Below are 57671 nucleotides of genomic sequence, written 5' to 3' on the forward strand. Positions count from 1 at the left end.
GTTCAATCATATGATTGATTACCTATCATTGTTCAGTTTTCAAAGATCTGTTACGTTAGTTCTGCGCCCTAACGACTTGTATAGTATATCAATCTAACCTTAAATCGTCAACCTCTTTTCCAAAGATTTTTCAACCGATTTTTGATTAAATTTATACTCACAATCATAACCAAAATCTCTAAAAATAGAGATAGAAAACTCACAAACCGAAGTTTGTGAGTTTTAATTTGGTGACTCACCCGCGACTCGAACGCGGGACACCCTGATTAAAAGTCAGGTGCTCTGCCAACTGAGCTAGTGAGTCATGTTGGCAGGGGTGGCTGGGATCGAACCAGCGCATAACGGAGTCAAAGTCCGTTGCCTTACCACTTGGCGACACCCCTACAGTGATTACGATGTGTAGGTTATGGGGTGAGTAGTGGGGATCGAACCCACGCGTAACGGAGCCACAATCCGCCGTGTTAACCGCTTCACCATACCCACCACCTTGTAGGTATCGAAGACATTGTCTTCGTAACAAAGAGAATTATATCTTTTCTAGAGATTTGTGTCAACACCTTTTTCTCAATTTCATTAATTTTTACAAACGAAACTTTTAATTGTGTTATCTCTAATATAAGCCCTTTAATCCCCATATAAATAAGGAAGCACTATCGGAAACTTTCGTTTCACAAATGGTGCTTCCCCATTATACATATTATTTACTTAGTTGGCAAATAATTTTTTACAAAATTTGGCAATGCAAATGCAGCTTTTTGAATATCTGCATTATAATACTTAGTTTCAAAGTTTTGTTCACGGTTTGGAGTCCATGTTAGAGGATCAAATGTTTTGGAACCCAATGTAAAACAATGCATTCCTGCAGGATAGATTGGAATAAAAGCTGTATATAAGCGAGCAATTGGGAAATGGCTATTAACGTAACCAAAAACTTTTTCCACTAATGTTTGATGTAACATCGGAGATTCTGTTTGTTGTACAAACAAGCCATCAGCTTTCAAAGCTTTTAATGTATTCTTATAGAATTCTTCTGTAAATAAGCCTTCACCAGGACCGATTGGATCGGAACAATCCACGATAATTACATCATAGTAATCTTCTGCTTCTGCCATGAAACCAATACCATCACCAATTTTTACAGTCAATTTAGGGTGGTTTTCAATCATAGCTTTAGCAATAGTTGGTAGATATTGTTTTGCCAACTCTACAACCTTACCATCGATTTCAACCATTGTTACTTCTTTTACACAATCATGACGTACACATTCTCTAGCTACGCCACCATCACCACCACCGATAATCAAAACGCGCTCAGGATTAGGATGTAAGAACAAAGGGATATGGCTCATCATTTCATGATAGATAAACTCTTCACGCTCAGATGTTTGGAACACGCCATCTAAAGCGAGCATCATACCATACTCTTTTGATTTAAAAACTTCAATTTTCTGGAACTCAGATTCCCCAGAGTAAAGCACTTCTTCCGCTTCAGCGCTTAGACGTAAGTGAGGTGTTTGTTCCTCAGTAATCCATTGACTCATGTAGTACCTCCTACTATTTATACTACAATACGCATCGCAAATCACTGCGATGCGTATGTATATTACTTTAATTGCTCTATTACTTACTCTTTGCGACTAATGTAACAGAATCCACCACCTAAAATAGTGTCTTTCATCCAATTCGCCAAAGAGAAATCACGAATTTCACCTTCATCAAAGATGCCACAGCGGATATCATCGCCGTCCATAAACATCTTGTGAATCGGAACCCAATGCCAGGTATAGAGAGCCTTCTCTTTTCCTTTATGACGATTTAAAAATGCTACAGGCACATCCTGTGCCAATGCATCATGTATAAACTGAGCTGCAGCCTCCACCTCTACGCGTGATGCACAGAACGGAGATACATTCAACATATGTACATCATAAGATAGGCTTTTATCCTCGAGTAAGCGAGTAAGACCACGTTCCATCCATTGAGTTTTATAAACACCACCACCAAAACGTGGCTTTACATATTTCCAAACTAAGTTCATCCGTTCTAAAGCAAGCGTTTGGTCGGATGTGGTTTCTAGATCTAATAAGCCATCCCTAAATAGCGAATAGCCCAATACTTGTGATGCCGATGTAGGCCCACAACCAGACAAGCGTTGCCACTCATCAGTGAACCACTCTTGGTCATACCCATATGATGTTTTACCATTTACATCGATATATAGCCATTCTGGATGTTTAATAGATACTTCATTCATGAGATTAACCTTCGATTACTTCTACAGTTTCCATGATAGCACCTTGTTGGATACCATCAACTACATCCATACCTTCAATAACTTTACCAAATACAGTATGTACACCATCTAAATGAGGTTGTGGCTCATATACAATAAAGAACTGACTACCACCAGTATTAGGGCCACGGTGAGCCATAGATAAAGCACCGCGCTCATGTTTATGCGGATTGCCAACTAATTCATCTTTAATTGTATAGCCAGGACCACCTGTACCGTTGCCATTAGGACAACCACCTTGTGCTACGAAACCAGGAATTACACGGTGAAAACGAAGGCCATTGTAGAAGCCTTTGTTAATCAAGTCGATAAAGTTTTGTACTGTGCCAGGCGCTTCTTTTTCAAATAATTCAATTACGATATCGCCGCCGTCAGCCATATGGATTTTCGCTTTTTTCATTGTTCAGGTACCTCCAAAATTGTACGCAACACATGTGCTGCTAATATAAAACCTGCCACTGGTGGCACAAAACTACATGTCCCAGGACTTGTGGCATCACCACGGAACTGTGGTTTTGTCGGTTTTTCAGTAGAAAATAAAACTAATTGTTTTTTTATACCCCGTTTTTTGAGTTCCCGACGCATAACGCGTGCCAAAGGACATGTATGAGACTTATTGATATCTGCAATCATAAGTTTTTCTGGGTAAAAGCGATTACCTCCGCCCATACAAGAAATAACAGGGATGCTTTCACGTTGACAAACCTCAATGATATTAAGTTTCGCCGTTACCATATCGATGGCGTCAATAACATAATCAACGTTCAAGCTTTGAATAAATCCAGGATAGTTTTCCTCAGTATACATAATATCATGAGTTTCTATCACCACATCAGGATTGATAGAAAGAGCTCGCGCCTTTGCTACCTCTACCTTACGTTCCCCAATCGTATTATGAGTCGTAATCATTTGACGGTTCAAATTGCTAGGCGCTATGGAATCTCCATCGATAATGACGATGCGACCTACACCAGCTCGCACTAATGCCTCAAGGGCACCACCACCTACGCCACCTACACCAAAGAGCGCGATAGACGTGTCTCTTAATGTTTGGATTTTATTGGGACCAACCAACCACTCTAAACGGGTTAACATATATTCTATTAATATTTCCCCGCCGGAATGATTTCTGTCCAATATCCATCTGGATCTGCTATGAAATAAATACCCATATCAGCATTCTCATAAGCAACAACGCCCATTTCTTTATGCTTTTTAAGAGCCGCTTCATAGTCATCTACATAGAATGCCAAGTGGAATTCATTATCCCCCAAATTATAAGGACGATCCCAGTCACGCAACCATGTAAGTTCTAATTCATGTGCTGTATAAGGACTTTTTAAATACACGAGGGTAAAAGCACCGCTTGGGTCTTCCAAACGACGAGACTCCTCGAGCAATAATGCCTCTTTATAGAATGCTAGACTTTTATCAAGGTCTTTAACATTTATATTATTATGAGCAAACGAAAACTTCATAGAACCCCCTTCGTAAATACAGGATGTTTTTGTAGGAATTCTCCTCTTTTTATAGTAACACATTTGGCAAATCTATATCTAGTTTATGATATCTAGTTAATAACAAATTTTGCGGTACTACCGTCGTCACCTCGAGTCACTTCTAAATGAGCAGGTATACGAGACTTTAACTCAGGTACATGAGAAATGATACCGATGAGACGTCCTGACGATTGCAACTGTAACAATGTTTCCATGGCGAGTTCCAATGTATCTGGATCGAGTGTACCAAAACCTTCATCAATAAACATCGTATCCATATGGATGCCACCAGCATAGCTTTGGATAACATCCGCTAATCCCAAGGCAAGCGCCATAGAAGCCAAGAATGTTTCACCACCAGATAAGGTATTTGCTGGTCTAGATTGGCCTGTAAAAGCATCCATAACCGCCAAATCGAGGCCTTGCTTGCCACGACCACCACCTGTATAATCGGATCTTTCCAAGGAATATCTGTTGCGACTCATCTTCTGAAGTCGTAAATTAGCAGCATATACAACCTCATCTAAAATCGCCCCCAGTACATAGCGTTCAAAGGTAACATTTTTAAAGCCTTGCTCCCCACCATTAGCGAGATCATTTAATCGGCTTAAGAACTTCACCTTTTCACGAGCCTCGCCCATAGCAGCTTCGAGTGCTTCTAATGAGGTGAGCGTAGTTTCGATATGCTTTGTTTCTTTATCCCATGCCGCAAGATTACCTACTAATATATCTCGATGCTCTACTGCTGTAGCATAGATTTCATCAGAAACAGTATCACTTGGTTTAACCACAGTTTCTGCTACCTTTAACGCCGCATCATATACAGCTTGTGCTTTATTAAAGGCTTCATCCAAAGCATGCAGCTGTATTCTATAGGTCTCTATCTCTTTAATATCACGTAAAGACTCTACAAAATCATCCTCTCCTAAAGAAATGGCTTGTAATGACTTTGTATAGTTCTTATACCGCAAATTAAGATTTTTTGTTTCTTCTTTTACTTGAAAGGACAAAGTTTCTAAGCGTCCACGTTTGGCATTCAACTGTTCTCGAGCAGTATCTAAATTAGTTTTGCTAACTTTCACCTGCTCATTGTAGAGTGTAATATCACTATCCAATGACTCTAACTGTTTTTGCCATGCATCTATATCCGTGATTGGTAAAGTTTTAGATAGAGCATCAATATTAGCTTGTACTGAGCTAATACGAATTTCTAGGTCGTGTAGATTTTTAAGTAATTCATTATGGGCAAGTTCTAAAGTTGCTAACTTATCTCTAGCTACTTTTAACTTATGTTCATTGTCAGCTATAGTGTTACTCAACAATTCAGACTCACCATGTAAAGCTGTAAGTCGCTCCATTTTAGTCAACAAATCTTGTTGAACAGATGTAAAGTTTTTCTTAGAAAAACCATCCATAGATGACTTAAGTTTGGAACATTGTTCTACTTCTAACTTAGCTAACTCCTTAAGACGAGCATCTAATGTTTTCTGTTGTCCCACTTCACTAGCTTGCTTTTGCAGTGCCACGTCACGGGTTTTGCGAGCCTCTTCAATTTCATCCTTAGTCGGATACATCTCCGGCTTAGCTGCTAACCGTGGATGATCTGTAGAGCCACAAACCGGACAAGGCTCATTATCTACAACTAAATGAACTAGCTCAAAGGCACGCCCTTCTTGCATTAGATGCTCTAATCGTTCAAGATGTACCTTTGCAACCTGCAAGGTTTCATCTAAAGACGCTAACGTTTGACCTTTATTGTCGATTTCTTTTTGTACCTTATTAATTTCTTCTAGCAATTCAGAATATCTATGTAACTCATTTAGTTGTCCTTGAATAACATTAGCACCCTCTAAAAATTTATTATTATCTCGTAACTGTTTACGCAAAGCTTCTAAGTCGTTTTCTAAAGTCTTTACAAGCTTCCGTTGTTTAGTTAAGGCATCTTCGCTTTTTTTACTATCTAATTCTTCTAAATTACTCTGTAATGAGGACAATTCCTTTTTCAATACATCTAACTCATTAAACTTCTCTGCTTGTTGTTGAAATTGAGCCAAAGTAGTTCTTTTATCTTGTATACTTTCAGCTCGACCTTCTAAGTCACTGTATAAGTCTAAACATTTAGCCTCATGTTGAGTTGCTAGTTCTACATGTTCTTTCGCATCTGAAAGGGCCTGTTCTAAAGTTTTTAATATAGCTTGTTTCTCAATATATTGTTTATATAATTCATGAGTTGGTGCCAAAGAGTTAAGGAACTGAACCTTTTCGCTTAGATTTACACGCTCAGTTTCCCTTACTTTCACCATGTCAAGTTTCGAAGTAGCCTCAGCAAGAGATTGTTGAGCCTGATTATATAAAGACCATTGATTTCGGAGCACATTAAACTGTTCTACCACGGTTACTGCCTCATCTCGTTCTACCGCGAGAGCATCTCGATGTGGGCCCCGATTTACTAGTAACTCACGCACATGCTCAATGGTTACCATTGGAGTCGCTCCATCATGAGGGATAGACTGCATAAATGCAGTTTGCTTAGTTAGATTTTCTTCAATACCTGCCTTTGCTTCATCATAAGCAGCCTTCAGTGCTTCTTGTAATTTTCGATATAGCTCCGTTCTAAAAAGTGTATGTAGTAATTCCTCACGTTCACTCGTAGAGGCCACTAGCAACTTTCGGAATTCCCCTTGAGGTAATAGCACAACTTGTAAGAACTGATCCTTACGAAATCCTATAATTTGCTGAATAGTATCGCGAATGGCGACAGCAGAGGTAGCAATGACCTTCCACTCACCATCTTTCTTCTCATATACAGTAGCGCTAGCATTCTGCTCACGCATCCCTGTACCACGTTTTTTTGCTACCATCTGTTTCGGTAATCGTTCAACACGATATTGTGCATTGCCAATAGCAAAGGAGAAATCGACACGAGTCATACGATGAGGTTCTGCAAAGTCACTGCGAATAGCATCTGTTTTGCGTACTTCTCCACTCGGCTCACCATACAAGGCATACACTATGGCATCTAAGATTGATGTTTTCCCTGCCCCCGTAGGACCAGCAATGAGAAACATGGAATGGTCTTGAAGCTCATTAAAATCTAAAGTGACCGAATCACGATACGGACCAAAGGCTTCTATAGTTAATGATATAGGCTTCATTTAGTCCTCCTTAAGAATTCGGTCCCATACAGAGTTGATATATTGCTGTTCTTTCTCTGTTAAAGGTTCCTTCCACACAGTTTCTGCAAACTGATTAAATAGATCCCGTTCATTTAATTCTTTGAAAATTGCCTCACCCATATCTGCTATAGGCTCTGCCATGCGACCAACTAGATCAATGGTCATACAACGATGATATACTTGGCGCAGTTTAGCCATTCCATCCATAATCGGCATCGTATCAAGTAAACGGGCTTGCACATAATCATCCCTATGTTTAGCCTGTAATGCTTTATCATTTAACAGGTCTTCAAAATATCCTTCCAAAATGACTACGTCTCGCTTCGCCTCTACAGGAATCGTGTTAATATCTACGTTCCCCTTTGTATCCATATCAATGATGGTAAAAGACTTCTTCTGCATATGTTCATCAAAGGAATATTTTAATGGGGATCCACTATAGCGAATATGATCAGCTCCCATTCGCTGAGGCCCATGCAAATGTCCCAAGGCAGTATAGTGAAAATTTTTAAAGACTTGAGGATTTACCTGTTCACTACCACCTACAGACAAGGTACGCTCTGAGCCCCCTACTTCACCGCCCATAACAAAGGCATGGCTAATAGCGATACTGCGCATCCCCTTAGGCACTTGTTTATATAAGTAGTCGCTCCAAGCTTGATACATTTGGTCATAATTATGCAGGTTCAAAGCGCTTTCGCAATTTTGTTCATAACAGGGGGTTATGATGTCAGCAATTTCAGTATCGGTAGATTCTGCATTAGTAGACTCTACATCAGCAAATAAAGCCTCCCCTATGCGTCGGGGCTCACTAAAAGGCATAGGACAAATAACCACCTTGCCATCTGTCCCTTCAAATTCAAAAGGCTTCAACGCATGATGAGGAGAGCCCCAAATATGGATACCCGATTGGCCCAACATAGAGCGCCCCACTTCAAGACGTTCTGCCCCATCGTGATTACCGCTCACCACAAAGAGAGGCATCTTGTAGTCCATAGCGAGACGAGTGATGATGGAGTCCCACAATTCGATAGCTTCAATGGGGGGCACCGCTCTATCAAAAACATCCCCTGCGAGCAATATGCCATCGATGTTTTCATCTCTCAAAATATTAAAAAACTGATGTTCCAACACATGAGCTTGGTCCTCTGTTAAGTACTGTCCATAAAAAATACGCCCTAAATGCCAATCGGCAGTATGTAAAAAACGCATTTTGTCCCCCCTTTCCAGTTCTCCCTATACCTTACACAATGTATGAATTCAAATGCCAAAACAAGCTGTTAGTCCCATAAGTTTATAGAAGTTCAATAACTTTATATAGCTTTAATAGCCTTAATAGTTTTAATAACTTTATGTATTTGCAATAACTAGTATAGCATCAGGTATTCTACATATTTATTATATAACTAAATTAACTTCTGTATTTTAATTATTTATTTTCTACGATAGAACGTAGCATAGCAATTTCCTTTGCATAGCCGTCCAATTCATTTGGTGTTTCCAAATAGAATGGCAAGTTCGTCAATTTAGGATGTGTTACAACGCGAGCAATAGCATCGATACCAATATGTCCTTCCCCAATTTTTTCATGACGATCTTTATGGGCACCCATAGGATTTTTAGAGTCATTCAAATGAATGGCTTTCAAACGATCAAGACCTACAATTCGATCGAACTCGTCAATAACGCCATCGAGATTATGTACGATATCATAACCCCCTTCGTGAATATGGCAAGTATCAACACACACACCCATGTACTCTTTTAGCTTTACGCCATCGATGATGCGTGCAATTTCTTCAAAACGAGAGCCAATTTCTGTACCCTTACCAGCCATTACTTCCAAGAGGACTGTTGTCTTCATACCTGGGAATAAGATTTCATTCAAACACGCTACAATGTACTCAATACCTTGATCTACGCCTTGCTTCACATGGCTACCAGGGTGAAAGTTATACATTTGACCTGGCAAATATTCCATACGCTCTAAATCTTCCATCATAGATTGCTTCGCAAAAGCGCGTAAATCCTCTTTGGCGGCACATGGGTTATAGGTATACGGCGCATGTGCCAACAAGGTACCAAAGTTATGTTCTTTCATATATGCACTAAGGTTATTCATATCCTCAACATCGAGAGCTCGCATGCTACCACCACGAGGGTTGCGAGTAAAGTATTGGAACGTATTACCCCCAATTTTAGTCGCTTCCTTGCCCATATGTAAATAACCTTTGCTAATTGATAAGTGACTGCCTATTACAAACATGATACTCCTTTATACGATTATACGATTTCTACAATTTTATAATTATAAAACGCTTAACTCTAATATCTATTGTATTATGCTTATATCTAATTATCGCTATTCTATAACACTAATAGATATAAGGTATACGATATACGATTAGATATAAGATATACGATAACTAATATAACCCCTGCCGTGAAGGAGCCCTTCAACAACAGGGGTTATCTATTAATGACTTTCTTTTTTTGCACACTCAGGGCAAACACCTTCGAAGGTAATATGTTGACCTGTGATTTGATATTCGCTACCTTGATCAGCAATCGTTTTGATAGCTTTCAAATCAATGCCCATCATGTCCTCTACCTTATTGCAACGAATGCAACGGATATGGGAATGAGCTTGTGTATCCCAATCGTAATGAGCACGCTCATCACCAACTTCTAGAATTTTAACAAGACCGATTTTTTCAAAAATCTCCATCGTCTTATACACTGTAGCCAAGCTCATGCTTGGATGTTCTGGGCGCAACGTATGATACAACATCTCTGCTGTTGGATGATCATGATGACCACGCAAAGCATCATAAATCGCAATACGTTGTGGGGTTACTTTAAACCCCTGACTACGCAAAATTTGTGCGATATCCATAATAATCTACCTTTCTCCACTTGGAAATCTATAAGGCATAGGCCATTATCGACCGTTTACAAGAAATAATTATTATTTATTATACCAAAATTCTCAATACTTATCAAGATAAATAGTATTAACTATTAAGTAATAAAAAATGTGGATTGCCCAGAAGCAATCCACATCCTATTAGTCTTTAAAGTAAGGTTTAAAACCTTCACTTTGATGGCGAGTTTTTTTCTCTCCACGCGGACGATCAAATTTACGCTCATCTCTGCGGCGGTCACCTTTACGGTCATTGCGACGATCACTTCTACGATCATCGCGACTGCGACGTGGGCGGTCATCACGACGACGTTCACCATCACGACGGCGGCGATCACTTCGACCACTTTCACGACGACGGCGTACGCGCAATGGTTTTTCTTCTGTAATATTTACAGGAGTAGTATCTGGTTCTTTTGTTAACAATTTAAGAGCTGCTGCCAAAAGTGTTACGGAATCTGTATCATTCAACAATTCCTCAGCACTAGATTTGAAAGGCGCCAATGCTTCTAGATTATCTGTCATTTCAACGAGGCTTTCAATTGCCAAACGTTGTTGACCTTCAAGAACTTCACCTAAGGAAGGTGCACGACGACGTGCAATTTTACGTTTTGTTAAACGCTCGATAGCATGTAAATGCTCCATTTCACGAGGGATAACGAACGTGAAAGCTTGACCTGCTTTACCGGCACGACCTGTACGACCTACGCGGTGTGTGTAGCTTTCAGGATCTTGAGGCATATCATAATTATATACGTGAGATACGCCAGAAATATCAAGACCACGAGCTGCCACATCTGTAGCCACGAGAATATCAATAGTACCTTCGCGGAATTGGCGAATTACGCTGTCCCGTTTTTGTTGAGACAAGTCGCCATGGATGCCTTCCGCCATGTAACCACGTTTCTTAAGACCTTCTGTCACTTCATCAACACGACGTTTTGTACGCGTAAAGATAATAGCAAGTTCAGGTGTTTGGATATCAAACAAACGACAAAGAACATCGAATTTTTGACGGTCTTGCACTTCGATATAGTATTGTTCGATCAAGTCCATCGTAACTTGAGTCGGTTTCATGCGAATCAATGTTGGCTCTGTCAAATATGTTTCAGCTAATTGTTGGATAGCTTTAGGCATAGTTGCAGAGAACAACAATGTTTGATGGTCTTCTGGGATAGCACCCAAGATTTTATTGATGTCATCAACAAAGCCCATATTTAACATTTCGTCGGCTTCGTCCAATACCACAACTTTCACATGGTCAAATTTAATAGAACCACGATCCATATGATCCATCAATCGGCCAGGAGTGGCAACGATGATTTGAGGGTTCTTTTTCAAGGCACGGAACTGACGATTAATATCTTGACCACCATAGATTGGCAGTGCTGTAATATTCGTGTACTGAGCCATTTTGTTAAGCTCTTCAGCTACTTGAATAGCTAATTCTCGTGTAGGGGATAAAATAACTACTTGAACGTGACGCTCATTCCCGTCTACGCGTTCCAATACAGGCAAGCCAAATGCTGCTGTCTTACCAGTACCTGTTTGAGCCTGACCGATCATGTCCTTACCGCTCATGGCAACTGGGATAGCTTCCTGTTGAATTGGCGTAGGCTCTTCAAAACCCATATCGTTTAACGCTCTTAGAACAGGTTCGCTAATCATTAATTGTTCAAATTTTTCTAACATCTAAATGTGTTTCCTCCTATCGCGCACGAACTATGCGCATTTAAGTAGTATATCATATTTCGAGGGCGAGCGCTATAAAAGTAATTCTGAATCTAAGCTAAATAGGATTTCTTTTCCCCTTAAAATGTTCAATCAACACAATTCCACCTGATACACATAACAAAACAAGATATGACAAATGAATAGGCATATACAAGCATTCAACAAGAACAACCCATAGAATCAAAATTAATTTAGAAATCCATTTCGTTCTTATTTTATCAGCGATCATAAATATAGATAAATTGATAATTATTTTAATGATTATCGCAGAGATAATAACTACTGACGTAAATTCTTCTCTATAATCAGTCAATTCATATAAGGGATATAATAAATAACTTAATAAAACGCTAAGTATTATTAAAAACCAAATATTGAGTCCCTTTAAAAGTTTAGATTTACTATAGTGAAATACGCCAACCAAAAGAAAAAGTAAAACACTAAGTAATATTCCTATAATTAATAGATAATCTAACTGAATCATGATTTATACTGCCTTTTAATGATTTTTAATTTCTAAAAATCATTCCATAAGTGCCCACACAAAACAACATTATTTTAATAATATCTGAGTTGATATATGGTCTATTAAAATAGTACTTTCCTAAATGCATAAGCAAACACGATCATACCAAACAACACAGAAACTATAGCAATAAGACTCCGTTTAAAATATACGCTGTCTCTCTTCTGACAAAACCCTGTAAGCATTGTTAAAAAAAAGAAAAACAACCAAATACTGCCATAATTCACTATAAATTTATAATCTTTATCAATTAAAAATTTAAGATTTAATATCACCAAACTTATAATAGAAATTATTGATAAATACTTTGTTAAGCTACCAAAAATCCTATGTTCTTTTATATATTCATGTTTTTTATCAATTGGATGATTACGGATCTCAAGTTTATATAATCCCATAGATAACGACATAGATATAAAAATCCAAATATATCCTAATATTTCAAGTTTATTCATCTTCCACCTTCCACTATATGGTTACCGACTCAAATACTGACGAAGTGTCTGGTTTTCTAACGGCCCTAACTGCAATGCCTTCCGATTTTTAATTGCATCAATGGTTAATGCTTCAAAGGTAACTTTATCAAAATCAGAAAACTCGTTAAAGGAATTAAACACTATGAATCGTTGATTTAGTAAATTAGGTAATACCTCTATGTCTTTCGTTCTTACTTTATTTAACTCATTTCGTGCATAAGATTCATATCTCTCATCACCTGCATTATTCTTACTAAACCGACCTATATCAAGATTATTAGAATAATAGCTATATATAGCTTTCTGAGAGAAATCAAGCTTAGTCAATTTTCCAAATTCAAAGTTATAATAAGCATTATTTCTTAAAATATGCTCACTTCCATACTCACCAATAATAGTCCCTGTAGAAAGATCTACTATATCATTATGCTTAATCGAGTCTTCCTTTCTATACGATACATAGAAAGGTAACTTTATAGTATATCCAGCGTTTGTACCTGTATATCGTTTCTCACTATCATAAAAGATCTCATGCCATATATCTCTATCACTTTCATCAAGACTAGAAATATTAGGGTATAACTGATCAAGACTTACATTAAATTGTGTTTCTTTAGAATCTATCCGAGGAATGAAAGTATTATATTTATTAAGATTTTTATTCCAAGCATCTAGTAAACTTACATTTTCATCAAAAATACCAATACCGTCTAACGTTATGTAATAAAGTTTATTATCCACCTCATGAACAGCAACTACATTATCAGCAATCTTACGGTTTTCATTGCCATAATATAATCCACTCTCTTTAAGATCACTTAAATAAATCAAACTATTTTTAAAGTCACCACTTGCCAAGAAATATATCAATACTCCCCATATGAGTATATAAAGCACTACTATTATGCCAACAATATATCCAATCCATTTAATTACTCTCTTTAAATTCATAATAGCCCTCTATAAATAACACGATTTTATATGGCTACAATTATAACATACACTATGCTTTTACATATAATAGACTATTGTTAAGTACAAAAAAGACACCTCTTTCGGGCTACTTCTTTATTATGATTTATTGAGAGTTGTGTGGTATTAATCAGCTATATAAGTAAACATTTAATTCAGATATAATATAATTAAAATAGTGTACTCCAAAATTCTGCCAATAAATTAAACAATGCCTGTTAAGCAATTACGATTTACTAAACTTCCTAAAGTAGTATAAAAGGAATATACAATGAAACCTTTTACCCTAAAACGATTTATATTATTGCCACTGATTATACTATCCCTCATACTAACAACGGGTTGTCATCTTCTCTCACATTATAGTAAAGATGAAGTACAACAATATATAAATGAGGATTATCCTAATCTAACATATCACTTGGAATCTCATAGGAACAATACATGGCAAGTCACCTTTGACAAATATCCACAAATGCCCATTGAAATATCTGAAGCCTTGAACACCTCTGCACCTGTTGTACCACAAGTGGAGCGAATACTGATAACTAACATCCCATTAATAACTGCATTCCCATTAATGAAAAACTATATAACAGCAGAGGAGTTATCCTATGCTACATACGATACATCTTCTTTGTATATTGAAATGCCTATTCCCTATTCGGCCATACAAAACCAAGATGTAACAAATTTTTACAATCGAATGGATCAATTCTGCAAAGAATATGCAACAACATATCCAGACTTCAAAGAAGATATATATATTAGAGTTATTATAAAACCTTCTGATGGTTCTGATGCACCAGAAGAGTATAGAAAAATATTCCGTCTATCTCAATATTAGTAAAAGAGGCACCTCATTCGAGGTGCCTCTTTGTTATAGTTTATTGGAGAGATTGCTATTTTATTAGTCTAAGTCATAGAACCCAGATGGTTTGTCGCTCAAGTTTACGATGATGTTTTTCATTTGAGTGTAGTGCTCAAGAATAACTTTGTGAGTTTCACGTCCGATACCGGATTGTTTGTAACCGCCAAATGGAGCGCCTGCAGGGATAGAGTTATATGTATTTACCCACATACGACCTGTTTCGATACCGCGAGCTACGCGGATAGCACGGTTGATGTTTTGCGTGAATACGCCACCGCCAAGACCGTATAGGCTGTCATTAGCTTGTTCAATCACTTCTTCTTCGCTGTGGAATTTAATTACAACGGCTACAGGACCGAAGATTTCTTCACGAGCTACGCGCATATCATTTGTAGCATCTGCAATAAGTGTAGGTCTTACGAAGCACCCTTTACCAAGTTCACCATCAGTAACACGTACACCACCGGCTACAATGCGAGCACCTTCTTCTTTTGCAAGGTCTACATAGCTAAGTACTTTGTTCACTTGATCTTCGTAAATTAAGGAACCAAGTTGTGTAGATTCTTCCCAAGGTAAACCGACTTTTACCTTATCAAATAGTGCGGCAAGTTCAGCTACGAATTTATCGTAAATTGTATCTTGTACGAAGATACGGGATCCTGCGCAACATACTTGACCTTGGTTGAAGAGAATCCCGAGCATTGCTCCGTCAAGAGCTTGTTTCCAGTTCGCATCGTCAAAGAAGATATTCGCAGATTTACCACCTAATTCCAATGTGGCAGGAATCAAGCGTTCAGATGCTGCTTTATATACATCTAGACCTACCTCAGTAGAGCCTGTGAAAGCAAGTTTGCTAAAACCAGGATGATCAAGGATATATTGACCAGATTTAGAACCTTTACCAGTTACGATGTTTACAACACCTGGCGGCAAGATTTCTTTCAAAATATCGCCAAGTTCTAATAAGCTAAGAGATGTGTGGCTAGAAGGTTTGATAACAACTGTACAACCTGCTGCAAGAGCTGGAGCCAATTTCCAAGCAGCCATTAGGAATGGGAAGTTCCAAGGCACAACTTGACCTACAACACCAATTGGTTCGCGAACGATAAGGCTCAATGTATTTTCATCAAATACTTGTGCAGAGCCTTCTTCGGAACGAAGCACGCCTGCAAAATAACGGAAATGGTCAGCCCCAAGTGGAATATCCACATTCAATGTTTCGCGGATAGGTTTACCATTGTCGTATGTTTCAACTTGCGCCAAATGTTCTTTATGCGCATCGATAGCATCCGCAATTTTTAACAAATAATCGGCACGTTCTACTTGAGATACTTTTTTCCATATTTTGAAAGCTTCTGTTGCAGCCTCTACAGCTTTATCAACATCATCATTCGTCGCCTCTGCACAGATAGCGAGTTGTTCGCCATTAGCAGGGTTATATACATTAAATTCAGCACCGTCAGATGCCTTTACCCATTCATTATTAATTAAAAGTCCATATCTTTCTTTAAGGTTCAAGCTCATTGCATTACCTCCTCTTTAGGAATATGATTTAGGAATTCCCCCTCTTTGATTTCATCATACTCCTCATATCTAAAATTTTCAATCAGATATATTATTTTCGATATATCTATTCTGCATTAATATACATAGATTTTAGCTATATAGAAAAACCACACCCTCTAAAACCATAGAGGGTGTGGTTTTTAGTATAATGACTTTTAGTCAAGAATGACTATCATTTAAAATCTATTAATGTAGATTAACTAGACTTCTATTAAATTATGAATTACGACGACTCCCATTATTACGAGAGCCATTATTGTGATTCTCATTTTGACGTCCACCATTATTACGGTTATTATTTCGGTTATCATTATTTCGAAGCTGACCGTTATTATTTCTATTACGGTTATTATCGTTATTCTTCGGTTTTTCTGGTTGTAATGCTTTTACAGACAAACCGATGCGATTGCGTTTTACATCAACAGAAATAATTTGTGCTTCGATAATATCACCTACAGCAAGCACATCTGATGGATGTTGACGGCTGTTGCAAAGCTCGCTGCGATGTAATAAACCATTCGTTTTAAGCCCAAAGTCTACGAAAGCTCCGAAATCAACTACGTTATGAACGGTACCTTTTACAATGGTACCCACCTTAATATCTTCAAGGCTCACTACGTGTTTTCTTGTCAATGGAGCTGGCAAATCCTCACGAGGATCGCGTCCTGGTTTTGCCAGTGCACCGAGTATATCTCGCACGGTTGGTACCCCTGCATCAAGTTTAGCAGCCATTTTCTCAGCATCTACAAGAGGTAATTTAACTTGCAACGCTTCTAATTGAGATTTATCTTGCAAATCTTTTAAGGTAAAGCCTAACTCACCAATGATGCGCTCTGCCAATTCATAAGACTCTGGGTGAACAGATGTATTATCCAACGGATTTTTACCATGTTGTAAGCGGAGGAAACCCGCACATTGAGTAAAGGCGGCAGGGCCTAAACGAGGCACTTTTAGCAATTCCTTACGGCTTTTAAATACACCATTCTCTTGACGGTATGCAACAATATTTTTAGCCACCGCACTAGAAATGCCTGCAACATGTTGCAAAATAGCTGGGGATGCAGTATTTAGCTCTACCCCAACATGGTTTACTACAGTTTCAACCACTTGATCTAAGGTATGAGTCAATTGTTTTTGGTTTACATCATGTTGATATTGACCTACGCCGATAGATTTTGGATCGATTTTAACAGATTCAGCCAATGGATCTTGTACGCGGCGTGCAATAGATACGGCACCGCGAATGGTTACATCTAAATCTGGTAGCTCATCGATAGCTAATTTAGATGCAGAGTATACAGATGCACCTGCTTCATTAGTGATGATATAGTGGCAATCTAATTGTTCCTCTTCAATCATGGTAGATGCAAATTGCTCTGTTTCGTAGGATGCAGTACCATTGCCGATAGATAAAAGAGTAACCTTAAACTTACGGATTTTATCAGCCAATACCTTTTGAGCTTCCTTGCGAAGCTTTTCACTATTTGTTAAATAGTACGCACCGTAATCGAGCACATTGCCTTGTTGATCGATAATCGCCATTTTACAGCCAGTACGGTAACCAGGGTCAAGGCCCATGATAACATGTCCGGCCAATGGTGGTTGTAACAATAGATTTTTGAGATTTACACCGAATACCTTGATAGCTTGCTCATCGGCTTTTTCCGTCAATTCATTGCGGATTTCACGCTCTAAAGCTGGGAAAATAAGACGCTTGTACGCATCAGCTACAGCAGCCGCTTTATACTCTGCGAAGATAGACTTAGGATTTTTCTCTAACTTTTGTAACATATAAGCGACATAAGTATCGCCAGGTACAGTTAGAGCTAGTTTTAAAGCACCTAATTTTTCGCCACGATTTACTGCCAAGATACGGTGAGACGGCATTTGACGAACTGGCTCAGCATATTCAGCGTATTGCAAGAATTGTTGTTGTTCTTCCTCTTCACCGCTCAATTCAGCTTGAATAAAGCCTTCATTCCACATCTTCTTACGCAAGTACGCCCGGAAGTCTGCACTATCACTGACAATTTCCGCTACGATATCAGAAGCGCCTTGTATGGCATCCTCTGGCGTAGGAACCTCTTCTGTTATGTATTCTTTTGCAATCTCTAACGGATCTCCAGAGGTAACCGTATCGTTGATAATCATATCAGCCAATGGCTCTAATCCACGTTCACGGGCAATCATAGCACGCGTACGTTTCTTTGGACGGTACGGTAAATACAAATCCTCTAACTCTTGTAGCTTTGTAGCAGCTTCCAAAGACTTCATCAACTCGTCTGTCATCTTTTCTTGCTCTGTAATAGAAGCAATGATTTCTTGGCGCCGTGTTTCTAAGTTGCGCAAGTATTTAATGCGTTCTTCAATGGTGCGCAATTGCTCATCTTGCAATTCGCCCGTTACCTCTTTACGATACCGTGCAATAAATGGCACTGTATTGCCTTCGTCCAACAATTCTACGGCAGCTTGCACCTGCTTTGGCTTAACATTTAATTCACTGCCGATAATGGCAAACATTCTTTCACTCATTTAGCTGCCTTTCTGCGATAGGTTACAAAACGATGAGGATATTGATTCTTTTCATCCACAATGCCGTCTACAACGGATTCGATGGTGAAAGCATCCTCTGAGAATTCAGGGAAAAATGCATCTCCATCAAATTCATGGTCTACTTCAGTGATATACATAGTATCTACATAAGGTAGAAAGGCCTCGTATACTTGAGCACCACCAATAACGTAGGCCGCATCAAGAGCACGTGCGGCTTCAGCAGCCGCCTCAGGGTTATGGAAAATCTTAACACCTTCTGGTGCATCAAAGCCTTTATCACGAGTAATTACCCAATGCTCACGATTTGGCAACAAAAACGGTAAGCTTTCAAAGGTCTTACGGCCCATGATGATAACATGGCCCGTTGTTTTTTCCTTAAAGAATTTCAAATCATTTGGCAAATGCCAAATCAAAGTATTATCTTTACCGATTACACGATTATGTGCTACGGCTACGATTAATGCTAACATACTGCCCTCTTTCGGTTAATACTATATGGCAACAGTCATAAATTATACTATTTAGCAATGGCTATGAACACAATACTATATAGCAATAGCCATACATATTATGCTATTTAACAATTGTCATGAATACAATGCTATACAGCAACAGTCATGGATAATTTACCTAAATGCTCATATCCATCTAAGGTAATGTCCTCTGGTGTGAAGTCATAGAAGTCTTTTACCTCAGGATTCACAATAATTTTTGGAGCAGGCAACGCTTGATTGCGACGTGCTAATTGCTCACGCAATGCATCTACGTGATTTTCATAGATATGGGCATTGTTGATAACATGTGTAAATTTACCTGGTTTTAAACCTGTTACTTGAGCAATCATACATTGTAATGCCGCATATTGAGCCGTGTTAAACGGAACGCCAAGCCCCATGTCGCCACTGCGTTGGATGAGCATGCAGTTCAAGTAACCATCCCCTACATCCCATAAGGTTTCATACGCACATGGTTGCAACGCCATATCATCTAAATCTTCAATATTCCAAAGGGTTACAATCATTCGGCGGCTATCAGGATCTTCTTTAATCGTTTTGATAAGCTTATCTAGTTGTTTGTACTTCGCAATTTGGTAGCCGTATGCTTTACCAATAGTACCATCTTCACGCATCCATTCATCCCATACGTGCACATTCATTTCTTGCAATTTGCGCACGTCATTGGACTGCATTTGCCAAATCCACAATAATTCTTTCACAGCTGTTTTAAAAGCTACAAATTTAGTGGTTAAAATTGGAAATTCCTCTTGCAAGTCAAATTGCATGATTTGTTGAGGCAATTTGTACGTTGCAATGCCTGTGCGATTTTGACCATAAATGCCATGATCTAAAATATTTTCAATAATACCGAGGTATTGTGTATCTGCTAAGCTCATTTATCCCCCTAGATCTATATATAATAAGCAAAAAATACTAACGTATATCTTGCTAGTCTTACTAAAATATATAGTACTATCATACTAAAAAATATACAGTACTACCATATATACAGTAAAATTTATTATCCCTTATATTCTGCAATGGCCTGTAAAAAGGTAAGTCCATATTTTTTTAATTTTGCTTCCCCTACGCCTTTAACATTGCCAAACTCACCTAATGTTGTAGGTCGTAAATTTGCCAAATCTATGAGTACTGTGTCAGGAAAGATAAGATACGGTCTAAGACCCGCTTTTTCTGCCAAGTATTTGCGATGTTGACGTAAATGTTCAAATAAGCCGCCCGATGTAGAGCTGGACTTTCCTCGCACCACTGAGGCAGCAGACTTACTAGTGCGAGAAGGCACAGACACATGTTGTCTAATTTCCTCTACCTCTTTACGACCTGCTAATACTTCCTCTGCACCAGCCGTTAAGGATAATATAGGGTATTTTCCAGTCGAACTGCGCAAGTAGCCAGATGCTACAAACTGTTGGATAAGTCCTTTAATAGATTTTTCATCTACATTGCTCAGTAAGCCAAAGACAGGCAATGCATCATGTCCAGCACGCATAATACGATCCGTTCGCTCCCCGCGGACGATAGAGGTTATCATTGATGCCCCATATCGCTCATCGGTGCCCATGATGGCACGAAAAATAGCTTTTGCTTCCTTCGTAACATTGACCTTATCAGCAGAACCCTTACAAGAGCTACAATTATCACAAGTAGTCCAAACGGTGCTTTCACCAAAGTAATTAAGCATATATTTACGCAAGCAATTACTACAGAAACAGTAATCAATCATGGACTGCAATTTGCGTAACTCCACATCTTGTCGTTCCGGCGTTTCGATAGATTGTTCAATTAAATACTTATGAACCTGTACATCCTGCCCACTATAAAGCAAGATACATTCAGCAGGTGCCCCATCACGGCCAGCTCGTCCTGCCTCCTGATAATAGGACTCCATATTACGCGGCATTTGATAATGTAGCACATAGCGTACATTGCTTTTATCAATGCCCATACCAAAGGCATTCGTCGCCACCATAACCTGTAATTTATCGTCTGCATAGGCATTCTGCATTTCATGGCGCACCTCGTCGTTGAGTCCTCCGTGGTAATGGCCAGCTTTGATGCCCGCACGGGTTAAATTTTCATAAACCCGATCTACATCCTTGCGCGTTGCACAATAGATAATACCATTTTCATTGGCGTGCTCTCGCACATAATGGACAACGTAATCCATCCGCTTCGGTGTGCGGATAACAGAGAACGATAAATTAGGCCGATCAAAACCCGTCACGTATACATTAGCCGTATCTAGACCTAATAATTTTTTTATATCATTTTCTACATATTTCGTCGCCGTCGCCGTAAAAGCCCCCACGATAGGTCTCTTTGGTAATGAATTGAGCCACTCTCCGATAAGTCGATAAGACGGTCTAAAATCATGGCCCCACTCAGAGATACAGTGAGCCTCATCCACGATAACTTGAGCAATCGGTAACGCTCGCAGTACATTACAGAAAAAATTAGAGCTCAACCGCTCTGGCGCAATATATAAGAGTTTAATTTTGCCACTGCGTACTTCGTACATGGTTTTATTAAACTCTGCTTGGGTAAGCGTACTATTGATAAGTGACGCTGGTATATTCTGTACTAAAAGACCATCCACTTGGTCTTTCATAAGAGAAATAAGCGGAGAAAACACAATAGTCAAGCCCGGCTTACAAAGCGCAGGAATCTGGAAACAGATAGACTTCCCTGCCCCTGTCGGCATGATTCCAATTACATCTTCATTCCGCAACAAGGATGCAATAGGAGCCTCTTGAGCCGGTCTAAAGGAGGTATACCCAAAGTAGGTCTCTAACATACGCAACGCTTGTTGTTTCGTCACAACTTGATGTTGTCTAGATACATCTTGTTTTCCGCCTACCTGTTGTTCCATAAGGTCCTCCTTTCACGTTCCAGAAATATAAGTATTAATTTCGATTACTACTGACAAATATTTCGTACACTCAATACGAAATATCGTTTTTTCATTCTTTTATTTTATCATATTTCATTCGGTATGGGGCTTATTAATATATGATTTCATAAGTAATCAGCTAATGCGTATCTCTAAAGTATATAGCCTAAATTAGTATAAGAATCTTATTGATACCACCAATTTTTTACCCTCTAAAGTACTAATATGTGGTACAATAAAAATTATTTACTATACTATAGAATATAACTAGAACCTAAGGAGGTCTTATATAGGCATGACACAAGACAACTTAATGATTATTATCGCCTTTGCCTTATATCTAGGGCTCATGATGTATATCGGGGTCTACTATTATCGTAAATCGAACAGCATTGGTGATTACATCCTCGGTGGCCGACAATTAGGACCATGGATTACAGCACTTAGTGCGGAAGCATCAGATATGAGTGGTTGGATGCTCATGGGGGTACCAGGCCTAGCGTATACAACGGGGATTTCTGGTGTGTGGATTGCCGTAGGCCTCACATTAGGTACATGGGCCAACTGGAAATTCGTTTCTAGACGCTTGCGTAACCATACTGAGGTAGCCAGTGACAGTTTAACCTTACCGGATTATTTAAAGAATCGTTTTCACGATCAATCCCATTCGGTAGCTGTTATTTCCGCCTTATTTATCTTAATTTTCTTCTTGATTTATACATCATCAGGCTTCGTGGCAGGGGGCAAATTATTCAATACTATCTTTGGCCTTGATTACACCGTATCCCTCTTTATCACAGCTGGTATCGTCGTATTCTATACCTTCCTTGGCGGATTCCTCGCCGTATCTTGGACAGACTGTATTCAAGGCGCATTAATGTTCTTTGCCATCTTGGCAGTACCAATTACAGCAGCCATGTACATGGGTGGCCCTATAGAAACATTCCAGCTCATCCAACATGAGTTCCCACAAGGACTTAGCTTGTTTGGTAATCCGTCTGATTGGTTTACTTGGGCTATCGGCCTAATTTCTTCTCTCGGTTGGGGTCTTGGCTACTTCGGTCAACCTCACATCCTAGTGCGCTTTATGGCTATCTCTGATGCGAAAGAGCTTAAGAAATCTACGAACATCGCCATGGTTTGGGTTATCTTATCCCTTATGGCAGCTATCGCTGTAGGTCTCATTGGTCATGTATATATGTTACCAGACAAATTGGTTGGCACAGATGCGGAAACAGTATTCCTCATCATGACTGAACGGCTCTTTACTCCATTTGTAGCAGGCCTTATCTGGTCCGCTGTATTGGCCGCTATTATGAGTACCGCATCTGCTCAATTATTAGTAACAGCCTCTGCTATTTCTAATGACTTCTATGCTAATATCATCCATCCAAAAGCAAGCGATAAAGAGCTTGTATTAGTAAGCCGTATCGTAGTACTTCTAGTGGCATTGGTTGCCATCTATATGGCAATGGACCCAGACAGCTATATCTTGACGATGGTAGCCTATGCTTGGGCAGGCTTCGGCGCAGCCTTCGGTCCAGCTATCTTGTTCTCTTTGTTCTGGAAACGCATGACGCGTCACGGCTGTATCGCTGGTATTGTTGTAGGTGGTTTAACAGTACTCATTTGGAAACAATTTGGATTCTTTGGCCTATACGAAATTGTGCCAGGCTTCATTTTCTCTTCTATCGCAATCTATATTGTAAGCCTCATGGGTAAATTGCCTCCACGTCCGGTTCTAAAAGACTATAGAGAAGCAGAAAAAATGCACGTTCTATAAGGAAATATAAAAAAGCTAGTTGATTCATCGATCAACTAGCTTTTTATTTATGAGTATTGGTGTAAACCTTCCTCAATTGCGGCTTTTACCTCTGTCACTAAAGAGGCTGGAGTAAGCACTTTTACACTTTGCATATATTGGAGCGCCCAATATTTAAAGGCGTCATGATTAACACGTACACGACATACAACATTATCGGCTGTTATATTCGTAAACTCTACATTGCCATCAAACCAATCTAAAATTTGATTTACGATGGACCGTTTAGCTTTAAACGTAACAGTAATAGATTCACCGCCGAACATATAAATATGTTCCTTTACGTATTGTGACACGTTAAAGGTACGTTGTTGTTGGTATCCCTTTATCTCCCGTAAAGGTTTTCTACGTTCATTTAGCACCGTAATATGTGCAATTCGATCGACACGTAATGTAGACATGTCATCATAATTTTCGTGATTCCCCACCAAGTAATAATGTCCCCGATTCATTACTAGTTGGAATGGGTTAAATACATACTTCCGTTCCTTATGGTCTGGACCAAGATTAATGTGTAATCGCTTATCCACATCCGGTTGGCAATAAGCCAACGAAATTTTTCTACCCTTTTGTATTGCTTCTTCTATGAGATCAATATTAAGAAATAAATCTTGGCTTCTATGAAGGTACTCTGTATTACTTTCAATATCAATACCATGAGGCTTAAAATAGGAGCTACCCAATTTTGCAACACGCCCGATTAAATCTTTACGTTGAGATGCAGTAATATGGCGAGATGCCAATATACCATCAATCAATAACCGCAATTCAGAATCTTCAAAGGTATGAATCATATAGAAATCAGTACGTCTAATGGTGCCATCTGCTCCCACAGCAGACTCTTCACATTGAATACCAAAATCTCCAGATTCATATAAATCATTTAAATGACGGCCTAAGGTTTTCCGATCGACGGATACCTCGTACCGTTCAGCTAATATACTGCGAATCTCCTCTTGAGATAACGTATGATTAGCATCTGTTTCGTCTTTCAGGATTTCCAGTATGTATACTAGAACTGCCTTTTTAGATGCCATAAAAGACTCCTTTTACAAATAATACAATTAATACAACTTTATCAACTAATACAATTTATAGAATCATCCACAACACATCGGATGATATTTACAAAATACCCAAACACATTATACCATACTTTCATGAACGGTTCATTTTTTCCTCATTAAAATTATCGATTTACTATACTTTTTCAGCAATATAAAATAACTAAAAGTAATAAATATAAAATAAAAGTAAATTTAATTATATAAAACAAAACCCGTTAACACTTAATACATATATATGTTATAAGTGTAACGGGTTTCTATTTTAGCTATAAAATCAGCAGAATATAATACAGACTCATAGCAACAGAATCAAATAAAGGGAGCTATCACTTAGGAAATACTACCTGTTTTCTTACTTCTAACAAAGCCCAAATGTTCCATGCGCGTTGTTAATTCATTATAAAAAGCTTCAACCATGGCATTTTGATGCTTTGTAGGTTGAGAGGGATCTGCACTAAAGAGAGCCTCTTTAATCTTTTTAATTACCGTGGATTTCGCTTTTGGTTTGTTCAATAACTCCATAAATAATAAATCCTCTTCAGAAATATCACCAATAGCATCATTGAACATATCTGCTCCATGTATATATTCACTACCACCATTCACAATAGCCTTTACAAAGTTTGTAAAACGGGTAGGTATATAAGATAAGCCCTCCATATACTCTTCTTTTACAGGAAATGTTTTATAGAAGCGAATGCCACCACGTACCATATGCTCTACTACAGCACGATACAAGCTACATACAGCAGGTTCTAATTCATCATCAGATGCATGAGCTGCCTCATGGGCTGCTTTCAAAATAGCTAGAGCCTCGATCATATTAAACGTACCACCATCTTTAATAAGCGCTTGGAAGGTATCTCTTACGAGTACATTTTCAAACATTTCCAGTGCTTCCTCATCAAAGAGAATTTGGAAAACAAAGCTATTTACAATAGTGCGAACAGGAATTGTATTCACTTCAGCCGGATTCGCAACAGCAAAGTTAATATTATTTGCAAAGCTAGCTTTACAAATAATTGACTTGCGGAATGTCGTATCTAGTATAAAATCTAAATATTGTTCTTGATCCGCTTGGCTATTAGGCGCCAGTTGCTCAAGTTTAGCTGCTATACTTTCATCATAGGTACGAACCATAGATAGTGTAAGGTCTGCATCGCATACATAAGCAAGATTATGCGCTTTCAAATGATCATTAAATTGATAGAAATAGCACGGATCATTATGCGGCTCTAGATGGTCATGACCTACATAATAGTCATCCTTTTGCATTACAGAGCGCAATGCACCAAGGAATTTACTATTTCGTTCTTTAAGGTTATCATAGTTAAGAATCTGAGCACCCACAAGACTGCCTACGGTCTTACCGCGCAACACCTTTTCCTTATGGGTCAACTTATCTTGGCCACGATTAGCAAACAGCATGAGCTGACGTACTTCTTCCATGGTATGCCAACCTGGATACGTATTGTAAGACACATAGGCAATACCATTATCCGCCAAATGATTAGAAATAATATTGAGCAGCTTATCCTTCATTTCATCATTGATCCAAGAGTAGAATCCATGTGCAATAATATAATCGAAAGTCCCCATAGATTCGTCAAAATTCAAAATATCTCCTTGCACCAAGGATACATTCTCTAATTTTGCATCACAAATAATTTGATTGCCCTTCTCTACTTGGTCTTGTGAAAGTTCAATGCCTACAAAGGTCGCCTCTGGGTTAAATACAGCTTGAGAAATAATATTACCGCCATAAGTAGCGCCTAGTTCAAGAACACGAGCTGTCTTCGCAGGTGGAGTATTTAGCCCTACAAGAGCACCATATGCTTCTAAATAGGCCGGCGTTGTAAAAGGAAATGGATAGGATTTATAGCCTAACTCTTTATATATCGTTTGTTGCATGTCTTCCATTGCTATTTGTGAATTATCCTTAGCCATATGTACCTCTATGTTTAACTTTATGAAATATACATTGTTATTTATCATTATACCAAATTACTAGTATATTACCTACGTTTAAAGCAGTTATTACCTAAATAATATGATATTAACACATTTAGCTATATAGTATTACATACAAAAGAGGCACCCTTTCAAGGGTGCCTCATATAGTTCTCAGTCGTTAAATAACGAATTATTTTACGTCTTCAAAACCTTTTTGCAAGCGAACATAGCTTAAGCGACGTTCTTTAGCGTCTTTTTCAGTTTTAGCGAATAATTCTTCTGCAACGTCTGGAGCTGCTTTAGCCAAGGAAGCGTAACGTACTTCACCTTTAAGGAAGTCTTGGAAGCTTTCAGTTGGTTCTTTGGAATCCAAGGAGAATGGATTTTTACCTTCTTCTTTAAGTTGAGGGTTGTATCTGTAAAGATCCCAGTAACCAGCTGCAACTGCTTTACGTTGTTCTTCTTGAGCTTTACCCATACCAGCTTTGATACCATGGTTGATACATGGGCTGTAAGCGATGATCAAGGATGGACCTGGATATGCTTCAGCTTCTGTAACAGCTTTCATCAATTGGTTTTTGTCTGCACCCATAGCTACTTGTGCTACGTATACATAACCATAAGACATAGCCATCATGCCAAGGTCTTTCTTCTTAGTACGTTTACCAGAAGCTGCGAATTGAGCAACTGCTGCTACGTTAGTGGATTTAGATGCTTGACCACCAGTGTTGGAGTATACTTCAGTATCGAATACGAAGATGTTTACGTCTTCGCCAGAAGCTAATACATGGTCAACACCGCCGAAGCCGATGTCGTATGCCCAGCCGTCACCACCGAAGATCCAGTGAGAACGTTTGATCAAGAATTGTTTTTTCTCAAGAATTTCTTTCAATTCAGGAGTTGTAGCGCCTTCAGCTTCGATAGCTGCTACTAAACGTTCGGAACGTTGACGAGTAGCTGCACCAAGGTTAGCAAATTCAATCCATTGTTCTAAAGCGTCTTTCAATTCGCCAGTAGCAGTTTCAACTGCTTTAGCAGCCAATTCTACTAATTGTTGGCGGATTTTCTTAACACCGATGTACATACCATAACCATACTCAGCATTATCTTCGAACAAGGAGTTTGCCCAAGAAGGACCATGACCTTGTTGGTTAGTTGTGTATGGAGATGCAGGCATGGAAGCACCCCAGATGGAGGAACAACCAGTTGCATTGGCAATCATCATACGGTCACCGAACAATTGAGTTAACAATTTAGCATAAGGAGTTTCACCACAACCTGCGCAAGCACCGGAGAATTCGAACAATGGTTGTTCAAATTGGGAACCTTTAACAGTTTCCTTCTTCATAGGATTTTCTTTTACAGGAAGGTTAACACCATAGTTCCAAGCTTCAGCTTGTTCGATTTCAGTATCGATGGATGTCATCACGATAGCTTTGCCTTTAGGAGCTGGACAGATATCAACACAGTTACCGCAACCCAAGCAATCTAATGGGGATACAGCGATACGGAATTGAAGATCTTTAGCACCCAATGCAGGGATTGTATCGAAATGTTCTGGAGCTGCAGCCACTTCTGCTTCAGTTGCCAAAATTGGACGAATTGTAGCATGTGGACATACGAAGGAACATTGGTTACATTGAATACAGTTTTCAGGCAACCATTTTGGAACGAACAATGCAGGACCGCGTTTTTCGAATTTAGCAGTACCAGCAGGTAATGTACCATCTTCATAGCCAGAGAATTTGGATACAGGAAGATCATAACCAGCTTGTGCATTGATTGGTTGTGCAATATTTTGAACGAAGGATGGGCAAGATTCGCAACCAGGTTTAACTGCATGATTGCCATCATCTACTGCGTCTTTCCAGCTAGCAGGAACATCTACTTTTACCAAAGCGTTAACACCTTGATCGATAGCAGCATTGTTCATGTCAACGATATTTTGACCTTTTTTACCGTAAGAAGTTACTACGGATTCTTTAAGGTATTTAACAGCATCATCTACAGGGATGATTTCAGTCAATTTGAAGAATGCAGCTTGCGTTACCATGTTGATACGACCGCCCAAACCGATTTCGGAAGCGATTTTCGCAGCATTGATGATGTAGAAGTTCAATTCTTTTTCTGCGATTTGACGACGTAATTTAGCAGGTAAATGTTCATCCAATTCTTCAGGAGACCAAGTACAGTTCAACAAGAATGTACCGCCTTTTTTGATGCCGCGAATCAAGTCGTATTCATGTACATAAGATTGACGGTGACATGCTACGAATTGAGGTTCAGTAATCAAGTAAGGTAAGTTGATTGGGTTTTTACCAAAACGAAGGTGAGACATTGTTACGCCACCAGATTTTTTGGAGTCGTAGTCAAAGTATGCTTGAGCATACATATCAGTGTGGTCACCGATGATTTTGATAGCGGATTTATTCGCACCTACAGTACCGTCAGAACCGAAGCCCCAGAATTTACATTCAGTCAAACCAGGAGTTTCAACTTCTACGCCTTCAGCACGATCTAAGGACAAGAATGTAACATCATCATTGATACCCAATGTGAAGAATTTCTTGCCATTTTCAGCAGCTAAGTTATCGAATACAGCAACGATGTCTGCAGGGATAACGTCTTTGGAGCTCAAACCATAACGACCAGCGATAACTTTTACATTACGGCCACCGTCAACTACAGCTGCTTGTACGTCTAAGAACAATGGTTCAGCCAAAGCACCTGGTTCTTTAGTACGGTCAAGAACTGCAATGCGTTCTACAGTTTGAGGAAGAACTTTCAACAAACGATCTGTTGCGAATGGGCGGAACAAATGAACGTTGATAAAACCAACTTTGCGGCCCAATTTGTTGAGGTAATCCACAGTGGATTCTACAACTTGAGCGGAAGAACCCATAGTTACAACAACGTCAGTAGCATCAGGAGCACCATGGTAGTTGAACAATTGGTAGTTAGTACCTGCCAATTTGTTAACTTCGTTCATGTAGTGTTCTACAACGTCAGGAACGTTCAAGTAGAATTTATTGGATGCTTCACGATGTTGGAAGTAAACGTCAGGGTTTTCTGCAGTACCACGAGTTACAGGAGCATCTGGATTTAAAGCATTTTTACGGAAAGCTTTAACAGCGTCCATATCAACCAATGGTTTTAAATCTTCATAGTCCCAGATTTGAATTTTTTGAATTTCGTGGGATGTACGGAAACCGTCAAAGAAGTTGATGAAAGGTACGCGAGTTTTAATAGCTGTCAAGTGAGCTACAGCGGACAAGTCCATTACTTCTTGTACAGAGGATTCAGCTAACATAGCACAGCCAGCTGCACGAGCAGCCATTACGTCTTGGTGGTCACCAAAGATAGCCAAAGCATGTGCAGCCAATGCACGAGCAGCTACTTGGAATACACCTGGAAGTAATTCACCTGCTACTTTATATAAGTTAGGAAGCATCAATAACAAACCTTGGGAAGATGTGAAAGTTGTTGTTAATGCACCAGCTTGTAAAGAACCGTGGGTTGCAGCAGCAGCACCTGCTTCAGATTGCATTTCTACAACTTGAACAGTGTTGCCGAAGATGTTTTTTCGACCAGATGCAGCCCATTCATCAATGTGTTCTGGCATTGGAGAAGATGGAGTGATTGGATAAATCGCAGCAACTTCTGTAAAACCATAAGAAACGTGAGCAGCCGCTTGGTTGCCGTCCATAGTTTTAAATTTACGACTCATGTGATTATTGCCTCCTTAAGCATTTAGCAAAAATAGAACACTTGCTTAATCTATCATTATGTTTAGGAATAACAACCATTACAAACTTGCGCACATGAAAAAATAATGCAATAATATATATGTTATATATAATATGGCATTATGTGTGAGCATACTTTTTTGTGATGGGCACAACCATAATTCCTAATATCATAACTTGATATAGCCCTATATGCTAATTATAACGTGCTGGGCCCTATCAACGCAACACATACAGTGACTGTCGCTTTGCCAATATTGCTATCCATGCTTTACATAAAGTAATAGCTAATTGCATTACAGTAATAACTATTCTCATTTAGTTAGGTCACGTCCTATAACCAAGTTTTATTTTTAGGGGGTTAATTATGGATTTTCATCATTTGAAATACTTCGTTGAAGTAGCTGATCAAAAAAGCTTTAGTAAGGCTGCAAGGAATTTACACATCTCCCAATCTGCAATCAGCCGTACAATTAAAGCTTTAGAAGACGAACTTGGTGTTGTTCTCTTCATGCGTAATGCTAAATCTGTAGAACTTACTGATGGGGGTACCATCTTCTTAACCCACGCTAAACGCGTTGTGTTTATGTTTGAACATCTAAAAACTGATTTTGAAAACGAATTTCGTTTGGAGCAAGGTTCTATCAGAATTGGTATTCCACCAATTACGGATGCTCCCATTTTTGCCCAGTTATTAGGTGAATTTAAAAAAGTATATCCACAAATCGAATTGGAACTCTACGAACAAGGTTCTAAAAAGGTTGAGATCAGCGTTCAGGAAGGTTTAATTGATATTGGCATCATCTGTACTAAACCAAACCCTAAAGAATTTGAATCTTTCTACCTTACGAGTGACCCACTGTCCGTTATCATTCCAAAATCTAGCCCTTTGGCAAAAGAAAAAGAAATTCGCCTAGAAATGCTAGCTGATGAATCCTTTGTATTGCATAAAGACGATTTCAACTTACATGATGAAATCATCAAAGCTTGTAAACACACCGGCTTCCAACCGCACATCGTGTTTGAAACGAGCCAACGTGATCTCATGTTACAAACGGTTAGTGCAAACCTTGCTATCGCATTATTACCATCTCGCCTCTGCCCTGAGGTAGGTGAAAATACAGAGGTTGGTTCTAAGGTTGTCGTAAGACCTCTCGTACCTGAAATTATTCATACCCTTTATGTAATTTGGAAAAAGGGTCATTACCTCTCCCACGCTTCTCGCTTGTGGTTAGACTTCGTAAACTCCAAATTACCATTACCTGGATTACAACTCGAGGATCGTCAATAATGAACAAACCATCTGGGCTCGCATCTAAATTGCGAGCCCTTTTGAAAGCTAAAGAATCTCCCATGTGGGGCGTTATCATTGTGCTGGTTATCGTTATCATATTCCAGCAAATACAAATCTCTGAATTACAATGGCGTGTCGATGAAGACCACGATGGCTCTACCATCGACAGTGTAGCAGGTCGTCTTTACATTCTTGAAGGGATGGCTAATAAGCATAGTGATCAACTAAACGAAATCCTAAAAGATATTCGTCAACTACAAAATGACGGTGCCAAGTACGACTGGGAACTAAAGCAACTGCAATGGTTGCATCCAGAGCTCAAAGTACAACCACCAGAGGCAAACCCACACCCATTCAAATCCACAGATCTAAACCTGGATATGAATCCTGGGAAAGTGCCTGATGTAACAAAACAAAATCAATAAAGAAATCAGAAATAAATAAAAGCACCTTACATACCTACAAAAGTCATCACAAATGACTCTTCTCATAGGATATAAGGTGCTTTTATCGTTATTCTATTATAGATTTAATTGCTAGTTTTCCCATACATCTCTGCAACGACAAGTTGCTTCTACTTGCGATACGCTTCTAATTTATATGCATATTCACTTAAAAGCTCCTTTGAATAAATTTTTTCATTTTTTGAATCTCTAACTTCTTTCCAAATAATAGATGCTACTTTTAATTTATTCGAATAATTGCCACTACATTCGTCTGCACAAAAATCCTTAAAAAATTGATTCCATTGACAAACCGAATTGTCATACTTTGCATAATCTGATTCACCATAATATACTTTCAGCAAATCTCCAATTGTAAAGCTTGTATTTTTTTCACTTTTTACTTTTCTCCAGGCAGTAGCCATATCAGCATTAAATTTAAATCGTGAAACACCTATTAAAGCAGAGAAATATTCTCTAAACTTCGTATTAAAGGAAAAATTACATTCAAGTAATGGTGTATCTAAAGTAATACTTTCCACTTGCCTTCTTCTATTTTTTATTGATGATTTTTTAATTAAATCGCCTTTAAAGTACTGCTCAATAATATAATTGAGTTCTTGTTTTGTTCCCCTATATTCTAATCCTAATGATTTACATATTTGTGAAAGTTCATCACGATACCAATAATATTTATTAAATTCATCAAATGATGTAATTTCATCAAACTTAGGTCTACACTCTTTCAATATTTGTCTCCTCAAGTTTAAATAATACTATTTTGTAAATTGTAACATAAAATTGAATAGTATCCAAAATCACACCATTGAAGCATTCGTTAAATATTTTCCTATTAAGTTGTCTATAATCTAGTTATCTATAATATAGCTCTACTTAATCCTCTTTATGTTCCATAGATTTTGGAAGTGTCAAAATTAATAGACCAGCAAGGAACATACAAGCCCCCATTACATAGTAACCATAAGCAAAGCTACCAGTGTGACCATTGATGAATCCAAGCATATAAGGACCTACCCAGCCCCCCATATTACCTGAAGAGTTAATGAGTCCCATCGCCCCCGCTGCAGCAGCGCCAGATAAGAAGGTTGTTGGCATGGTCCACCATACACCCATACCACCGTAAACACCTACTGCAGTTAAGCATATAAAGAATAAGCTAACTTCTGGAGATGGACTGTGTGGTGTTGCTAAGAAACCAATAGTACCAATGAACAATGTAGTAGCAACGTGCCAACGTTTTTCATTGCGCTTTTCAGAAGAGTAACCACAGTATATTTGTACAAGTAAGGCTGCTGTCATTGGAATAGCAATAGACCACGCTACCACGCTTGGTGGCCATCCAGATAAGCTTTTAAGAACTTGAGGCATCCAAAAACTAAAGCCCCAGAAACCAATAACCCACAAGAAATAGATTAACGCTAAACGCAATACTTTTGGGTCTTTTAACGCTTGCCAAATAGTATATTTCTTTGCGGCTTGCTTTTGTTGCTCTTCTTTTTCAAGCTCGGCTTTAATATATACCTTTTCTACATCAGTTACCCAAGATGCATGTTCAGGACGCTCTTTCATCCAGAATGCGAAAATGAACGCAAAGATCACAGCAGGAATAGCTTCAACGATAAAGAGTGTACGCCAACCATGTAGACCAAAGAACGTTGTATCCAATAAAATACCTGCCAATGGCCCACCAATGATGTTAGAGAACAATAAAGATGTCAACATCAAGGAGATTGCCTTCGCTCGCTCCTTTGGCAAGAACCAATTTGGAATGAGTAATGAATAAATTACAGGATATAAAGAAGCCTCACATAGACCAAGTAAAAATCGATAAACATAAAATTCCAACTCAGTGGTCATCGTCGTCATAAGAATACATACGAGCCCCCAACTAAACATGATACGCGCCACCCAATGCATAGCATTACAACGAGCTGCAATTAAAGATGCAGGCACTTCAAACAAAACATAACCAATAAAGAAAATGCCTGCCCCCATACCAAATACTTCTGGCGTCAACCATGGTAAATTCTCCTTCATAGTCAAGCCTGCATAAGCAATGTTAACGCGATCCAGGAAGGCAATAATAGAAACAATAAACAATGGTAAGACTACGTGAAGCATACGACGTTTCGTAAAATCTCTGAAATTGATATCCCCACTTTGAGGCTCTAGTGTAGATGAGTTCATATAATTCCTTTCTACTTATTAAAATATTACATACTTTACCATCTTAAAAGAACAAACGTCCTCTGTCAATGGAATTTTATAGAGTATAGAAATAACAAATAGGAATAGTAAAACCAAAATAATGACATATAAAATAGAAAAGGTATATTCGCTAGAAATGACTGTATAAAATAAAAAAGCACTTTATAGTATGAATATATCTCTATCACAAGAGAAGAAAATACTATAAAGTGCTTTCATATTAATTAGTCTTAACAGGATCATAATCAGCAGGCACTGGAGCAACGATACTCACAAAGACAATATCTTCCGTTCCAGTATTTTTTGCACCATGACATTCACCCTTTTTAGATACTATAACTTGCCCCTTTGTAAAAGGCACCTCTGTATTAGGCGTTGGATAAAATACACCCTTGCCTTGCAATATAACCCATATATCATCAGAGTGATGATGATAATGTTTTGGTAAGATTTGACCAGGTTTAATAACCCATACTGAACCACCTGTGGAATCAGTTTGATAAAATGGCGTCCTAACAGCGTTCTCCAAACTTTCAACTTTCACAAGTTCCATATCAAAAACACGTTGATCACTCATAATGCTCACACCTTTCATTGATTAACAACTACCGAGTTCCAGATGCGTATTCACCCATATTAATATCTAGAACCTCTCGAACGGGCTGGATTAAAGAATCCTCGTATTGAACCTTCCACTGAATATCCTGATTCATCTCGCCATTTTGTAACCCCGCAATGGTTTCCCCATCACCTATTATATCACCATGTTCGAAAATATAATTCAACACATTATAAGCATGAAATACTACATGATTAGGATCTACACCGTGAAAGTGATACTGTAAATCAGGTAAAAATAATGTACTCATACCCACAGAATCTACCATCATATCATTGGTACCTTGAATACTAAAATAACGCACATTTACAGCATAATACATGAAACGAGTCACCTCTTTATCAGGATGATTTTCAATCGATTCTCGACTTAAGAACTTACGAGATGGTCCAAATACAACGGCTTTACAAGAGGGATATAATTCTAGTAATGCATCTACATACTTTACAAGCATATCTGCACGTTCTTTGGCCGCTAAACCAGAGGCTAACATATCCGTAGCAAACACCCTGTATTGGCACTCTGCTAATAACTCATCCACATTTGGACAATCCCATACCTGACTACGATCAAAATCATCTAATACAGGCTTATCGATTTTCTCACAATTCGTCACCATCAAGGTCGGTGGAATATCTGCATCAGTATCCTCGTAATGCACCTTATAATTCTGAGGTGCAAAACCTGCGGAATCACGACGATGATCAAAACAATCCACAGGTCCTAAATACTTTGTGAGTACCTCTACCATTGTATCGCGGCCAGGCATATCACACTGCTCTGGCATCAATAACTCAACGAAAAAAATACCACCTGGTCGGACTGAAGTATCTGTTAAATCTTGTTTAAAAACTTGGCTCATATGCTCTCTCCTATAGTTAAAGCGTAATATAAAATGCATCCTTTATCCTATAGTATATCGGATGTTTATAAGTACTACAATTACGTAACCAATGTTTTATAAATAATATAAAGTCTATATTTTGACTACAGGTTAGAGTAATTTCTATATACTGTGACATCACGTTTATATGATTTAAACATAGGGATTCATATTCAGGTTCAAGCTGTTTACTATTCTCTAATGTTTGTAGAAATTTTGCATATAAATAATCAATACTTTCATAACGATTACCAACCTTACAACTCCCCATATCAAATAGGTTACGATAAGAAATATCTCCAGTCAATATAGACATCCAGTTTAAGGCATACTCTGATACACCGAATACTGTATTTTCTGGATTAGGCCCATCTAAATCATCCTGTAACCACGCTGATATTATTTGGTACATATTTAGTATTTCATATTCGCCTATTTCACCATAAAACTCACCTAACCCATCTAGATCAATCTCTAAATTGGCAATACAACGATACATAAAAACTACCTCCTAAAAGTCTCCAATCTTCTTATAGTAAAAGTATAACTATAATCATGTACCATATTTGCCACATTAGACTTTATTTCTATCTTTGAAGTTAATAATAAAACAACGCATAAATTCAAAAAGACCCGCTTCATGGTCCTCGAACTCATGGAGCGGGTCTTTGTATTAACTTACTAGCATGGGATGGTGAGTTGACAGCGAAACCCAAACGGACTCTACCGGACTCCAACCCCTACTCAATTATAGAGGTTTACGAACCACGTCAAGGATAGAACCATCGCGGTATTCTACGATTGCCACGATGTCTTCGTCTTTGTCGGATACAGGGATATCTTGTGGTTTACCTACCAAGTCGAATGCTAATTGTTGTAATTCTTCAATTGTGTAGATAGGCAAGTTGCTATCTTTGAAGCGTTCAATCAAATCAGTACGAGCTGGGTTGATTGCAATACCGTATTCAGTAACAAGTACATCAACGGAGGAGCCTGGTGTAATTACAGTTGCAACTTTGTCACGGATCATTGGCAAACGACCACGGATCAATGGACAAGTAATAACTGTACATTTAGCACCTGCTGCTGTATCGGAGTGACCGCCAGAAGCGCCCATCAATACACCGTTAGAGTCAGTCATTACGTTTACGTTGAAATCAAGGTCGATTTCAGTAGCACCAAGGAATACTACGTCTAGGTAGTTTGTAGTGCAGTCAGTCCATGGGTTAGCATACATGGAAGCGGACATTTCGATGTGTGCAGGGTTTTTATCTAAAGAAGCTGCTGCAGTTGTATCGAATGTTTGAGTATCGTAAATTGCACGAATCAAGCCTTCTTCAAGCATACCAGTCAAGATACCAGTAGCACCACCGATAGCGAAGCCACCTACTTCACCGCGTTTGCGAAGTTTTTCAGCGATGAATTTTGCAACTGTCAATGGAGCACCGCCAGCGCCCAATTGAAATACGAAACCATCTTTAATGATGCCTGCTTGGTCAAGGAATTCACCAGCTAGTTCAGCAATTTTAATTTGGATAGGGTTTTTAGTGAAACCTACCGCACCAGAAGCGATACCTTCTGGATCACCAATGCTTTCAACCTCAACAACATAATCTACGTCAGTTTGAGGAATTGCATAGTTGTGCACATAGTCAACTAAGTTATCAGTGATGATAACAGTTGTGTCTGCATAGTGGGAGTCAACTTTAGCATAGCCAAGAGCACCACATGCGGATTTACCCATACGACCAGTAGCATTGCCACGTGGGTCAGCTGTAGGAGCACCCATAAAAGCTACGTCGATATGAACTTCACCAGATTCGATAGCACGAGCACGACCACCATGAGAACGAATCACTACAGGGCGTTTCAATACTCCTGGGTTTTGAGTTAAGAATTTACCAAGACGATCGCGCAAGCCAGATGTTTCAATAGCTGTTACAGTGCCGTCTTGAATCATTTCTACCAAGAATTCATGGCATGGGGATAAGGAAGAAGACGCGATTGTAATGTCTTTAATACCTTTTCCTTGAACGCGTTCCATAACCATTTTCATTACATAGTCGCCATTGCGCAAGTGATGATGGAAGGACAAAGTCATGCCATCTTTTACGCCAGCTTTTTCGATTGCTTCATCGATGGAAGCAAGTACTTTATTAGTACCAACACGGCTCATGTGTACAGGTTTACCTGTGCGATGAGCTTTAGGTTCAATAGCGAATTCACCTTGATATACTTCGCGACCTTCTAGTGCTGGGATATTTGTTGGGATATCGCGACCTACTTTATTTAACATCGTATTCTGCTCCTTCCTCTAATTCAACTTTAATGCCTGCTGCACGTGCTTTATCAACTACGCGTTGTGCACGAACTACGATAGGACCATCGATCATTTTACCATCTACGGAGATTACGCCTTTATTGTTGCGCAATGCATCTGCATAGCTGTTCAATACCTTAACGGAATGAGCGATTTCTTTTTCGTCAGGAGTGAATACTTCGTGGATAATTTTGATTTGGCTTGGGTGGATACAAGATTTGCCATCATAACCCAAAGCTTTAATGAATTCAACTTCTTCGCGGAAACCTTGTGGGTCTTTCACATCGGAGAATACTGTATCAATTACGCGGATACCTGCTTCGCGTGCTGCATGAAGGATTGTTTGACGAGCGAACAACAATTCTACAGCTGGTTTATGTTTACCTGTGCGAAGGTCTGCACGATAGTCTTCAGCGCCAAGAGCGATAGCAACTACGCGAGGGCCGTGGCAGATTTCACGAACATTGTATAAGCCACGAACGGATTCGATAGCTACGATAATGTTGATTGTACCTTCCGGCCAACCGTTAGCTTTTTCCACTTCTTCAATCTTCTTCGCTACGATTTCAACTTCAGAAACATCTTCAGTTTTAGGTAAACGAATCATATCAGGTTTAGCTGGAACGATGACATCAAGATCGTCATAGCCATAAGGAGTTTGTGTAGGATGGTTGATACGAACAACTGTTTCTGCACGGAATTTACGGGATTTCAATGCTTCTGCCGTTAAAAGACGAGCTGTGTCTTTTTCTGTAATTGGCACGGAATCTTCGATATCGATCATGATGGAGTCAGCACCGTGAATATCTGCACTGTTAATCATTTTAGGTGTATTACCCGGTACGAACATCATGGAACGAGACAAACGTTTTTTAGCAGCCTCTGTTAATGGGTTTGTTTTAACTTCTGGGAATGTTTTATCGTTAGCCATTATGCTTTGCTCCCCCTTTCCAATGCACCTAATACGCGAGCTTTAATTGTGTAATCCCAAGCATTTTTATCTTGTACGATTACTTTTACGCCATCATAACCAGCTTCTTTCACTGTGTTCAAGATAACGGATTTAATTTGGTCGCCGTATTGGCGGATAACTTTGGATGTTAATTCAATTTCGATACCGCTAGCAATCGGTTCAACCGTTACTAATGCATCATTTTTTTCGTCGAAGCCAGCTTGCGCAGCTTTTACTAATTGTGCCATGTTGCATCCTTTCGTTGTGAAACATATATAAAGTTCAAGTCTGTACAGGCTCGTCGCGAGAGCCCAGTACAGACATTGAATACTAACAATTAAATTCTAACACTCCATAGTGAAAGCTTCATATTACATGAAACCAGTGATTTTCCACCAAGGGATACCGATTACGTAGTTCAATACTAAACATACTAAAGCGGAAATCAAACCAACTGTCCACCAATCTTTTACGTTGTTGTAACCAGCGGAGAAGATGATTGGACCAGGAGCAGCACCGTAGTGAGTTACGGAACCACCATAGGAGTTTGTGCCGATCAAGATGAAAGCAAGTAATGTAGGATCCACGCCTGCGTTAACACCTAAAATCAAGAATACTGGAAGCATCGCGGAGATGTATGCAGTACCAGATGCGAAGAAGTAACGAACCGCAACGGAAACAATGGAGATAAGGATAAGCATCATGAATGGATCTAAACCGAAGTTCATGTGAGTTTCTAAGTATTTAGCCAACCATTCGAAGAATTTACCTTTAGTCAATGCAGAGGATAAGCCCAAGATACCGCCAAACCAAATCAATGTGTTCCAAGCAGCTTTAGTTTTGAGCAAATCATCCCAAGTAATAATACCAAATACGAATGTAGCAAGCATCGCTACGATAGCAACTGCTGTTGCATTAAGAGTAACATCAAAAGTAGGAAGAATCCAGCCTACGATTGCAAGAAGTGCGATAGCGATAAGACCTTTTTCGGACGCTTTCATAGGTCCTAATTCCGCCAAACCGTCAGCAGCAATTTTCTTGTTGTCGATGTCTTTTACACTTGGACGTTCATACATGTAGCCAATAAGTGGGATAAGCATTAACATGATGAAACCAGGTACGAACATAGCTAATGCCCATTGAGCCCAGTTTAAAGTTACACCAGTCAATTTAGTAATGAAGTCTAAAGCCAATAAGTTGGGCGCCATTGCTGTCGCAAAGAAGAAGGATGTTACTTTAGTTGCAAAGTAACCATTCTGCAAGAGGTAAGCACCTGCTTTTTTAGCAGTCTCACCAGGGTAAGAACCAACTGCTTCAGCGATGGACAAGTTGATTGGATATACGATACCTGCCGCACGAGCTGTGTTGGATGGTGTTGCAGGAGATAAGATCATATCAAGGAATGCAGTTACATAACCAAGACGAAGTGTTGTACTACCAAAAGCGCGAACCAAGTAGTACGCAATGCGGTGACCAAGGCCAGTTTTACCGAATGCAACGGATAAAGCGAAGGCTGCGAAGATCAACCACAATGCTGTATTACTGTAACCAACCAATACGTCTTTTGTATTGTTCAATAAAACAGAAGATGTAGCAACACCTAATAATACTGTAATAGGAACTGGGAATGGTTTTAATACCAAGCCCACGATAGTAGCTAAATAAATACCAAATAATTTCCATACTTCTGGTTTGAGGCCTTCAGGTGTGCCACCGAACCACATAAATGCGACGATGGCAACCATAAGGCCAATGCGCCATAATTTGTCTTTCATGTGTGTCTTTCCCTTTCTTAACTAACTTAGGCATACATAAAATCATCTAGTCTTTAACAACATAACCGCTCGCGACGTCGATTACATTGATTAAGTCTACCCTCATTATAAATGTTTAAAAGTAATATGAAAAATAGATTACCTTTATAGGGGTTATAAAAACTTTTATATCTACTAATCATACTTTTTATGCATTTTAAGCATAGAATTGTAGTTTCAAATGAAAAAAATGCATGTATACCTCCCCAAAGAGGATATACATGCACTTACATGGTACTATATTGATCTTAATCTATATTATGAGTTATTATATCGAAAAAGTCCAATACTGAAACAGCATGGATAAACAGTTAGAAAATCTCATAGATATACTCTAATATAATGCATCCTATGCTTTATATTCCCTAAAAATACTGTCATCCACTACGGTATGTTCTTTGTAGTAATTACGGACATATTCGATAAATGTTTTTACTACAACCAAGTTTTCCGCATCTTTTGTGAACACCATATTAGTATCACGAGTAATATATTCACCATCTTTGCTACGCAATGGACTCACATAGATATCTTTATCCTTACAGGATCCAAGTCCCATATAGGTCAAGATAGACCATCCTAGACCTGCGCGCACAAAGTGACGACACGTACTCATAGAATTTACGTCCATCGCCACACTTGGGGGCTCGTCAAAATGTTCTGCACACCAAGTTTCGATGATATTTGCCACCGATGCATCTGTTTGGTATTTAATGAATGGTACTTTTACTAAGGATTCAGGTGGCACTAATTCTTTATATACTAAACAATATGGCTCTACTAGTAACAATTCAGACTTGCCAGACACATCATAACCACCACGAGCAAAGGCGACCATACAGTCACCGGTATTAAACATTTTTACCACTTGATGGCTGAAAGCAGTCTTCACTTGAATGTGAACATCTGGATATTGTTCTCGGAAAGCTCTCAATAAGGCTGGTAGTTCATAGTCTGCAAAGTTAATAGATGATGCGATTTTCAATGTCCCTTGAATCTTGCCAGAGGCGGAATTCATAGCATTCTCCAAAGCCTCTTGTTCTTGCATCATTCGCTTGCAGTAATCATAGAAAATTTCGCCTTGTGCCGTGAGGGCAATCCCTTCAGCAGTTCGCAACAACAGAGAATGGCCCAAGGCTTTTTCTATATGGCGCAACCGATAGCTCAATGCTGGTTGCGATAAAAATAATTTTTCTGCAGCCCTTGTAATATTGCCTTCATCCACAACAGTAACAAAGGTTTGCCATTCTCTATCGTCCATACAAACTCCTTTATTATCGCTTATTACCAAAGATGCGCAATAAGGATAAGAATAAGTTAATGAAATCTAAGTATAGGCTCAAAGCACCTGTAATTTCAATGCGGTCTAAAATTGTTTCATCCTCCATGAGCGCCACTTGTGTCACATTATTTTTAATGCGGTTCACATCGATAGCTGTAAAGATAGAGAATACTACAACACCTACATAACCTAGAACTAAACTAACAGTATCACTAAAGCCACTGAGTACAGTCCAGTTAAAGAAGCGGGCCCCCATCATCACCAAGGATACGATGATCATGCCGAACAATGCCGCCATCACATATGGTGTAAGGGATGATAAATTACGCTTAGTTGTAGCCCCTACCACTGCAAAGCCAATGAAGAAAGCAAGAGTACCTATTAACGCCGGAATAACAACATCAAACACATTGTATCGCAAGGATACCAAGGTCAATGTGAGGCCATTCAAAGCACTATAGAGGAAGAACATACCACGTAACGTCATTACATTAGCAGAATATGCACGAGCACTAAATAGGAATACCACACCAAGCTCTACTAATAAGATAATATTAAAGTTTTGGTATGCAAAGCGTAACCAATTTGGATTCACTAATGCAGCAAAGCCAACACCAATAGTTGTAAGTAAGCCTACAATCATCCACAAGAAAGAGCCTTTTAATCGTTGAGATACGATACTTTCAACCTGTGCAACCTCAGCTGCAGTAGGTCCTGTTACATTATATGGATTCATACTATCCCTCCTTATTTAATTATCACTTATAGCGATTATCGAGCATTGGCAATGCCCGCAAATACCTTACCACGTTCGCCATCGATAGTCACTTCTTGACCTTCGAGGAGCACTTCATGGGCATTTTTAGCGCCTAAGATAACAGGAATACCATAGGTAATGCCCGCAATAGCGCTGTCCGATGTATAGCCGTCTTCTACTGCGATGATACCACCAGCACGTTTGGCAATGGCCATCAATTCAGGCTCCATTGTGCCTACCACGAGGATATCGCCGTCTTTGAAACTTTCATAATTACCCTTATGATTAGCCGCAATGTACACATTACCTGTAACGGATTTACGTAAAATACCATTACCAGACAAGAGCACTCGACCTGCAATATGAACGCGAATCATATTGGTCGTACCTGTGGCACCAGATGGTACCCCAGCGGTAACAACTACGAGGTCACCAGACTCGATGGCGCCAGTGCCGAGAGCACCAGTAATGGCTTGTTTAACCATTTCATCGGAGTTAATGATTTCATGCCCCTTGATAGCCTCTACGCCCCAGCATAATTGCATGCGACGGATAGTTTCCTCATGAGGTGTAACAGCGATGATTTTACAATCTGGACGATGACGAGCCACACTAAGTGCGGTGTGACCAGATTCAGTACATGTCAAAATAGCTGTGGCCCCGAGGTTTTGAGCTACGCGCACGCTAGCCAAACATACGGCGCTTGTGGTAGTCATTTCTTCATCCTCACGAGCGCGGCTATAGCTATCATAAATTGCAGCCTTCTCCGTTACCTCTGCAATGCGAGTCATGGTTGCAACAGCTTCTACAGGATAGGAACCATTAGCCGTTTCGCCAGACAACATAATCGCATCAGTACCATCCAAAATGGCGTTGGCTACGTCACTTGCTTCCGCCCGTGTTGGACGTGGGTTTTGAATCATAGACTCGAGCATTTGTGTCGCCGTAATAACAGGTTTCCCCAAGTCATTACATTTTTCAATCATCATCTTTTGAAGTACTGGCACCTCTTCTGCAGGAATTTCTACGCCGAGATCGCCACGAGCAACCATGAGACCGTCAGCTACTTCCAAGATTTCGTCGATATTTTTAACGCCTTCTGCATTTTCAATTTTCGCGATAATCTTGATGTCTTTTTTCTCAGACTCAAGAATCCGTCGAATCGCCACAATGTCTTTACCACGTTGCATAAAGGATGCAGCCACAAAGTCTACCCCTTGTTGACAACCAAAGCGCAAGTCTGCTTCATCCTGTTCAGATACGGGTGGCAAGCTTAGTGCTACACTTGGTACGGCTACGCGCTTGCGATTACCGATTTCCCCGCTGTTTTGAACAGTTGTAACAATATTATTACCTTCGATAGCATCGATAATAAGTGTTACAAGCCCATCAGCCAAGAGGACTTTATCCCCTACGGACACATCGCCTGTAAGACCTCTGTAGTTTACGGAGCTAATCTCTTTTGTACCTTCCACATCATCTGTAGTCAACGTAAATTGTTGACCGGCTTCGAGGAATACCTTGCCCTCTTTAAATAGACCAAGACGAACCTCAGGACCTTTTGTGTCGAGCAATAATGCGATTGGTTTATTCACAATCATCGCTGCATCGCGCACCATTTGCATGCGCTCCGCTTGCTCTTCGTGGGATCCATGAGAGAAATTAAAACGAGCTACGTTCATGCCAGCCCGCATCATATCTTCTAAGATGCCAAATTTATCCGTTCCTGGACCTACAGTACATACAATTTTTGTACGTTTCATAATCCCTCCTATGAAAGCAATCCCTAGATAGGATAGTTCATTTCTTATTATATCAATGTTGGTGAAAGCTATCTGTGCCTCACGCAACATATGTTTCTCTACACCATTTATATACTTATTGTATCAAGTATATGCTTATTACATGTTGCACCTATATATGCTCATTACATGTCGCACATACTTGCGTTAACATTATATGTTTACTGTACCTCTACGGAGCCCTCCCCTAGAATAGATTCAATAGCCCTAATGGATTCATCACTAGGGTCAAAGCACATATTTGGTGGCAGATTAATCCGTTTTCGTTGACGGTGTAAATATAATGACGTTGGCACAGAGCCAGCAGTGCTAGTCAACACGCATTTTAAGGCTTCGCTATTTTCTGGTGTATCATATTGGCTATAAATGTGGATTGCCACCTGTTTTGCCTGCCCATAGTTTACCTTTAATGGCGTAATACGGTCTGCAATGATTTGCACACCTTTTTCATCCGCATCAACCCGGCCTTTTACCTTAACAATCATATCGACTGCAATGAATTGCTGGCTTTGACTAAAGACCTTAGGGAATGCCACTACATTAGCCGCACCAGAATAATCTTCAATGCGAAGAATGGACATAACCTCATTGCGCTTCGTCATGCGGTCTGATTTATTTTCGATGAGACCGCCAAAGGTAATGGTTTGACCATCGTATTGCTCTGGATTTTCTACGAGAGCACCCAGTTCAAAGAGGCCCTCCAACTCCTTCGCATATCCTTGCAATGGATGCCCCGTAATGTAAAAGCCGGTATATTCCTTTTCATCCTTTAATTTATCGTCTTCCGATAAATCCTCCACATTGGGAACAGGGATAAAATCGACAGATTCTTCCATATCGCCAAAGAGGTTCATAGTGCCCATAGCGGCATCCTTTTGCTCTTTAGCACCAACGGCTTGTGCGCTTTCATACATGTGCAATAATTGGTTACGATTTTCCTTAAAGCCATCCATAGCGCCGCAGCGAATGAGACTTTCAAGAAGTCGTTTATTAACAACCTTGTTGTCCACTCGTTTACAGAAATCTACTATATCTGTATAGAGGCCGTGCTCATTGCGCTCGCGAATCAAGCGATCGATGGCATTGTCCCCTACATTCTTGATGCCCCCAAGACCGAAACGAATGGCATCACCTTGTACGGCAAAGCTGCGCTCAGAATAGTTAATATCTGGACCGAGCACCTTAACATTGTGTTTCTTGCAGGCATTGATATAGTACGTCAATTTCTGCATATTCTGCATGAAGCTAGTCATGGTAGCAGCCATGAATTCAGGGAAATAGTGGGCTTTCAAGTACGCCGTTTGGTATGCGATGTACGCATAAGCCGCACTATGTGATTTATTAAAGCCATAGCCAGCAAAGTATACGAGCAAGTCGAATACTTCATTTGCAATGGACTCTTCTATACCATTATTTATGGAACCTTGAATAAAGGACTCTCGCTGAGCCTTTAGAACAGATTCCTTTTTCTTACCCATCGCGCGGCGCATTAAGTCCGCTTGCCCAAGGGAGAACCCGCCCATGGCGGATGCAATCTGCATAACCTGTTCTTGGTACAAGATTACACCAAAGGTATCTTTTAATATCGGTTCCAATATAGGATGTAAATAGGTAACCTCTTTTTTACCGTGACGGCGGTCGATAAAGTCCGCCACCATGCCAGAGCCTAGTGGGCCTGGACGGTACAAGGCTACCAACGGAATTAAGTCTTCAAAATGTTCTGGCTTAAGGTCCATAACGAGCTTGGTGATACCTTCTGATTCGAGCTGGAATACGCCAGACGTGTCACCTTTTGTGAGGATATCACACGCTGCCTTATCATCTAGTGGAATAGCATCTAAATCGAGGTCAATACCGCGGTTCGCCTTAATGAGCTTTAAGGCATCCCCCATAACCGTTAAGGTACGGAGGCCCAAGAAGTCCATCTTTAAGAGGCCTAGTTCCTCGATGTTATCCTTATCGTACTGTGTAACAAAGCCTTCTTCGTTGGCATTTTGTACAGGAACGTGGTCATCGAGAGGGTCCGCAGAAATTACGACGCCCGCCGCATGAGTCGATGAATTCCGCGCTATACCTTCTAGCTTTTTACCAAAATCAAATAACTCTTTAACATTGGCATCAGCTTCGTATAAGGCCTTTAACTCTTTCCCTTGCAGAGCCTTATCTAAGGTAATCCCTAGTTCATTGGGTATCATCTTCGCAATGCGGTTTACTTCCGCCAGAGGTAAGTCGAGCACGCGACCTACGTCACGAATTACAGCACGAGCCGCCTCAGTACCAAAGGTAATAATCTGAGATACGCGAGCTTGTCCGTATTTTCGCGTTACATATTCGATAGCTTGACCACGCTTTTCATAGCAGAAGTCAATATCGATATCGGGCATGCTTACCCGCTCTGGATTTAAGAACCGTTCAAAGAGCAAATCGTATTTTAATGGATCGAGACCTGTAATGCCAAGTAGATAGGCCACTACAGAACCTGCCGCTGAACCACGACCAGGACCTACTAAGATATCGTGCTCACGAGCATAGCGTACATAGTCCCATACGATGAGGAAATAGTCCTCAAAGCCCATCGTACCGATAACGTCTAACTCATAGTCTAAACGCTTTTGTAACTCTTCAGACGTTTCACCATAAAGGCGTGGGATTTCTCGTTCACAAACCTTACGTAAATAGGTTTTAGACGTTTCCCCTTCTGGTACATCAAAGTGTGGCAAATGATGTTCGTCGAAATTGAATTCTACGTTACATCGCTCTGCAATTTTTAAAGTGTTTTCGATAGCCCCAGGAATATGTGAGAACAACTGAGCCATCTCATCCCCAGATTTTAGATAGAACTCATCATTAGGGAATTTTAAACGGTCTACCTCGGCACGACGACGGCCTGTAGAAATACATACCTTAATATCTTGCGCGTCCGCATCCTCTTTTAAGACATAGTGGAAGTCATTAGACGCTACGATGCCAAGATCGTATTCCTTACTGAGCTTAATGAGCTCCTCTTGCGCCTTTGCCTCCTCTGGGAGACCATGATTTTGAATTTCTAAGAAGAAATTATCCTTCCCATATGTCTCGATATACCACTCAATAGAGCGTCTAGCAGCGTCCATATTATCTTGCAGAATATACTGAGGGATTTCCCCTTGAATGCAGGCACTGAGGGCAATGATGCCCTTGCTGTATTGGCGTAATAAATCGCGGTCTGCACGAGGGCGATACAACATACCTTCCGTAGATGCTTTAGACACGATTTTTACGAGATTACGATACCCTTCCATGGTCTCCGCCAACAAGATAAGATGTTTTAATCGTTCTCGGCTGCGACCTTCGGGACGATCAAATCGGCTGTTTTCCGTTACATATACTTCACAACCAATGATAGGCTTAACGCCTTGGGCTATACACTCTTTATAGAAATAAATGGCTGCGTACATATTGCCATGGTCCGTAATGGCAAGGGCTGGCTGATTTAACTCCTTCGCACGACGTACCATGTCAGGCAAACGACTAATGCCGTCTAGCAAACTAAACTCTGTATGACTATGTAAATGTACAAATGGCTGCATGGTACACCTCCTTTAAGGGCGATGAGCAAAATACACGTTCAATGACTTCTTGCGAGCCTTCCAATCTGGCAAAAACTGTGCCACTAGATTGTGAAAGTTCTTGGAATGGTCTAAATATTTAAAATGAGCAAACTCATGAACCATGACGTACTCAATATACGCCTGTGGCCCCTCTAATAAGCGCGTGTTCATCTTGATGAGCTGCTTTGCTGGCGTACAAGAACCCCAACGACTCTTCATACGCTGCTGTTTTATGGTTGGCATAGGTACATCAATACCTTGCTTGTGGTAGCGTTGATACACGACCTTTGCCCAGTGGACAAAAACCTTCTCCCCTAAATTACGCCAATAACTTTGCATTAATTTATGCTTTGCTTCATAGGTCGTACCTCGAGGCACTACCATGGTAAGGATGGCTTTTCCGTCAAAGCCAATATGAGGCTTTCCATCCTGCTCAACTAGACGCAACGTAACAGGAATGCCGAGGATTGATAAGCTTTCACCATTCACATACTGCAACGCATCGACGCGCTTGGCATTCAATGCATCAATCTTATAACGAGCCCGCTCAATGAAGGGCATATTCTCGATAACAAACTTGTCCACCCTATAATCCGGCACATAGGCATTCGCCGACACATGGATCACCCCATCCTTTGTAATGCGCATGTTCATATTCTTCACACGCTTGATGGTTAACTCATATTCAATTCTGTCGCCATTATAGGTAATAGACCTAGTTGTTGAAGTATTCATACCTTTTATTTTATCATAAAACACTCATAAAATCGTAAAAATCTGGTGATTTTGATAGGAATTATTCGATATATGCAATATAAAAAATAACAGATAGCTGATTAAAGATAATCAGCTATCTGCTAGGTAATTAAAAATATGCGAGAGACATATCTTCGTTTCAATTTCTTCTTTGTAGTATTAAAATTACTTTATTGGAACCTACTTCTTTAAACAATTCAAGATACACATTAGTCTCATAATCATGTCCAACAATACGATTTTTGTTGATTTCATTCCAGCCTATATTTTGTTTTGAAAGTTCACCTTTAACATCTCCAATTGTAAGAGAGTCGTACGTAATTTCAAGATTATTATTTTGAGCATTTCTACCAGATGTATAATACTTTTCATTTACTTTTTTCGAGGATATGCTTTCTAATTTTTGCTCATATAATTGAAGGCTTTTCATTTGTTCAGGTCTATTAATATACGCATGTAAAAAAGTAAGCCCCATTAGTAGAAATACAAATAAAGCAAAACCCATATATACCTTTACCACCAACGGTATGCTATTCATTTTAAATTTATTTCTATTCATATTCCACCACTAATCTTAATTTTCATTATTATAAAATAAGTAAATAGGGATAATAAAGATGTAATTCTATTTAATATTTTATTATGAATTATTGTTAACTTTAATGCTAATTAAATGTTACCAACTCCAGATTCCAAGAAAGATTAAAAGGATACTCTGTCCTACAGACACAGCAATTCGACCTTTTCCTATAATACTAATGCCATAGCTTTTTCCTTCCTTGCACATAAAATATTCATTGAGATTTTGCTTTAGTGCAAACATTTCCCCCAAAAGAAGAACCGCAAGTATTAACGAAAAAATAGAAACGCTATGTAAAATCGTCCCACCGAAAATAACCATTAATTCAATCATCAATAATTGACCTAATTGTATCATTGTAAGAACAAGGCTTCTCTTAACATTTGCGCCTGCAATAGTTATTGTATTATTTCGTATAATATATATTGCATACATAGCTAGTAAAATACTACATAAGATACGCCCAGCGTTCATAATCTCTTCTAACTCCACTAATACATTTCTGAATAACTTTACCTATATAACTATTCATTAATTATTACGATTAGCACATAACTAATAGTATGGATTCCATTTGTAAAAGTTAGTAATAATATACAATCATAAATTCATTCATGTTAATAGGTTTTACAGATAATTTTAATACTTCTCCACTAGTTTCTTTTTTAAATGTATTAGCCTCTATTTGCTGCCATCCATTTAGAGCTAAAGATTTTTCTATTGTATCCATATTACTATTACTTACTGCATCAACAATAAAATAAGGTCTAACACTACCAATTTCATATTTAAAAGGATAGATGGCATTGATAGTAAAATGCTCACGATGATCAAAACTTTTATATTCATTCCAAATAAGAGCTTGTCTACCAGAATAAATGGATTCCAATGTATTATCTATTTTCTCTAATACAAGAGCACCACTAAATGAGCCTATGATTATTCCTACTACAAATATAATTATTTTTAATTTATTAATAACAACCCTATCGAAAACCATCTTTATCAATCCACCATTTTATATTTAATTCGTATAAAGTCTTCTTTCAACTGGACTCTAATGCTATTGGTATTAAGACCTTCAATAATTTTGTCCTTATTATCATTTATATCAGCTAAGAATCTACTCTGATTATACTTTGCCTTAAAGTCAGTATAGTCAGAATTCTTCACCATAAACTTATCACCAATGCGAGTCCAGTTTATCTCATCAATCAAATCCTCTTTGTAGAGAGAATATCCATATCTGATTAATGCAGAAGAGTTGTCATTATAATGATAATATCGAGTAGTGATACCAACAATTATAATTAGTATAAAGGCTACTACGATACCACCAAACATATATTTAAATAAATTTGCCCCAAGTTCTTTCAATAAACTTATTCGCATATATCTTTATTACATCCTTACCCTTCTATAATATAATCTTCCTTTATACCTATCAAAATCTCTATTAAAATCCTAAGTCTATAAACTCCCCTGAAACTTTAATCTGCCAGAACATCCCTTTAGTGGCTTTTAAATCAATGCCTGTTTCTAACTTGTCAGAACTCACATCATAAAATGGTAATAATACCTGTAATGATGCTAATTTTGCCTTCATAGTAATTAAATCTTTACTTAATTGCCCTGATATATTAGTATCAGCTATCTCTTGTAAATTGGAAATACATGCTTGAAGATCTTCATTCTGAATACGTTCACACGTATATATTTCAGACAAATAGGTCTGTTTAATACAACTTAAGATTGATTCAGAAATAAATTCAGGTTTTTGTAAGACTTCATATAATCCTAACAAAAACAACGCCCAAAATATATCCTCTACATAATCGGTAAAGAAATAGATACCGAGCTTCTCTTCATCATGTGTAGAAATCTTTAACGCTTCAGATAAAGTATTACCCTCTAACTCCCGTTCTATTAAAGCAATCCAACTACTGCATTCAATATCATCTAACGTATCATTTAATGGTGGTATAGGAATCCTACGAGCCATCCACTCATCAACATCCTCTAAACTCATCCCATCTCCAATAATATTTAACAATTTATTGGACAGATGTGCTTTTCTGCACATTAATCGAATTAACATACTAAATATGTAATATTCTAGAATGGTCAAATCAATATAATTTCGTCTATATGCCTTAACAGCACCTAATATAAAGACCACTAAAAATGTATCTAAACATTTTTTATTTTTAAAAATAGCATAAAAATCTAGTTATCCGCATAAAAACTGGACTTATCACACTTTATCAAGGTCAAAACCACTCAATTTACTACTAATTTACTACTTATGAATGAGCTTTGATACGACGATTTATCCTTGAAAAGTGAAGATATAAAGATACTTCCAATAAAATTTGAATATTTAATAGGTAGACACTTCAAAAAATGAGGTGTCTATTTTTTTACCCGATTTTGAAAGGAAGTGAACTTATGAAAACAAAAAATCAAGAATCAAAAGGTCGTTCCCCACTCTTTAAGACCATCAAACATTCATTCAGCCAATAAAAAAGAAAGGATAGGTAAAAATATGGAACTTAAATTTGTGATTCCCAACATGGAAAAAACATTCGGCAATTTAGAATTTGCTGGCGAGGATAAAGTCGTTCAGCGAAGAATCAACGGACGGCTAACTGTCTTATCAAGAAGCTATAATCTCTATTCTGATGTTCAAAGAGCAGATGATATTGTGGTGGTGCTTCCTGCTGAAGCTGGCGAAAAACATTTCGGCTTTGAGGAACGTGTGAAGTTAGTCAATCCACGTATTACCGCAGAGGGCTACAAAATCGGCACTCGTGGTTTTACAAATTACCTTTTACATGCTGACGACATGATAAAAGAATAAAGAAAGAGAGGAAAAATGATGAGATTAGCAAATGGCATTGTATTAGATAAAGACACGACTTTTGGAGAATTGAAATTCTCTGCTCTACGTCGTGAAGTGAGAATCCAAAATGAAGACGGGTCGGTTTCAGATGAAATCAAGGAACGTACCTATGACTTAAAATCCAAAGGACAAGGACGCATGATTCAAGTAAGTATTCCTGCCAGCGTGCCTTTGAAAGAGTTTGATTATAACGCACGGGTGGAACTTATCAATCCCATTGCGGACACCGTTGCTACTGCCACCTATCAAGGAGCAGATGTTGACTGGTATATCAAGGCAGACGATATTGTGCTGACAAAGGATTCTAGTTCATTCAAAGCTCAACCACAAGCAAAGAAAGAACCGACACAAGACAAATAGTCGCTAGGTAGAAAGGAGACTTTTTCGCATGAAACAGCGTGGTAAAAGGATTCGCCCATCTGGTAAAGATTTAGTCTTTCATTTTACGATAGCGTCACTCCTGCCTGTTTTCCTGCTGGTTGTCGGACTGTTTCATGTGAAGACAATCCAGCAGATCAACTGGCAGGATTTTAACCTATCACAAGCAGATAAGATTGACATTCCCTATTTAATTATCAGTTTCAGTGTCGCAATTCTTATCTGCTTGCTGGTAGCGTTTGTATTCAAACGGGTTCGCTATGATACGGTTAAACAACTTTACCACCGTCAAAAACTGGCAAAGATGATACTTGAAAACAAGTGGTATGAATCTGAACAGGTCAAAACAGAGGGTTTCTTTAAAGATAGTGCTGGTCGTACAAAGGAAAAGATAACCTACTTCCCTAAAATGTATTATCGACTTAAAAATGGCTTGATACAGATACGGGTGGAAATCACGCTGGGAAAATATCAAGACCAACTCTTACACTTGGAAAAGAAATTAGAGAGTGGCTTGTACTGTGAGCTGACGGATAAAGAGTTAAAGGATTCCTATGTGGAATATACTTTGCTCTATGACACCATAGCCAGTCGTATTTCTATTGATGAAGTAGAAGCTAAAGATGGTAAACTTCGCTTAATGAAAAACGTATGGTGGGAATATGATAAGCTCCCTCATATGTTGATTGCTGGTGGTACAGGTGGCGGTAAAACTTACTTTATACTGACACTGATTGAAGCCTTGCTTCATACAGATTCAAAACTGTATATTCTTGACCCGAAAAATGCTGATCTTGCGGACTTAGGTTCTGTGATGGCAAATGTCTACTATAGAAAAGAAGACTTGCTTTCTTGCATTGAAACATTCTATGAAGAAATGATGAAACGTAGTGAGGAAATGAAGCAGATGAAGAACTATAAGACTGGCAAAAATTATGCTTACTTAGGTCTCCCGGCACACTTCTTAATCTTTGATGAATACGTCGCTTTCATGGAAATGCTGGGAACAAAAGAAAACACCGCAGTTATGAATAAGCTGAAACAGATTGTCATGTTAGGTCGTCAAGCTGGCTTCTTTCTAATACTGGCTTGTCAACGTCCAGACGCAAAATATTTAGGCGACGGAATCCGTGATCAGTTTAATTTCAGAGTGGCTTTAGGTCGTATGTCTGAAATGGGCTATGGCATGATGTTTGGCAGTGACGTACAAAAGGATTTCTTCTTAAAGCGAATCAAAGGTCGTGGCTATGTTGATGTAGGAACAAGTGTCATATCAGAGTTTTATACTCCCCTTGTACCAAAAGGATATGATTTCTTGGAGGAAATTAAAAAGTTATCCAACAGCAGACAGTCCACGCAGGCGACGTGCGAAGCGGAAGTCGCAGGTGTGGACTGATCTTGCTGGCTGGTGTGGCAATAGCCACGCCAGCACTTAACCCCCCGTATCTAACAGGGGGGTACAAATCGACAGGAAACAGTCAAAAAAACATTAGAAAATCCTTTGGTTACAAGGGATTTACAAAATTTCAGCGTATGTCAAATGGGCTTTAAAAGTTGACATACGCCTTTTTGATTGGAGGGATTTTTACTGAATGAACAAACTTGGTTACAGCATTTAAAAGAAAAACGCTTGGCTTATGGACTATCTCAAAACCGTTTAGCTGTTGCGACTGGTATTACAAGGCAGTATCTAAGCGATATTGAAACAGGAAAAGTCAAGCCATCAGAGGATTTACAGCAGTCCCTTTGGGAAGCTCTGGAACGCTTCAATCCCGACGCTCCCCTTGAAATGCTGTTTGATTATGTAAGAATTCGCTTTCCGACAACAGACGTACAGCAGGTGGTCGAAAACATCTTACAACTGAAACTGTCCTATTTTCTTCATGAGGACTATGGTTTCTATTCTTATTCAGAGCATTATGCTTTAGGCGACATATTCGTCCTTTGCTCCCATGAACTGGACAAAGGAGTTCTGGTGGAATTGAAAGGTCGTGGGTGCAGACAATTTGAAAGCTATCTTCTGGCACAACAAAGAAGCTGGTATGAGTTCTTTATGGACGTTTTGGTGGCTGGCGGTGTGATGAAACGCCTTGACCTTGCCATTAACGATAAGACAGGGATTTTAAATATCCCTGTACTCACTGAAAAGTGCCAACAGGAAGAATGTATCTCCGTCTTCCGCAGTTTTAAAAGCTATCGCAGTGGCGAACTGGTACGCAAAGAGGAAAAGGAATGTATGGGAAACACCCTCTATATCGGTTCATTACAAAGTGAAGTTTATTTCTGTATCTATGAAAAGGACTACGAGCAGTACAAGAAAAATGATATTCCCATTGAAGACGCAGAAGTAAAAAACCGTTTTGAGATTCGATTGAAAAATGAGCGTGCCTATTATGCAGTCCGTGATTTACTCGTCTATGACAATCCAGAGCATACCGCCTTTAAAATTATCAATCGGTATATCCGTTTTGTAGATAAAGACGATTCCAAACCTCGTTCTGATTGGAAACTGAATGAAGAATGGGCTTGGTTTATTGGGAACAATCGTGAACGATTAAAACTAACCACAAAACCAGAGCCTTACTCCTTCCAAAGGACGCTGAACTGGCTATCTCATCAAGTTGCCCCGACCTTAAAGGTTGCGATTAAACTTGATGAAATCAACCAGACGCAGGTTGTAAAAGACATTCTCGACCATGCGAAACTGACAGACCGACACAAGCAGATTTTGAAGCAACAGTCAGTAAAAGAACAGGACGTGATAACAACAAAAAAATAACTCAAATACAAATTCATTGAATATAGAGAGGAGAACATTTTTATGAATTTTGGACAAAACCTTTATAACTGGTTTCTATCAAACGCTCAATCACTGGTGCTTTTAGCAATCGTTGTGATTGGCTTGTATCTTGGCTTCAAGCGTGAGTTTAGCAAACTGATTGGCTTTTTAATTATTGCGATTATTGCGGTTGGCTTAGTCTTCAACGCTGCTGGAGTAAAAGACATTTTACTAGAGCTATTCAATCGCATTATTGGTGCTTAAATAAAACCGTTCTTTTGTGGAATATAAGTGGTTTTCTTATGTTCCGCAAAGGAATGGTACACCAAACGAAGTGCGGTAGGGATTTTTGAATCTCTACAAAGAAAGGACGTGAATATATGGACGATATGCAAGTCTATATTGCGAATTTAGGCAAATACAATGAGGGCGAATTGGTCGGTGCGTGGTTTACCTTTCCCATTGACTTTGAGGAAGTCAAAGAGAAAATCGGCTTGAATGATGAATATGAGGAATACGCCATTCATGACTACGAGTTACCCTTTACGGTTGACGAATACACTTCCATTGGCGAACTCAATCGACTATGGGAAATGGTATCGGAATTACCCGAAGAATTACAATCGGAGCTATCTGCTCTGCTCACTCATTTTTCAAGCATTGAAGAACTAAGCGAACATCAAGAGGATATTATCATTCATTCCGATTGTGATGATATGTATGACGTGGCACGCTACTACATTGAAGAAACGGGTGCTTTAGGCGAAGTACCAGCTAGTCTTCAAAACTATATTGATTATCAAGCCTATGGTCGGGATTTAGACCTTTCAGGAACGTTTATCTCAACCAATCATGGGATTTTTGAAATCGTCTATTAAATCTGTCGGTACATTACTACTGGCAGATTTTCTATTTTACGGGGTGGCTCAATCAGCTACCCCTATTTTTTATGAAAGGATTGATTACATGAAGAAAATACGAAGCTATACCAGTATCTGGTCTGTGGAAAAGGTACTGTATTCTATCAATGATTTTAGACTTCCGTTTCCCATAACCTTTACGCAAATGACATGGTTTGTCGTGTCACTCTTTGCAGTGATGATACTTGGCAACTTGCCCCCTCTTTCCATGATAGAGGGAGCATTTCTCAAATACTTTGGGATTCCTGTGGCTTTCACATGGTTTATGTCTACAAAAACTTTTGATGGTAAAAAGCCTTATGGATTTTTGAAGTCTGTCATTGCTTATGCACTGCGACCAAAGCTGACCTATGCAGGAAAAAAAGTAACGCTTGGCAGAAACCAGCCACAAGAAGCCATTACAGCAGTTAGGAGTGAATTTTATGGCATATCCAATTAAATACATTGAAAACAATCTCGTCTGGAATAAAGACGGGGAATGTTATGCTTACTATGAGCTTGTTCCTTACAATTACTCATTTCTAAGTCCAGAACAGAAAATACAAGTGCATGATTCTTTCAGACAGCTTATCGCACAAAATCGTGATGGCAAAATTCATGCTTTACAAATCAGTACAGAATCCAGCATACGTTCTGCACAAGAGCGTTCCAAAAATGAAGTCACTGGCAAGCTCAAAGCGGTTGCCTATGACAAAATCGACCAACAGACAGACGCTTTAATATCCATGATTGGCGAAAATCAAGTGAACTACCGTTTCTTTATCGGCTTTAAGTTGCTTCTCAACG

General features: G+C 39.1%; 53 protein-coding genes and 3 tRNA genes (1 of these 56 running past the window's edge). 13 read left to right on the forward strand and 43 right to left on the reverse strand.

The genetic code is table 11. The annotated features are described in order from the left end of the window. Positions 1–228: 228 nt before the first annotated feature. From DW000_RS07920 to DW000_RS07995, 16 genes are all read right to left on the reverse strand, one after another. Positions 229–304, reverse strand: a tRNA-Lys gene (locus DW000_RS07920). Between the two features lie 4 nt (positions 305–308). Continuing rightward, positions 309–383 (reverse strand) — tRNA-Gln (locus DW000_RS07925). A 24-nt stretch (positions 384–407) separates the two neighbouring features. Beyond that, positions 408–483: transfer RNA gene (locus DW000_RS07930), tRNA-His, on the reverse strand. A 218-nt stretch (positions 484–701) separates the two neighbouring features. Then, entirely contained in the window at positions 702–1541 is an 840-nt protein-coding gene (gene speE / locus DW000_RS07935) for a polyamine aminopropyltransferase (RefSeq protein ID WP_008602651.1), read from the reverse strand. A gap of 83 nt (positions 1542–1624) precedes the next feature. Further along, positions 1625–2254: a hypothetical protein gene (locus DW000_RS07940; RefSeq protein ID WP_004695338.1), complete on the reverse strand. Its 630-nt coding sequence runs from the start codon at positions 2252–2254 to the stop codon at positions 1625–1627. A 4-nt stretch (positions 2255–2258) separates the two neighbouring features. After that, positions 2259–2693, reverse strand: coding sequence for a peptidylprolyl isomerase (locus DW000_RS07945; RefSeq protein WP_004695336.1), 435 nt, complete (start codon positions 2691–2693; stop codon positions 2259–2261). Further along, on the reverse strand, positions 2690–3397 hold the full coding sequence (locus DW000_RS07950; RefSeq protein WP_004695334.1) for a tRNA threonylcarbamoyladenosine dehydratase: 708 nt from the start codon (positions 3395–3397) through the stop codon (positions 2690–2692). Before DW000_RS07950 ends, DW000_RS07945 begins: the two co-directional genes overlap by 4 nt. Continuing rightward, positions 3397–3771: a VOC family protein gene (locus DW000_RS07955; RefSeq protein ID WP_004695332.1), complete on the reverse strand. Its 375-nt coding sequence runs from the start codon at positions 3769–3771 to the stop codon at positions 3397–3399. Before DW000_RS07955 ends, DW000_RS07950 begins: the two co-directional genes overlap by 1 nt. A 92-nt stretch (positions 3772–3863) precedes the next feature. Continuing rightward, on the reverse strand, positions 3864–6947 hold the full coding sequence (locus DW000_RS07960; RefSeq protein ID WP_120055949.1) for an SMC family ATPase: 3084 nt from the start codon (positions 6945–6947) through the stop codon (positions 3864–3866). After that, positions 6948–8180, reverse strand: a complete 1233-nt coding sequence (locus DW000_RS07965; RefSeq protein ID WP_120055951.1) for an exonuclease SbcCD subunit D — start codon at positions 8178–8180, stop codon at positions 6948–6950. Between the two features lie 217 nt (positions 8181–8397). After that, positions 8398–9234, reverse strand: a complete 837-nt coding sequence (locus DW000_RS07970; protein ID WP_120055953.1) for a deoxyribonuclease IV — start codon at positions 9232–9234, stop codon at positions 8398–8400. Between the two features lie 210 nt (positions 9235–9444). Continuing rightward, positions 9445–9864, reverse strand: a complete 420-nt coding sequence (locus tag DW000_RS07975; protein WP_004695325.1) for a Fur family transcriptional regulator — start codon at positions 9862–9864, stop codon at positions 9445–9447. Between the two features lie 171 nt (positions 9865–10035). Further along, complete coding sequence (locus tag DW000_RS07980; RefSeq protein ID WP_120055955.1) at positions 10036–11583, reverse strand: DEAD/DEAH box helicase; 1548 nt, start codon at positions 11581–11583, stop codon at positions 10036–10038. A gap of 97 nt (positions 11584–11680) precedes the next feature. Further along, positions 11681–12109: a phosphatase gene (locus DW000_RS07985; RefSeq protein WP_077707589.1), complete on the reverse strand. Its 429-nt coding sequence runs from the start codon at positions 12107–12109 to the stop codon at positions 11681–11683. A 104-nt stretch (positions 12110–12213) separates the two neighbouring features. Then, complete coding sequence (locus tag DW000_RS07990) at positions 12214–12606, reverse strand: hypothetical protein (protein ID WP_024061604.1); 393 nt, start codon at positions 12604–12606, stop codon at positions 12214–12216. Positions 12607–12627: 21 nt separating this feature from the next. Further along, the gene (locus DW000_RS07995; RefSeq protein ID WP_120055957.1) at positions 12628–13578 is read right to left on the reverse strand and encodes a hypothetical protein; all 951 of its coding nucleotides are present in this window, start codon (positions 13576–13578) and stop codon (positions 12628–12630) included. Positions 13579–13870: 292 nt separating this feature from the next. On the opposite strand from DW000_RS07995, the gene DW000_RS08000 reads away from it, so the two are divergent. Beyond that, positions 13871–14446 carry a hypothetical protein gene (locus DW000_RS08000; RefSeq protein WP_120055959.1) on the forward strand — a complete coding sequence of 192 codons (576 nt, stop codon included), beginning with the start codon at positions 13871–13873 and terminating at the stop codon, positions 14444–14446. A gap of 63 nt (positions 14447–14509) precedes the next feature. Here the strand turns inward: DW000_RS08000 and DW000_RS08005 are convergent, their stop codons facing one another. The 5 genes from DW000_RS08005 to recQ all read right to left on the reverse strand — a co-directional run bounded on the left by DW000_RS08005 (position 14510) and on the right by recQ (position 21976). Then, on the reverse strand, positions 14510–15994 hold the full coding sequence (locus DW000_RS08005) for an aldehyde dehydrogenase family protein (protein WP_101928426.1): 1485 nt from the start codon (positions 15992–15994) through the stop codon (positions 14510–14512). Positions 15995–16252: 258 nt separating this feature from the next. Beyond that, a complete protein-coding gene (locus DW000_RS08010; protein ID WP_243624563.1) occupies positions 16253–18568 on the reverse strand; it encodes a Tex family protein in 2316 nt (771 codons plus the stop codon). After that, positions 18565–19059: a dihydrofolate reductase gene (locus tag DW000_RS08015; protein ID WP_008715045.1), complete on the reverse strand. Its 495-nt coding sequence runs from the start codon at positions 19057–19059 to the stop codon at positions 18565–18567. The genes DW000_RS08010 and DW000_RS08015 overlap by 4 nt, the downstream gene beginning before the upstream one ends. 131 nt (positions 19060–19190) lie before the next feature. Further along, complete coding sequence (locus DW000_RS08020; protein WP_012864704.1) at positions 19191–19982, reverse strand: thymidylate synthase; 792 nt, start codon at positions 19980–19982, stop codon at positions 19191–19193. 125 nt (positions 19983–20107) lie between these two features. Beyond that, complete coding sequence (recQ, locus tag DW000_RS08025) at positions 20108–21976, reverse strand: DNA helicase RecQ (RefSeq protein WP_120055961.1); 1869 nt, start codon at positions 21974–21976, stop codon at positions 20108–20110. A gap of 316 nt (positions 21977–22292) precedes the next feature. Between recQ and putP the strand changes: the two genes are divergently transcribed. Continuing rightward, the gene (putP, locus tag DW000_RS08030; RefSeq protein ID WP_101928430.1) at positions 22293–23780 is read left to right on the forward strand and encodes a sodium/proline symporter PutP; all 1488 of its coding nucleotides are present in this window, start codon (positions 22293–22295) and stop codon (positions 23778–23780) included. A 47-nt stretch (positions 23781–23827) separates the two neighbouring features. Here the strand turns inward: putP and DW000_RS08035 are convergent, their stop codons facing one another. The 3 genes from DW000_RS08035 to nifJ form a co-directional block, all read right to left on the reverse strand. After that, a complete protein-coding gene (locus DW000_RS08035; RefSeq protein WP_077707594.1) occupies positions 23828–24856 on the reverse strand; it encodes a WYL domain-containing protein in 1029 nt (342 codons plus the stop codon). Positions 24857–25216: 360 nt separating this feature from the next. After that, positions 25217–26833, reverse strand: a complete 1617-nt coding sequence (locus tag DW000_RS08040; RefSeq protein WP_120055963.1) for a class I SAM-dependent methyltransferase — start codon at positions 26831–26833, stop codon at positions 25217–25219. 196 nt (positions 26834–27029) lie between these two features. Beyond that, entirely contained in the window at positions 27030–30566 is a 3537-nt protein-coding gene (gene nifJ / locus DW000_RS08045) for a pyruvate:ferredoxin (flavodoxin) oxidoreductase (protein ID WP_120055965.1), read from the reverse strand. A 386-nt stretch (positions 30567–30952) separates the two neighbouring features. Between nifJ and DW000_RS08050 the strand changes: the two genes are divergently transcribed. Together DW000_RS08050 and DW000_RS08055 are read left to right on the forward strand one after the other, a co-directional pair. Beyond that, complete coding sequence (locus tag DW000_RS08050; RefSeq protein WP_008602616.1) at positions 30953–31876, forward strand: LysR family transcriptional regulator; 924 nt, start codon at positions 30953–30955, stop codon at positions 31874–31876. Next, positions 31876–32304: a hypothetical protein gene (locus DW000_RS08055; RefSeq protein WP_120055967.1), complete on the forward strand. Its 429-nt coding sequence runs from the start codon at positions 31876–31878 to the stop codon at positions 32302–32304. Before DW000_RS08050 ends, DW000_RS08055 begins: the two co-directional genes overlap by 1 nt. Before the next feature lie 149 nt (positions 32305–32453). On the opposite strand, the gene DW000_RS08060 is transcribed toward DW000_RS08055, so the two are convergent. The 19 genes from DW000_RS08060 to DW000_RS08150 form a co-directional block, all read right to left on the reverse strand. Then, positions 32454–33071, reverse strand: a complete 618-nt coding sequence (locus DW000_RS08060; protein ID WP_120055969.1) for an SAP domain-containing protein — start codon at positions 33069–33071, stop codon at positions 32454–32456. Between the two features lie 145 nt (positions 33072–33216). After that, a complete protein-coding gene (locus DW000_RS08065; protein WP_120055971.1) occupies positions 33217–34530 on the reverse strand; it encodes an MFS transporter in 1314 nt (437 codons plus the stop codon). A 241-nt stretch (positions 34531–34771) separates the two neighbouring features. Continuing rightward, positions 34772–35128 (reverse strand): cupin domain-containing protein, encoded by a 357-nt coding sequence (locus DW000_RS08070; protein ID WP_024066296.1) that lies wholly within the window; start codon positions 35126–35128, stop codon positions 34772–34774. A 28-nt stretch (positions 35129–35156) separates the two neighbouring features. Beyond that, positions 35157–36032, reverse strand: a complete 876-nt coding sequence (locus tag DW000_RS08075; protein WP_120055973.1) for a DUF4261 domain-containing protein — start codon at positions 36030–36032, stop codon at positions 35157–35159. 16 nt (positions 36033–36048) lie between these two features. After that, a complete protein-coding gene (locus tag DW000_RS08080) occupies positions 36049–36552 on the reverse strand; it encodes a hypothetical protein (RefSeq protein WP_120055975.1) in 504 nt (167 codons plus the stop codon). Between the two features lie 249 nt (positions 36553–36801). Next, positions 36802–38349: a citrate lyase subunit alpha gene (gene citF / locus DW000_RS08085; protein ID WP_120055977.1), complete on the reverse strand. Its 1548-nt coding sequence runs from the start codon at positions 38347–38349 to the stop codon at positions 36802–36804. Further along, positions 38339–39304, reverse strand: coding sequence for an aldolase/citrate lyase family protein (locus DW000_RS08090; RefSeq protein WP_004695279.1), 966 nt, complete (start codon positions 39302–39304; stop codon positions 38339–38341). Before DW000_RS08090 ends, citF begins: the two co-directional genes overlap by 11 nt. Next, positions 39304–39573 carry a citrate lyase acyl carrier protein gene (gene citD / locus DW000_RS08095; RefSeq protein WP_004696923.1) on the reverse strand — a complete coding sequence of 90 codons (270 nt, stop codon included), beginning with the start codon at positions 39571–39573 and terminating at the stop codon, positions 39304–39306. Before citD ends, DW000_RS08090 begins: the two co-directional genes overlap by 1 nt. A gap of 123 nt (positions 39574–39696) precedes the next feature. Beyond that, the gene (locus DW000_RS08100) at positions 39697–41100 is read right to left on the reverse strand and encodes a DASS family sodium-coupled anion symporter (RefSeq protein ID WP_012864718.1); all 1404 of its coding nucleotides are present in this window, start codon (positions 41098–41100) and stop codon (positions 39697–39699) included. Positions 41101–41488: 388 nt separating this feature from the next. Further along, a complete protein-coding gene (locus DW000_RS08105; protein ID WP_120055979.1) occupies positions 41489–42400 on the reverse strand; it encodes a LysR family transcriptional regulator in 912 nt (303 codons plus the stop codon). A gap of 13 nt (positions 42401–42413) precedes the next feature. Further along, positions 42414–43157 carry a Bax inhibitor-1/YccA family protein gene (locus DW000_RS08110; protein ID WP_120055981.1) on the reverse strand — a complete coding sequence of 248 codons (744 nt, stop codon included), beginning with the start codon at positions 43155–43157 and terminating at the stop codon, positions 42414–42416. Between the two features lie 35 nt (positions 43158–43192). Continuing rightward, entirely contained in the window at positions 43193–44941 is a 1749-nt protein-coding gene (gene pyk / locus DW000_RS08115) for a pyruvate kinase (RefSeq protein ID WP_120055983.1), read from the reverse strand. Positions 44942–45141: 200 nt separating this feature from the next. Continuing rightward, positions 45142–48549: a DNA polymerase III subunit alpha gene (locus DW000_RS08120; protein WP_101928437.1), complete on the reverse strand. Its 3408-nt coding sequence runs from the start codon at positions 48547–48549 to the stop codon at positions 45142–45144. 12 nt (positions 48550–48561) lie between these two features. Continuing rightward, on the reverse strand, positions 48562–49329 hold the full coding sequence (locus tag DW000_RS08125; protein ID WP_101928438.1) for a SprT family zinc-dependent metalloprotease: 768 nt from the start codon (positions 49327–49329) through the stop codon (positions 48562–48564). A 136-nt stretch (positions 49330–49465) separates the two neighbouring features. Further along, the gene (locus tag DW000_RS08130) at positions 49466–49885 is read right to left on the reverse strand and encodes a hypothetical protein (protein WP_165851009.1); all 420 of its coding nucleotides are present in this window, start codon (positions 49883–49885) and stop codon (positions 49466–49468) included. A 117-nt stretch (positions 49886–50002) separates the two neighbouring features. Further along, the gene (locus DW000_RS08135; protein ID WP_101928439.1) at positions 50003–50380 is read right to left on the reverse strand and encodes a hypothetical protein; all 378 of its coding nucleotides are present in this window, start codon (positions 50378–50380) and stop codon (positions 50003–50005) included. 109 nt (positions 50381–50489) lie between these two features. Beyond that, on the reverse strand, positions 50490–50906 hold the full coding sequence (locus tag DW000_RS08140; RefSeq protein ID WP_024049304.1) for a hypothetical protein: 417 nt from the start codon (positions 50904–50906) through the stop codon (positions 50490–50492). Between the two features lie 5 nt (positions 50907–50911). Further along, positions 50912–51298 (reverse strand): hypothetical protein, encoded by a 387-nt coding sequence (locus DW000_RS08145; RefSeq protein WP_101928440.1) that lies wholly within the window; start codon positions 51296–51298, stop codon positions 50912–50914. 64 nt (positions 51299–51362) lie between these two features. After that, entirely contained in the window at positions 51363–51935 is a 573-nt protein-coding gene (locus DW000_RS08150) for a DUF3969 domain-containing protein (RefSeq protein WP_243624566.1), read from the reverse strand. A gap of 516 nt (positions 51936–52451) precedes the next feature. Here DW000_RS08150 and DW000_RS08160 point away from each other — a divergent pair. The 9 genes from DW000_RS08160 to DW000_RS08200 form a co-directional block, all read left to right on the forward strand. Continuing rightward, positions 52452–52766: a YdcP family protein gene (locus DW000_RS08160; protein WP_000420682.1), complete on the forward strand. Its 315-nt coding sequence runs from the start codon at positions 52452–52454 to the stop codon at positions 52764–52766. A 15-nt stretch (positions 52767–52781) separates the two neighbouring features. After that, the gene (locus DW000_RS08165; RefSeq protein ID WP_000985015.1) at positions 52782–53168 is read left to right on the forward strand and encodes a YdcP family protein; all 387 of its coding nucleotides are present in this window, start codon (positions 52782–52784) and stop codon (positions 53166–53168) included. A 28-nt stretch (positions 53169–53196) separates the two neighbouring features. Continuing rightward, positions 53197–54582 carry an FtsK/SpoIIIE domain-containing protein gene (locus tag DW000_RS08170; protein ID WP_000813488.1) on the forward strand — a complete coding sequence of 462 codons (1386 nt, stop codon included), beginning with the start codon at positions 53197–53199 and terminating at the stop codon, positions 54580–54582. Between the two features lie 2 nt (positions 54583–54584). Then, on the forward strand, positions 54585–54737 hold the full coding sequence (locus tag DW000_RS08175; protein ID WP_000879507.1) for a hypothetical protein: 153 nt from the start codon (positions 54585–54587) through the stop codon (positions 54735–54737). A 22-nt stretch (positions 54738–54759) separates the two neighbouring features. Then, complete coding sequence (gene mobT, locus DW000_RS08180) at positions 54760–55965, forward strand: MobT family relaxase (RefSeq protein ID WP_000398284.1); 1206 nt, start codon at positions 54760–54762, stop codon at positions 55963–55965. Between the two features lie 42 nt (positions 55966–56007). Beyond that, positions 56008–56229 carry a hypothetical protein gene (locus DW000_RS08185; protein ID WP_001009056.1) on the forward strand — a complete coding sequence of 74 codons (222 nt, stop codon included), beginning with the start codon at positions 56008–56010 and terminating at the stop codon, positions 56227–56229. Between the two features lie 116 nt (positions 56230–56345). Then, positions 56346–56843 carry an antirestriction protein ArdA gene (locus tag DW000_RS08190; protein WP_000342539.1) on the forward strand — a complete coding sequence of 166 codons (498 nt, stop codon included), beginning with the start codon at positions 56346–56348 and terminating at the stop codon, positions 56841–56843. 88 nt (positions 56844–56931) lie between these two features. After that, a complete protein-coding gene (locus DW000_RS08195; protein ID WP_000723888.1) occupies positions 56932–57324 on the forward strand; it encodes a conjugal transfer protein in 393 nt (130 codons plus the stop codon). Then, on the forward strand, positions 57308–57671 hold the 5' portion of the coding sequence (locus tag DW000_RS08200) for an ATP-binding protein (protein ID WP_000331160.1). Its footprint extends 2084 nt past the window's final position; 364 of the gene's 2448 nt are visible here — the first part of the coding sequence; its start codon is at positions 57308–57310; the stop codon falls past the right edge of the window. The genes DW000_RS08195 and DW000_RS08200 overlap by 17 nt, the downstream gene beginning before the upstream one ends.

It is taken from the genome of Veillonella sp. AF36-20BH (genome assembly GCF_003602765.1).
Taxonomy (GTDB): domain Bacteria; phylum Bacillota; class Negativicutes; order Veillonellales; family Veillonellaceae; genus Veillonella; species Veillonella hominis.

Coding starts and splice junctions, on each gene's coding strand:
- speE (WP_008602651.1), bottom strand. CDS start 1,541: ATGAGTCAATGGATTACTGAGGAACAAACACCTCACTTACGTCTAAGC.
- DW000_RS07940 (WP_004695338.1), bottom strand. CDS start 2,254: ATGAATGAAGTATCTATTAAACATCCAGAATGGCTATATATCGATGTA.
- DW000_RS07945 (WP_004695336.1), bottom strand. CDS start 2,693: ATGAAAAAAGCGAAAATCCATATGGCTGACGGCGGCGATATCGTAATT.
- DW000_RS07955 (WP_004695332.1), bottom strand. CDS start 3,771: ATGAAGTTTTCGTTTGCTCATAATAATATAAATGTTAAAGACCTTGAT.
- DW000_RS07960 (WP_120055949.1), bottom strand. CDS start 6,947: ATGAAGCCTATATCATTAACTATAGAAGCCTTTGGTCCGTATCGTGAT.
- DW000_RS07965 (WP_120055951.1), bottom strand. CDS start 8,180: ATGCGTTTTTTACATACTGCCGATTGGCATTTAGGGCGTATTTTTTAT.
- DW000_RS07970 (WP_120055953.1), bottom strand. CDS start 9,234: ATGTTTGTAATAGGCAGTCACTTATCAATTAGCAAAGGTTATTTACAT.
- DW000_RS07975 (WP_004695325.1), bottom strand. CDS start 9,864: ATGGATATCGCACAAATTTTGCGTAGTCAGGGGTTTAAAGTAACCCCA.
- DW000_RS07980 (WP_120055955.1), bottom strand. CDS start 11,583: ATGTTAGAAAAATTTGAACAATTAATGATTAGCGAACCTGTTCTAAGA.
- DW000_RS07985 (WP_077707589.1), bottom strand. CDS start 12,109: ATGATTCAGTTAGATTATCTATTAATTATAGGAATATTACTTAGTGTT.
- DW000_RS07990 (WP_024061604.1), bottom strand. CDS start 12,606: ATGAATAAACTTGAAATATTAGGATATATTTGGATTTTTATATCTATG.
- DW000_RS07995 (WP_120055957.1), bottom strand. CDS start 13,578: ATGAATTTAAAGAGAGTAATTAAATGGATTGGATATATTGTTGGCATA.
- DW000_RS08000 (WP_120055959.1), top strand. CDS start 13,871: ATGAAACCTTTTACCCTAAAACGATTTATATTATTGCCACTGATTATA.
- DW000_RS08005 (WP_101928426.1), bottom strand. CDS start 15,994: ATGAGCTTGAACCTTAAAGAAAGATATGGACTTTTAATTAATAATGAA.
- DW000_RS08010 (WP_243624563.1), bottom strand. CDS start 18,568: ATGAGTGAAAGAATGTTTGCCATTATCGGCAGTGAATTAAATGTTAAG.
- DW000_RS08015 (WP_008715045.1), bottom strand. CDS start 19,059: ATGTTAGCATTAATCGTAGCCGTAGCACATAATCGTGTAATCGGTAAA.
- DW000_RS08020 (WP_012864704.1), bottom strand. CDS start 19,982: ATGAGCTTAGCAGATACACAATACCTCGGTATTATTGAAAATATTTTA.
- recQ (WP_120055961.1), bottom strand. CDS start 21,976: ATGGAACAACAGGTAGGCGGAAAACAAGATGTATCTAGACAACATCAA.
- putP (WP_101928430.1), top strand. CDS start 22,293: ATGACACAAGACAACTTAATGATTATTATCGCCTTTGCCTTATATCTA.
- DW000_RS08035 (WP_077707594.1), bottom strand. CDS start 24,856: ATGGCATCTAAAAAGGCAGTTCTAGTATACATACTGGAAATCCTGAAA.
- DW000_RS08040 (WP_120055963.1), bottom strand. CDS start 26,833: ATGGCTAAGGATAATTCACAAATAGCAATGGAAGACATGCAACAAACG.
- nifJ (WP_120055965.1), bottom strand. CDS start 30,566: ATGAGTCGTAAATTTAAAACTATGGACGGCAACCAAGCGGCTGCTCAC.
- DW000_RS08050 (WP_008602616.1), top strand. CDS start 30,953: ATGGATTTTCATCATTTGAAATACTTCGTTGAAGTAGCTGATCAAAAA.
- DW000_RS08055 (WP_120055967.1), top strand. CDS start 31,876: ATGAACAAACCATCTGGGCTCGCATCTAAATTGCGAGCCCTTTTGAAA.
- DW000_RS08065 (WP_120055971.1), bottom strand. CDS start 34,530: ATGAACTCATCTACACTAGAGCCTCAAAGTGGGGATATCAATTTCAGA.
- DW000_RS08070 (WP_024066296.1), bottom strand. CDS start 35,128: ATGAGTGATCAACGTGTTTTTGATATGGAACTTGTGAAAGTTGAAAGT.
- DW000_RS08075 (WP_120055973.1), bottom strand. CDS start 36,032: ATGAGCCAAGTTTTTAAACAAGATTTAACAGATACTTCAGTCCGACCA.
- DW000_RS08080 (WP_120055975.1), bottom strand. CDS start 36,552: ATGTATCGTTGTATTGCCAATTTAGAGATTGATCTAGATGGGTTAGGT.
- citF (WP_120055977.1), bottom strand. CDS start 38,349: ATGTTAAATAAAGTAGGTCGCGATATCCCAACAAATATCCCAGCACTA.
- DW000_RS08090 (WP_004695279.1), bottom strand. CDS start 39,304: ATGGCTAACGATAAAACATTCCCAGAAGTTAAAACAAACCCATTAACA.
- citD (WP_004696923.1), bottom strand. CDS start 39,573: ATGGCACAATTAGTAAAAGCTGCGCAAGCTGGCTTCGACGAAAAAAAT.
- DW000_RS08100 (WP_012864718.1), bottom strand. CDS start 41,100: ATGAAAGACAAATTATGGCGCATTGGCCTTATGGTTGCCATCGTCGCA.
- DW000_RS08105 (WP_120055979.1), bottom strand. CDS start 42,400: ATGGACGATAGAGAATGGCAAACCTTTGTTACTGTTGTGGATGAAGGC.
- DW000_RS08110 (WP_120055981.1), bottom strand. CDS start 43,157: ATGAATCCATATAATGTAACAGGACCTACTGCAGCTGAGGTTGCACAG.
- pyk (WP_120055983.1), bottom strand. CDS start 44,941: ATGAAACGTACAAAAATTGTATGTACTGTAGGTCCAGGAACGGATAAA.
- DW000_RS08120 (WP_101928437.1), bottom strand. CDS start 48,549: ATGCAGCCATTTGTACATTTACATAGTCATACAGAGTTTAGTTTGCTA.
- DW000_RS08130 (WP_165851009.1), bottom strand. CDS start 49,885: ATGAATAGAAATAAATTTAAAATGAATAGCATACCGTTGGTGGTAAAG.
- DW000_RS08135 (WP_101928439.1), bottom strand. CDS start 50,380: ATGAACGCTGGGCGTATCTTATGTAGTATTTTACTAGCTATGTATGCA.
- DW000_RS08140 (WP_024049304.1), bottom strand. CDS start 50,906: ATGGTTTTCGATAGGGTTGTTATTAATAAATTAAAAATAATTATATTT.
- DW000_RS08145 (WP_101928440.1), bottom strand. CDS start 51,298: ATGCGAATAAGTTTATTGAAAGAACTTGGGGCAAATTTATTTAAATAT.
- DW000_RS08150 (WP_243624566.1), bottom strand. CDS start 51,935: ATGAGTTTAGAGGATGTTGATGAGTGGATGGCTCGTAGGATTCCTATA.
- DW000_RS08160 (WP_000420682.1), top strand. CDS start 52,452: ATGGAACTTAAATTTGTGATTCCCAACATGGAAAAAACATTCGGCAAT.
- DW000_RS08165 (WP_000985015.1), top strand. CDS start 52,782: ATGATGAGATTAGCAAATGGCATTGTATTAGATAAAGACACGACTTTT.
- DW000_RS08170 (WP_000813488.1), top strand. CDS start 53,197: ATGAAACAGCGTGGTAAAAGGATTCGCCCATCTGGTAAAGATTTAGTC.
- DW000_RS08185 (WP_001009056.1), top strand. CDS start 56,008: ATGAATTTTGGACAAAACCTTTATAACTGGTTTCTATCAAACGCTCAA.
- DW000_RS08190 (WP_000342539.1), top strand. CDS start 56,346: ATGGACGATATGCAAGTCTATATTGCGAATTTAGGCAAATACAATGAG.
- DW000_RS08195 (WP_000723888.1), top strand. CDS start 56,932: ATGAAGAAAATACGAAGCTATACCAGTATCTGGTCTGTGGAAAAGGTA.